General features: G+C 71.2%; 56 protein-coding genes and 3 tRNA genes (1 of these 59 running past the window's edge). 34 read left to right on the plus strand and 25 right to left on the minus strand.

Annotated elements, in window-relative coordinates; translation table 11 throughout:
- From AC0NZQ_RS10825 to AC0NZQ_RS10835, 3 genes are all read right to left on the minus strand, one after another.
- Positions 1-672, minus strand: the 5' portion of a protein-coding gene (locus AC0NZQ_RS10825; RefSeq protein WP_474529834.1) for a DUF58 domain-containing protein. Its footprint begins 468 nt before the window's first position; the window shows 672 of its 1,140 coding nt (coding positions 1-672); it begins with the start codon at positions 670-672; the stop codon falls past the left edge of the window.
- A 9-nt stretch (positions 673-681) separates the two neighbouring features.
- On the minus strand, positions 682-1,590 hold the full coding sequence (locus AC0NZQ_RS10830; protein WP_474531371.1) for an AAA family ATPase: 909 nt from the start codon (positions 1,588-1,590) through the stop codon (positions 682-684).
- A 112-nt stretch (positions 1,591-1,702) separates the two neighbouring features.
- Positions 1,703-5,038: a fibronectin type III domain-containing protein gene (locus tag AC0NZQ_RS10835; protein WP_474529835.1), complete on the minus strand. Its 3,336-nt coding sequence runs from the start codon at positions 5,036-5,038 to the stop codon at positions 1,703-1,705.
- Positions 5,039-5,420: 382 nt separating this feature from the next.
- Between AC0NZQ_RS10835 and ctaD the strand changes: the two genes are divergently transcribed.
- Entirely contained in the window at positions 5,421-7,208 is a 1,788-nt protein-coding gene (ctaD, locus tag AC0NZQ_RS10840) for an aa3-type cytochrome oxidase subunit I (RefSeq protein WP_474529836.1), read from the plus strand.
- Positions 7,209-7,221: 13 nt separating this feature from the next.
- Complete coding sequence (gene serB, locus AC0NZQ_RS10845) at positions 7,222-8,415, plus strand: phosphoserine phosphatase SerB (RefSeq protein WP_474529838.1); 1,194 nt, start codon at positions 7,222-7,224, stop codon at positions 8,413-8,415.
- A 7-nt stretch (positions 8,416-8,422) separates the two neighbouring features.
- Here the strand turns inward: serB and AC0NZQ_RS10850 are convergent, their stop codons facing one another.
- Genes AC0NZQ_RS10850 through AC0NZQ_RS10865 form a run of 4 tightly spaced genes read right to left on the minus strand, consistent with a single transcriptional unit; the run spans position 8,423 to position 11,411 of the window.
- Positions 8,423-8,995 carry a hypothetical protein gene (locus tag AC0NZQ_RS10850; RefSeq protein ID WP_474529840.1) on the minus strand — a complete coding sequence of 191 codons (573 nt, stop codon included), beginning with the start codon at positions 8,993-8,995 and terminating at the stop codon, positions 8,423-8,425.
- Positions 8,996-9,005: 10 nt separating this feature from the next.
- On the minus strand, positions 9,006-9,572 hold the full coding sequence (locus tag AC0NZQ_RS10855; RefSeq protein WP_474529841.1) for a nicotinamidase: 567 nt from the start codon (positions 9,570-9,572) through the stop codon (positions 9,006-9,008).
- 9 nt (positions 9,573-9,581) lie between these two features.
- The gene (locus AC0NZQ_RS10860) at positions 9,582-10,859 is read right to left on the minus strand and encodes a nicotinate phosphoribosyltransferase (protein ID WP_474529842.1); all 1,278 of its coding nucleotides are present in this window, start codon (positions 10,857-10,859) and stop codon (positions 9,582-9,584) included.
- Positions 10,860-10,892: 33 nt separating this feature from the next.
- Positions 10,893-11,411, minus strand: coding sequence for a hypothetical protein (locus AC0NZQ_RS10865; protein WP_474529843.1), 519 nt, complete (start codon positions 11,409-11,411; stop codon positions 10,893-10,895).
- A gap of 35 nt (positions 11,412-11,446) precedes the next feature.
- On the opposite strand from AC0NZQ_RS10865, the gene clpS reads away from it, so the two are divergent.
- From clpS to AC0NZQ_RS10905, 8 genes are all read left to right on the plus strand, one after another.
- Positions 11,447-11,743: an ATP-dependent Clp protease adapter ClpS gene (gene clpS, locus AC0NZQ_RS10870; RefSeq protein WP_474529844.1), complete on the plus strand. Its 297-nt coding sequence runs from the start codon at positions 11,447-11,449 to the stop codon at positions 11,741-11,743.
- The gene (locus AC0NZQ_RS10875; RefSeq protein WP_474529845.1) at positions 11,740-12,207 is read left to right on the plus strand and encodes a DUF2017 family protein; all 468 of its coding nucleotides are present in this window, start codon (positions 11,740-11,742) and stop codon (positions 12,205-12,207) included. The genes clpS and AC0NZQ_RS10875 overlap by 4 nt, the downstream gene beginning before the upstream one ends.
- A gap of 75 nt (positions 12,208-12,282) precedes the next feature.
- Positions 12,283-12,690 carry a M67 family metallopeptidase gene (locus tag AC0NZQ_RS10880; protein WP_474529846.1) on the plus strand — a complete coding sequence of 136 codons (408 nt, stop codon included), beginning with the start codon at positions 12,283-12,285 and terminating at the stop codon, positions 12,688-12,690.
- Between the two features lie 70 nt (positions 12,691-12,760).
- Positions 12,761-13,036: a MoaD family protein gene (locus tag AC0NZQ_RS10885; RefSeq protein ID WP_474529847.1), complete on the plus strand. Its 276-nt coding sequence runs from the start codon at positions 12,761-12,763 to the stop codon at positions 13,034-13,036.
- 37 nt (positions 13,037-13,073) lie between these two features.
- Positions 13,074-14,030 (plus strand): PLP-dependent cysteine synthase family protein, encoded by a 957-nt coding sequence (locus AC0NZQ_RS10890; RefSeq protein ID WP_474529848.1) that lies wholly within the window; start codon positions 13,074-13,076, stop codon positions 14,028-14,030.
- 40 nt (positions 14,031-14,070) lie between these two features.
- Positions 14,071-14,700, plus strand: coding sequence for a rhomboid family intramembrane serine protease (locus tag AC0NZQ_RS10895; protein WP_474529849.1), 630 nt, complete (start codon positions 14,071-14,073; stop codon positions 14,698-14,700).
- Between the two features lie 32 nt (positions 14,701-14,732).
- A complete protein-coding gene (gene murI, locus AC0NZQ_RS10900; RefSeq protein WP_474531372.1) occupies positions 14,733-15,545 on the plus strand; it encodes a glutamate racemase in 813 nt (270 codons plus the stop codon).
- A gap of 4 nt (positions 15,546-15,549) precedes the next feature.
- Positions 15,550-16,308: an MBL fold metallo-hydrolase gene (locus tag AC0NZQ_RS10905; protein WP_474529850.1), complete on the plus strand. Its 759-nt coding sequence runs from the start codon at positions 15,550-15,552 to the stop codon at positions 16,306-16,308.
- A gap of 33 nt (positions 16,309-16,341) precedes the next feature.
- On the opposite strand, the gene AC0NZQ_RS10910 is transcribed toward AC0NZQ_RS10905, so the two are convergent.
- Positions 16,342-16,746 carry a secondary thiamine-phosphate synthase enzyme YjbQ gene (locus AC0NZQ_RS10910; protein ID WP_474529851.1) on the minus strand — a complete coding sequence of 135 codons (405 nt, stop codon included), beginning with the start codon at positions 16,744-16,746 and terminating at the stop codon, positions 16,342-16,344.
- Positions 16,747-16,783: 37 nt separating this feature from the next.
- Positions 16,784-16,978, minus strand: a complete 195-nt coding sequence (locus AC0NZQ_RS10915; RefSeq protein WP_474529852.1) for a hypothetical protein — start codon at positions 16,976-16,978, stop codon at positions 16,784-16,786.
- Positions 16,979-17,076: 98 nt separating this feature from the next.
- On the opposite strand from AC0NZQ_RS10915, the gene AC0NZQ_RS10920 reads away from it, so the two are divergent.
- Both AC0NZQ_RS10920 and AC0NZQ_RS10925 read left to right on the plus strand, forming a co-directional pair.
- A complete protein-coding gene (locus AC0NZQ_RS10920) occupies positions 17,077-17,982 on the plus strand; it encodes a LysR family transcriptional regulator (RefSeq protein WP_474529853.1) in 906 nt (301 codons plus the stop codon).
- A 31-nt stretch (positions 17,983-18,013) separates the two neighbouring features.
- On the plus strand, positions 18,014-21,214 hold the full coding sequence (locus tag AC0NZQ_RS10925; RefSeq protein WP_474529854.1) for an AfsR/SARP family transcriptional regulator: 3,201 nt from the start codon (positions 18,014-18,016) through the stop codon (positions 21,212-21,214).
- Here AC0NZQ_RS10925 and AC0NZQ_RS10930 read toward each other — a convergent pair.
- The gene (locus AC0NZQ_RS10930) at positions 21,196-22,026 is read right to left on the minus strand and encodes an ABC transporter permease (protein WP_474529855.1); all 831 of its coding nucleotides are present in this window, start codon (positions 22,024-22,026) and stop codon (positions 21,196-21,198) included. The genes AC0NZQ_RS10925 and AC0NZQ_RS10930 overlap by 19 nt on opposite strands.
- A complete protein-coding gene (locus AC0NZQ_RS10935; protein ID WP_474529856.1) occupies positions 22,023-22,985 on the minus strand; it encodes an ATP-binding cassette domain-containing protein in 963 nt (320 codons plus the stop codon). Before AC0NZQ_RS10935 ends, AC0NZQ_RS10930 begins: the two co-directional genes overlap by 4 nt.
- Positions 22,986-23,076: 91 nt before the next feature.
- On the opposite strand from AC0NZQ_RS10935, the gene rph reads away from it, so the two are divergent.
- Complete coding sequence (gene rph / locus AC0NZQ_RS10940) at positions 23,077-23,799, plus strand: ribonuclease PH (protein WP_474529857.1); 723 nt, start codon at positions 23,077-23,079, stop codon at positions 23,797-23,799.
- 5 nt (positions 23,800-23,804) lie between these two features.
- Entirely contained in the window at positions 23,805-24,398 is a 594-nt protein-coding gene (rdgB, locus tag AC0NZQ_RS10945; RefSeq protein ID WP_474531373.1) for an RdgB/HAM1 family non-canonical purine NTP pyrophosphatase, read from the plus strand.
- A 10-nt stretch (positions 24,399-24,408) separates the two neighbouring features.
- On the opposite strand, the gene AC0NZQ_RS10950 is transcribed toward rdgB, so the two are convergent.
- The 3 genes from AC0NZQ_RS10950 to AC0NZQ_RS10960 all read right to left on the minus strand — a co-directional run bounded on the left by AC0NZQ_RS10950 (position 24,409) and on the right by AC0NZQ_RS10960 (position 25,599).
- Positions 24,409-25,200, minus strand: coding sequence for a transglutaminase-like domain-containing protein (locus tag AC0NZQ_RS10950; protein WP_474529858.1), 792 nt, complete (start codon positions 25,198-25,200; stop codon positions 24,409-24,411).
- 73 nt (positions 25,201-25,273) lie between these two features.
- Positions 25,274-25,349: transfer RNA gene (locus AC0NZQ_RS10955), tRNA-Lys, on the minus strand.
- A gap of 97 nt (positions 25,350-25,446) precedes the next feature.
- On the minus strand, positions 25,447-25,599 hold the full coding sequence (locus tag AC0NZQ_RS10960) for a hypothetical protein (RefSeq protein ID WP_474529859.1): 153 nt from the start codon (positions 25,597-25,599) through the stop codon (positions 25,447-25,449).
- Between the two features lie 87 nt (positions 25,600-25,686).
- Here AC0NZQ_RS10960 and AC0NZQ_RS10965 point away from each other — a divergent pair, with 87 nt between their 5' ends.
- A complete protein-coding gene (locus AC0NZQ_RS10965) occupies positions 25,687-26,610 on the plus strand; it encodes a LysR family transcriptional regulator (protein WP_474529860.1) in 924 nt (307 codons plus the stop codon).
- A gap of 41 nt (positions 26,611-26,651) precedes the next feature.
- On the opposite strand, the gene AC0NZQ_RS10970 is transcribed toward AC0NZQ_RS10965, so the two are convergent.
- Positions 26,652-26,954, minus strand: coding sequence for an STAS domain-containing protein (locus AC0NZQ_RS10970; RefSeq protein WP_474531374.1), 303 nt, complete (start codon positions 26,952-26,954; stop codon positions 26,652-26,654).
- 132 nt (positions 26,955-27,086) lie between these two features.
- On the opposite strand from AC0NZQ_RS10970, the gene AC0NZQ_RS10975 reads away from it, so the two are divergent.
- Entirely contained in the window at positions 27,087-27,590 is a 504-nt protein-coding gene (locus tag AC0NZQ_RS10975) for a hypothetical protein (RefSeq protein ID WP_474529861.1), read from the plus strand.
- Between the two features lie 147 nt (positions 27,591-27,737).
- On the opposite strand, the gene AC0NZQ_RS10980 is transcribed toward AC0NZQ_RS10975, so the two are convergent.
- Both AC0NZQ_RS10980 and orn read right to left on the minus strand, forming a co-directional pair.
- Positions 27,738-27,810: transfer RNA gene (locus tag AC0NZQ_RS10980), tRNA-His, on the minus strand.
- Positions 27,811-27,838: 28 nt separating this feature from the next.
- On the minus strand, positions 27,839-28,465 hold the full coding sequence (orn, locus tag AC0NZQ_RS10985) for an oligoribonuclease (protein WP_474529862.1): 627 nt from the start codon (positions 28,463-28,465) through the stop codon (positions 27,839-27,841).
- 55 nt (positions 28,466-28,520) lie between these two features.
- Here orn and AC0NZQ_RS10990 point away from each other — a divergent pair, with 55 nt between their 5' ends.
- Positions 28,521-28,829, plus strand: a complete 309-nt coding sequence (locus AC0NZQ_RS10990; RefSeq protein WP_474529863.1) for a 4a-hydroxytetrahydrobiopterin dehydratase — start codon at positions 28,521-28,523, stop codon at positions 28,827-28,829.
- Between the two features lie 16 nt (positions 28,830-28,845).
- Here the strand turns inward: AC0NZQ_RS10990 and AC0NZQ_RS10995 are convergent, their stop codons facing one another.
- Positions 28,846-29,475 carry a TetR family transcriptional regulator gene (locus AC0NZQ_RS10995; RefSeq protein ID WP_474529864.1) on the minus strand — a complete coding sequence of 210 codons (630 nt, stop codon included), beginning with the start codon at positions 29,473-29,475 and terminating at the stop codon, positions 28,846-28,848.
- Positions 29,476-29,655: 180 nt separating this feature from the next.
- Here AC0NZQ_RS10995 and AC0NZQ_RS11000 point away from each other — a divergent pair, with 180 nt between their 5' ends.
- The 5 genes from AC0NZQ_RS11000 to AC0NZQ_RS11020 all read left to right on the plus strand — a co-directional run bounded on the left by AC0NZQ_RS11000 (position 29,656) and on the right by AC0NZQ_RS11020 (position 36,288).
- Positions 29,656-30,792 carry a ferredoxin reductase gene (locus AC0NZQ_RS11000; RefSeq protein WP_474529865.1) on the plus strand — a complete coding sequence of 379 codons (1,137 nt, stop codon included), beginning with the start codon at positions 29,656-29,658 and terminating at the stop codon, positions 30,790-30,792.
- Positions 30,793-30,824: 32 nt separating this feature from the next.
- Positions 30,825-31,955, plus strand: coding sequence for a fatty acid desaturase family protein (locus tag AC0NZQ_RS11005; protein ID WP_474529866.1), 1,131 nt, complete (start codon positions 30,825-30,827; stop codon positions 31,953-31,955).
- A 23-nt stretch (positions 31,956-31,978) separates the two neighbouring features.
- Complete coding sequence (locus AC0NZQ_RS11010; RefSeq protein WP_474529867.1) at positions 31,979-32,212, plus strand: hypothetical protein; 234 nt, start codon at positions 31,979-31,981, stop codon at positions 32,210-32,212.
- 128 nt (positions 32,213-32,340) lie between these two features.
- Positions 32,341-33,873: a catalase gene (locus AC0NZQ_RS11015; protein ID WP_474529868.1), complete on the plus strand. Its 1,533-nt coding sequence runs from the start codon at positions 32,341-32,343 to the stop codon at positions 33,871-33,873.
- A 198-nt stretch (positions 33,874-34,071) separates the two neighbouring features.
- Entirely contained in the window at positions 34,072-36,288 is a 2,217-nt protein-coding gene (locus tag AC0NZQ_RS11020; protein WP_474529869.1) for a sensor histidine kinase, read from the plus strand.
- A 35-nt stretch (positions 36,289-36,323) separates the two neighbouring features.
- On the opposite strand, the gene AC0NZQ_RS11025 is transcribed toward AC0NZQ_RS11020, so the two are convergent.
- Positions 36,324-36,396: transfer RNA gene (locus AC0NZQ_RS11025), tRNA-Arg, on the minus strand.
- Positions 36,397-36,590: 194 nt separating this feature from the next.
- Here AC0NZQ_RS11025 and AC0NZQ_RS11030 point away from each other — a divergent pair.
- The 6 genes from AC0NZQ_RS11030 to AC0NZQ_RS11055 all read left to right on the plus strand — a co-directional run bounded on the left by AC0NZQ_RS11030 (position 36,591) and on the right by AC0NZQ_RS11055 (position 41,904).
- Entirely contained in the window at positions 36,591-37,091 is a 501-nt protein-coding gene (locus AC0NZQ_RS11030; RefSeq protein ID WP_474529870.1) for a single-stranded DNA-binding protein, read from the plus strand.
- Positions 37,092-37,633: 542 nt separating this feature from the next.
- A complete protein-coding gene (locus AC0NZQ_RS11035; protein ID WP_474529871.1) occupies positions 37,634-38,368 on the plus strand; it encodes a transglycosylase family protein in 735 nt (244 codons plus the stop codon).
- A 146-nt stretch (positions 38,369-38,514) separates the two neighbouring features.
- On the plus strand, positions 38,515-40,197 hold the full coding sequence (gene ettA / locus AC0NZQ_RS11040) for an energy-dependent translational throttle protein EttA (protein ID WP_474529872.1): 1,683 nt from the start codon (positions 38,515-38,517) through the stop codon (positions 40,195-40,197).
- Between the two features lie 99 nt (positions 40,198-40,296).
- Complete coding sequence (locus AC0NZQ_RS11045; protein ID WP_474529873.1) at positions 40,297-40,716, plus strand: acyl-CoA thioesterase; 420 nt, start codon at positions 40,297-40,299, stop codon at positions 40,714-40,716.
- On the plus strand, positions 40,706-41,347 hold the full coding sequence (locus AC0NZQ_RS11050; protein ID WP_474529874.1) for a DUF8185 domain-containing protein: 642 nt from the start codon (positions 40,706-40,708) through the stop codon (positions 41,345-41,347). Before AC0NZQ_RS11045 ends, AC0NZQ_RS11050 begins: the two co-directional genes overlap by 11 nt.
- The gene (locus AC0NZQ_RS11055; protein WP_474529875.1) at positions 41,344-41,904 is read left to right on the plus strand and encodes a thiaminase II/PqqC family protein; all 561 of its coding nucleotides are present in this window, start codon (positions 41,344-41,346) and stop codon (positions 41,902-41,904) included. Before AC0NZQ_RS11050 ends, AC0NZQ_RS11055 begins: the two co-directional genes overlap by 4 nt.
- An 18-nt stretch (positions 41,905-41,922) precedes the next feature.
- Here the strand turns inward: AC0NZQ_RS11055 and AC0NZQ_RS11060 are convergent, their stop codons facing one another.
- Together AC0NZQ_RS11060 and AC0NZQ_RS11065 are read right to left on the minus strand one after the other, a co-directional pair.
- On the minus strand, positions 41,923-43,488 hold the full coding sequence (locus tag AC0NZQ_RS11060; RefSeq protein ID WP_474529876.1) for a glycoside hydrolase family 13 protein: 1,566 nt from the start codon (positions 43,486-43,488) through the stop codon (positions 41,923-41,925).
- Between the two features lie 78 nt (positions 43,489-43,566).
- Positions 43,567-43,992, minus strand: coding sequence for a globin (locus AC0NZQ_RS11065; protein WP_474529877.1), 426 nt, complete (start codon positions 43,990-43,992; stop codon positions 43,567-43,569).
- Between the two features lie 31 nt (positions 43,993-44,023).
- Here AC0NZQ_RS11065 and AC0NZQ_RS11070 point away from each other — a divergent pair, with 31 nt between their 5' ends.
- Positions 44,024-45,409, plus strand: a complete 1,386-nt coding sequence (locus tag AC0NZQ_RS11070; RefSeq protein WP_474529878.1) for a dihydrolipoyl dehydrogenase family protein — start codon at positions 44,024-44,026, stop codon at positions 45,407-45,409.
- 76 nt (positions 45,410-45,485) lie between these two features.
- Here the strand turns inward: AC0NZQ_RS11070 and AC0NZQ_RS11075 are convergent, their stop codons facing one another.
- Complete coding sequence (locus AC0NZQ_RS11075) at positions 45,486-46,409, minus strand: mechanosensitive ion channel family protein (protein WP_474529879.1); 924 nt, start codon at positions 46,407-46,409, stop codon at positions 45,486-45,488.
- A gap of 195 nt (positions 46,410-46,604) precedes the next feature.
- Between AC0NZQ_RS11075 and AC0NZQ_RS11080 the strand changes: the two genes are divergently transcribed.
- From AC0NZQ_RS11080 to AC0NZQ_RS11090, 3 genes are all read left to right on the plus strand, one after another.
- A complete protein-coding gene (locus AC0NZQ_RS11080) occupies positions 46,605-47,117 on the plus strand; it encodes an HNH endonuclease (protein WP_474529880.1) in 513 nt (170 codons plus the stop codon).
- Positions 47,118-47,221: 104 nt separating this feature from the next.
- Entirely contained in the window at positions 47,222-47,455 is a 234-nt protein-coding gene (ctaJ, locus tag AC0NZQ_RS11085) for an aa3-type cytochrome oxidase subunit CtaJ (RefSeq protein ID WP_474529881.1), read from the plus strand.
- A complete protein-coding gene (locus AC0NZQ_RS11090; protein WP_474529882.1) occupies positions 47,445-47,861 on the plus strand; it encodes a DUF5130 family protein in 417 nt (138 codons plus the stop codon). The genes ctaJ and AC0NZQ_RS11090 overlap by 11 nt, the downstream gene beginning before the upstream one ends.
- A gap of 268 nt (positions 47,862-48,129) precedes the next feature.
- Here the strand turns inward: AC0NZQ_RS11090 and AC0NZQ_RS11095 are convergent, their stop codons facing one another.
- Entirely contained in the window at positions 48,130-49,449 is a 1,320-nt protein-coding gene (locus AC0NZQ_RS11095; RefSeq protein ID WP_474529883.1) for a lytic transglycosylase domain-containing protein, read from the minus strand.
- Between the two features lie 247 nt (positions 49,450-49,696).
- A complete protein-coding gene (pepN, locus tag AC0NZQ_RS11100; RefSeq protein WP_474529884.1) occupies positions 49,697-52,276 on the minus strand; it encodes an aminopeptidase N in 2,580 nt (859 codons plus the stop codon).
- A gap of 118 nt (positions 52,277-52,394) precedes the next feature.
- Between pepN and AC0NZQ_RS11105 the strand changes: the two genes are divergently transcribed.
- Entirely contained in the window at positions 52,395-52,853 is a 459-nt protein-coding gene (locus AC0NZQ_RS11105) for a peroxiredoxin (protein ID WP_474529885.1), read from the plus strand.
- Positions 52,854-52,952: 99 nt separating this feature from the next.
- A complete protein-coding gene (locus AC0NZQ_RS11110; protein ID WP_474529886.1) occupies positions 52,953-53,576 on the plus strand; it encodes a mycothiol-dependent nitroreductase Rv2466c family protein in 624 nt (207 codons plus the stop codon).
- 16 nt (positions 53,577-53,592) lie between these two features.
- Here the strand turns inward: AC0NZQ_RS11110 and AC0NZQ_RS11115 are convergent, their stop codons facing one another.
- On the minus strand, positions 53,593-54,516 hold the full coding sequence (locus AC0NZQ_RS11115) for an NAD-dependent epimerase/dehydratase family protein (RefSeq protein ID WP_474529887.1): 924 nt from the start codon (positions 54,514-54,516) through the stop codon (positions 53,593-53,595).
- Positions 54,517-54,564: the final 48 nt, after the last annotated feature.

Raw genomic sequence — 54,564 nt, forward strand, 5'->3', positions numbered from 1 at the left:
GTAGGGCTGGGAGGTGTCGACGTTGTGACGCACCAGCAGCCGCCCGGCGCGGGCCGAGGAGCGCCAGTGGACCAGGCGCAGGTCGTCGCCGTCGGAGTACTCCCGCAGCCGGTGGAAGGTGACGTTGCCGCGGGGTGAGGAGTCCGAGGACGGGCCCTCCAGATGGCGGGTGCGACCGAGCGGCAGCGGCCGGAATTCGAGGATGCGCGGGTAGACCCAGATCCGTTCGGTCCCGGCGTGCTGCCGGGAGAGCCGGAAGATCTCGAAGGCGTCCCGACGGTCGATCTCGAGCGGGGGGACGTCGAAGATGCCGCGCCGGGTCGTGGGCAGCCGGTAGGCACGCGAACCCCGCTCGCCGCCGCGCAGTCGCGGGATGACCGCCCGGACCCGCTGGCTGCCGAAGGGCTGGGTCGCGATGGCGACGGGGTGACTGCGCCGGCCCCGGTTGACGAAGCTCAGCAGCGCGATGGCCGGCGAGCCCTTGGGGACGCGGGGAGGCTGGATCTCCCGCTCCACGCTGAGCCGGGACGGCCGCGCCACGGTGGCGAAGCCGAGCACCACGACGGCCAGCAGCCCCAGCCCGATGAGGTCGAAGGCCAGCCAGTCCAGCGTGACGCCGACGACGAGCGCGGCGCCGCCGGTGAGCAGCGCGGCAATCCCGAACGGCGTCACGGCGGCTGCCTAGGCGGTGGCCACGGCGCGTGGCACCGGCACCGAGTGGACGGCGCGGGCCACCAGCTCGGCCCCGGTACGCCCCTGCAGCTCCGCGTCGGGCTGCAGGATCACGCGGTGGGCGAGGACGACGCCGGCCATCGCCTTGACGTCGTCGGGCAGGACGTAGGGCCGGCCGGCGATGGCGGCATTGGCCCGGGCGGCGCGCAGCAGGGCGAGGCTGCCGCGCGGCGAGACGCCCAGGCGCAGCTCCGACATGGTCCGGGTGGCCGAGGCGATGGCCACGATGTACTGCTCCAGGGCGGGGGCGACCTCGATCTGACGGACGACGTCGATCATGCCGACGACGTCGCCGGCGCCGAGGACAGCACCGAGCTGGGTAACCGTGGCGCCCAGCTTCTGGGTGCGCAGCACGTCGGCCTCGGCCTCCGGGCTGGGGTAGCCGACGGTGAGCTTCATCAGGAACCGGTCGAGCTGCGCCTCCGGCAGGACGTAGGTGCCCTCCATGTCGATGGGGTTCTGGGTGGCGACGACCATGAACGGCCGCGGCATCTCGTAGCCCACTCCGTCGGCGGTGAGCGTCCCCTCTTCCATGACCTCCAGCAGCGCCGACTGCGTCTTCGGTGAGGCCCGGTTGATCTCGTCGGCGATGACGACGTTGGCGAAGACCGGCCCGCGCTTGAACTCGAACTCCCGGGTGGCCTGGTTGAAGATCGAGACCCCGGTGACGTCGGAGGGGAGGAGGTCCGGCGTGAACTGGACCCGGTGCCAGGTCAGCGAGATGGAGGAGGCCAGCGCCCGCGCCAGCGAGGTCTTGCCGGTACCGGGGACGTCCTCGAGGAGGAGATGCCCCTCGGCGAGCAGGCAGGCGACCGCGTTGCGGACGACCTCGTCCTTGCCCTGGATGACGTGACCCATGTTGGCGCAGAGCCGGGTCACCTCGTGGGCCACGCGCTCGACGGCGCCGGTGGGGGTGCTCACTGCGGGCTCCTCGGTGGGGGTGCGATTCGGGACAGTGTGGGGTCCGGCGTCATGAGGTGGGGGGATCCCCGGTGATCGACACGGGGTCGCTCGTGACCGACGCGCCCTTGGTGTTCGTCCAGCTGACGACGACCGTCCACTGGTCGTCGGCAGGGGTACCGCAGCTGAGTGCGACGGTCTGCGGCGGCGAGCCCGTCGCGGTGCCGCAGTCCGTGCCGTCGCTCGCGCGGAGCTGGTACGACCACGAGCGGCAGCCGTCGAGGGTGCCGCCCGTCGAGTCCACCGTCACCCCGGCCGCGAGGTCGGCGCCCCACTGCGCGGTGAAGCCGGCCGGGGTGCAGGCCTGGTAGCTCGGCGGCGCGCCGTCGGCGACGGTGACGTCCACGGAATGGGCATCGCCGTCGGTGGCGTCGGTGTAGGTGAGGGTGACCTTCCAACCGGTGGTCTGGTCGCCGTAGGGCTGCACGCAGTCGTTGGCCGGGACGAAGACCGGGTCCGGGGTGCTGCCGTCGCTGCCGCAGACGGTGCCGTCCGGGGCGTAGAGGGTGGACTTCCAGCCCGTGGTCAGCGTCTCCAGATCCTGCTTGCCGGTGTGGTCGACGCGGACGCTGGAACCGTTCTGCGGCGACCACGCCGCGGTGAAGTCCGCCGAGGTCAGATCTGCCGAGGCCGCGGCGCCGAGATCGACGTCGGCGCGGACCGTCGGCGACGGCACCCCGCCGAAGTAGAGCGGCGCGGCGTTGCCCGAGGTCTCCACCAGTCCCACGGTGAGGGTGCAGCTGCCGAAGAGCTTGTTCAGCTGTGAGAGGCCCGGCTTGGTGATGGTCCAGGACGACTGGTCCAGATCGGCTCCGTCCAGGGAGACCGAGGCCTCGCCGCAGCGCAGCGAGCTGCCGGTGAGGGCGAAGGTCTCGTTGCCGGTCTGCGCGGTGTCGACACCGGTGACCTGCGCCGAGAGGGTGCAGGTCACCAGGCCGGTGGAGCTGCAGCCGACGTTGCGCAGGCCCACCGTCGGCCACGAGGCGCGGGTGGTGATGTCGTCGGCAGGCACCGTCACCGCCGCCTCGGGATGGCCGGGTGGGCTGATCCTGGCACTGGCGCGATAGGTGGCCCCGGCGGTGACACCGGCGAAGGTCGCGGTCAGCTGCGAGGTGGCGCCGCTGACGGTGGCGGTGCGCTGCTGCGTCCCGCCGGGACCGCTGAGCGTGAAGGTCACGCTGGCGCCGACGCCGCCGACCGAGCGGATCGGGGTGGCGCCGAGATCCAGCGACAGCGTCGTCGAGCTCGTCTGGCCGGGGGCGAGGTCGCCCGGCCGGCTCGCGCTGAGCCGCATTGCCGAGTCCAGCGGCGGAGCCCAGCTGCGCACGCAGGCGCTGGCCGCCGACGGGCTGCCGACCTCCCCGTTGGGGCCGATGCCCTCCACCTGGAAGCGCAGGCCCCGTCCCAGCAGCGCGGTGCCCCCGGCGAGGGTGGCGCCGGGTTGGCTGCGGCTCGTCGGATCCGCCGGGACCTCGAGGGTGGCCGGCGCGCCGCCGAGACCGCCGGCGTCGCAGAGCTGCGGCACCACCCGCCACGAGGCCGCCGGGACGCACCCGGTGGCGACGGCACCGCAGGACGACCAGTCGATCGACCAGGTGCCGGTCGCGTCGGTGGTGGCGGTGACGCCGGTCGGCGTGGTCGGACCCTCGGGCCCGGTGGTGATCTGGACCGGCGCCGAGCGCGTGCCCTTGCCGTTGAGGAAGGCCGTCACCGCGATCTCGTAGCGGGTGGCGGGGTAGAGCCCGCCGAGGTTGACGCCCAGCTGCCCGTCGACGGTGACCGAGGCCGGTGGCTGCGGCGCCCCGCCGCTGAGCAGGCGGACGTCGACGACGTACGTCCGCGGGATGCAGTCGGTGCGGTCCACGACGGGGTAGGTCCAGCTCAGCTGCACCGAGCGGGACCCCGGCACCGGCTGACCCAGAGCCGGGATGTGGGGGGTCTGCGACGTCGTCGAGCAGTCGATGAGGTTGTTGATGGGGCTCACCGGTTTCGGCGCCGGATTGTTCGTGCGCCCCGGGTTCGTGCTCTGGTCCGGGACGGAGTCGTTGCGGCTGCGGGTGAGGGCCTCGGCGCCACCCCCGGAGTTGATCGTCACGGCGTCGCTCTTGGTGAAGGCCACCGGCGGACGGCTGCCGTCGGTGAAGATGACGACCGCCCTGAGGTGGTTCGGCGAGTTGACGATCACGCGGGGACCCCGGGCCACCACGGCGGTGTCGTCGTAGCCGGAGGCCTCGATGGTGCGGCCGTCGCGGACCACGGTGGGGTAGTCGCGGGCGCCGGCAACCGGTGTCGCCCGGCCGTCCGTCCCGATTCGCCAGAGGGCGCCGGTGGCCGCGTCGACGGTCCAGAGCGCGCCCTGGCTGAAGGCGGGCGTCACCAGCCTCGCCGAGGCACCGACGCCGGTGAGGGCGGTCGGCCCGGTCGAGTCGCTGCCGTCGGTGGCGACGGACAGGATCGACCAGCCCGAGGCGCCGTGCAGCAGGAAGGCGGGGCGCGAGGTCGCCTCGGTGACGGGGAGCACGGTGTCCAGGCCGGTGACGGTCGGCACGCGGACACTGCGAGCGGAGCCGTCGTTGCCGAGGATCGCGACCCGTCCGTCGCTGGCCACGGCCACGCCGTCGCCGGTGGCGGTGAGGGCGGCCGGGCCGGCGACGCTCCCCGCCGAACGGACCCGCAGGGTGGCACCGGGTTCGCTGTCGGCGGGCAGCGACAGGTGCCGGACGCTACGACGGCTCCCCGCGCCGGCCAGCAGCCAGAGGTCCCGGCCGGCGGTGGCGGCGGCACCGCTGGCGGAGCTGACGGGTTCGGGCAGCGAGCGGAAGCCGCGCGGCTTCACTGCGGTCCCCGTGGTGGCGCTCTGGACCGTCGCCGCCCCGACCAGGTAGACCGAGGTCCCCGTCGGGCCCGACTGCTCGATGTAGGCGAAGTCGTCGGCGGCCAGTGCCCGGGCGCCCGTGGCCCGGGCCCGCTGCGGCAGCGGCACGCCGCCGTCCTTCTTCAGCACGAAGCCGGTGGCGTCAGCCATGTTGAACTCGCCGGTGGCCCGATCGATGAGCAGCGTGCCGCCGGTGGGGCCCGGCAGCGGCACCACGCCGACCTCGCCGGCCCGGCTGGCCCCGACCTGCGCACTGGCGTCGACGAGCCGGACGGTGGGCTGTCCGGAGGCCAGGTCGACGGCTACCGGCGCGACCGAGTCGGCGAGAAAGATCGAGCCACCGAAGAGATCGAAGCTGCGAGCCTCGTCGGGCTCGACGAGGTAGGAGACAGCCGTCACGACACCGGCGACGAGCAGGAGGACGGCCAGCAGGGCCGACGACTGGCGGTGGCTGGGGCGCGTCGAGGCCACGGCGGTCGGATCGGTCCGAAACGCCGCGGAATCGCGCCCACCACCTGCCACCCAGCCTCCTGTCCGTGCGCCGCGGTCCGCTCCCGTCGGCGCTCGTGGGAGGCGTCGGGCGGGGTGCGGCTCGCGGGACGGCTCGCCGGCCGCCGGCACGGCCGCGTGGACGTCCGCGTCACGATATCTGACGAAACGTGAATTTCACATGTCACACGGTGTCCGGTTCGCTGGCGGCAGGCAGGTCGAGCCCGGCGCCCTCGGGGCCGCCTCGGCGGGGGAGCGGGCCGCTGCCGGATCGAGACCGACCCCGCGCCCGGGAAAGTGAGGTACGGGGATATCCTCGAAGCGCTGGACGTCCGCAGCACCCGCAGCACAGCAAGGGGACAGTGTGACCACGACTGCCGAGCCGACCCCGGCCGCCGGAGCCGTTCCCGACGGCCCTACGCCGATCGTGTCGCGGCCCTTCCCGCCTACGGCGACCTCGAAGGGCTCGGCGCTCAGCTACTACCTGCGCACGACCGACCCCAAGGTCATCGGCAAGATGTACCTGGTCACGTCGCTGTCGTTCTTCGCCCTCGGTGGCGTGATGGCGCTGCTCATGCGCATCGAGCTCGCCCGCCCCGGCCGGCAGCTGCTCTCGCAGGAGCAGTACAACCAGCTCTTCACGATGCACGGCACGATCATGCTGCTGTTCTTCGCGACGCCCATCCTCTTCGCCTTCGCCAACTTGGTGCTGCCGCTGCAGATCGGGGCGCCGGACGTCGCCTTCCCGCGGCTCAACGCCTTCTCGTACTGGCTGTACCTCTTCGGCGCCATCACCTCGACGTCGGGCTTCTTCACCCCGAACGGCGCCGCGGACTTCGGCTGGTACGCCTACTCGCCGCTCACGAACGCCGTGAACTCGCCCGGCGCCGGCGCCGACCTCTGGATCCTCGGCCTGGCCATCTCCGGCCTCGGCACCATCCTCGGTGGCGTCAACATGGTCACCACCGTCATCACGCTGCGCGCGCCCGGCATGACGATGTTCCGGATGCCGATCTTCACCTGGAACATCTTCGTCACCAGCCTGCTCATCCTGCTGGCCTTCCCGATCCTCACCGCGGCGCTGCTCGTCCTCTACGCCGACCGGCACATGGGATCGCTCGTCTTCGAGGCCAACAACGGCGGCTCGATCCTCTGGCAGCACCTCTTCTGGTTCTTCGGCCACCCCGAGGTGTACATCGTGGCGCTGCCGTTCTTCGGCATCGTCACCGAGATCATCCCCGTCTTCAGCCGCAAGCCGCTCTTCGGCTACAAGGGCATGGTGCTGGCGACGCTCTCCATCGCCGCGCTGTCGCTCACCGTCTGGGCGCACCACATGTTCACCACCGGGGCGGTGCTGCTGCCGTTCTTCTCGGTGATGACCTTCCTCATTGCCGTCCCGACCGGCATCAAGTTCTTCAACTGGATCGGCTCGATGTGGCGCGGCGCGGTGACCTTCGAGTCGCCGATGCTCTTCACCATCGGCTTCATGGTCACCTTCCTCTTCGGCGGCCTCACCGGCGTGCTGCTGGCCAGCCCGCCCATCGACTTCCACGTGGCCGACAGCTACTTCGTCATCGCGCACTTCCACTACGTGCTCTTCGGGACGATCGTCTTCGCCGTCTACGCGGGCATCTACTTCTGGTTCCCGAAGTTCGTCGGCCGGTACCTGGACGAGCGGCTGGGCCGCTTCCACTTCTGGCTGACCTTCGTCGGCTTCCACATGACGTTCCTGGTGCAGCACTGGCTCGGCGCCGAGGGGATGCCGCGCCGCTACGTCGACTACCTGCCGACGGATGGCTTCACCGGCCTGAACACATTCTCGACGATCGGTTCCTTCGTGCTCGGCGCCTCGCTGCTGCCGTTCGTCTACAACATGTACAAGTCCTACAAGTACGGCGAGATCGTCACCGCCGACGACCCGTGGGGCCACGGCAACTCGCTGGAGTGGGCCACCTCCAGCCCGCCGCCGCGGCACAACTTCACCTCCATCCCGCGGATCCGTTCCGAGCGGCCGGCCTTCGAGGCGCACTACCCGCACCTGCTGGATCGCCTCGAGGCCGAGGCGCACGCCGGTGGCCGTAAGCACAAGAACCCGCAGCCCGCGCTGGCCGGCGGTCGCGCCGGACAGAAGGACCCGACGCCCGGCGGCTGAGGCCGCGACACCCATGCAACCGACCACGGTGCTGGCCACCCTGACCGGACGTGACCGGCCAGGAGTGACGGCGTCCTTCTTCGCCTCGCTTGCGGCGCACGACGTCGACGTCAAGGACGTCGAGCAGGTCGTGATCCGGGATCGGCTGGTACTCGCTGTTCTGCTGGAGCTGCGGGGAGACCCGTCGGCCCTGCGCGGTTCGGTGACCAAGACCGCCACCGCGCTCGGCATGGAGTGCGAGGTCGCCCTCGCCGACGACCCCGTGACCGACCGGCCGCGCCGAGCCGAGCGCGGCCGCCGCAGTCACGTCATCGTGATCGGACGGCCGCTGCGCCCCGGCGCGCTCAGTCACGTGGCCCAGTGCATCGCCGACGTCGAGGGCAACATCGACTCGGTGACGCAACTGTCGGTGGAGCCGGCCTCGAGCGTGGAGATGATCGTCCGGTCGGCCGACCCCACCCGGCTGCGCGCCGCGCTGGTCCGAGCCGCCGAGGACACCGGCCTGGACATCGCGGTCGAACCGGCCGGGTTGCGCCGCCGCGCCAAGCGCCTGGTGGTGATGGACGTCGACTCGACGCTCATCCGGGACGAGGCGATCGACGTCCTCGCCGCGCGGGCCGGCGTCGGCGCCGAAGTTGCGGCCATCACCGAGCGGGCCATGGCCGGCGAGCTGGACTTCGCCGAGTCGCTGCGAGAACGGGTGTCGCTGCTGGCTGGCCTGAGTGTCGCCGACCTCGACGCCGTGCGGTCGTCGCTGCGGCTCACGCCCGGTGCCCGCACCCTCGTCCGGACGCTGCGTCGCCTCGGCTTCCACGTCGGCGTCGTCAGCGGGGGCTTCACCTTCGTCACCGACCACTTCACCGCCGAGCTCGACCTCGACTTCGCCGCCGCCAACGAGCTCGAGATCATCGACGGCCGGCTGACCGGGAAGGTCGTCGGCGAGATCGTCGACCGGGCGGGCAAGGCGGCCGCGCTGCGGCGCTTCGCCGAGCAGTTCGGCGTCCCCGCCTCGCAGACCGTCGCGGTGGGGGACGGGGCGAACGACATCGACATGCTGGAGGCCGCCGGTCTCGGCGTCGCCTTCAACGCCAAGGCCGCGCTGCGCCGCGCCGCCGACACGTCGGTGAACCTGCCCTACCTGGACACGATCCTCTTCGTACTGGGCATCAGCGACGACGAGGTCGCCGAAGCTGCCGCGTCGGTGTGAGCGCGGGTCAGACCTTGCGCGGGCCGATCGCGGCCCCGACACCGATGAGGACGTAGCCGACGACGGCGAGGTAGAAGCCGACCCGGGCGTCGGCGAACCAGTCGGTGTAGCTGCGCGTCGTGGTCACCTGGACGGCCAGGAAGCTCAGCCCGGCGGTGGCGAAGGCGGCGACCACGCCGATGACCCGCAGCGCCCGCAGCGCCGGGGACGGGAAGCTGGCGCCGATGGCGGCGGCGACGGAGATGATGAGGAAGGTCCAGGCGAACCAGCCGTAGTACGCCGAGGCGAAGCCCGAGAGCGAGTCGGCGTCGACGTTGTCCTTGATGTCGCCGAACGAGAGCGACAGGTTGCCCCGGTTCAGGTCGACGCTGAACCAGTCCAGCGTGGTGAGGCAGACGATGAGCAGGATCGCCCCGAGCAGCGAGAAGACCATGCTGGCGATGCCGAACTGCTCGTTGCCCTCGGTGCCGAAGGGGTTCTGGTGCTGCGGCACGGCCGGCGGCGGAGACTGCGCGTAGGGATTGGCCGACGGGTCGCGGCGGTACTGCCGCGTCGGGTCACCCTGCGGGTCGTAGCTCATGGCGCCGACCCTAGTAGGTGGCCGGTGTCCCCACGAGCTCCACGCCCGCGTCCCGCAGCTCGGCCAGCGCCCGCTCGACGGTGTCGGCAGCGACGCCGGCGGTGAGATCCAGGCGGACCGTGGTGGCGAAGCCGGCGCGCGCGGCGTCCAGGGCGGTGGCCCGGACGCAGTGGTCCGTCGCGATGCCGGTGACCTCGACGCGGTCGACAGCGCGCTCTCGGAGCCAGTCGACGAGGCCGACACCGTCGGCCGAACCCTCGAAGCCGGAGTAGGCCGCGGTGTACTCGCCCTTGTCGAAGACGGCCTCGATGCCGGTGGTGTCGAGATCCGGGTGCAGCTCGACGCCCGGAGTCCCCACCACGCAGTGCCGTGGCCACGAGTCGACGAAGTCCGGCGTCTCGGAGAAGTGCGCACCGGGGTCGATGTGGTGGTCGCGGGTGGCGACGGCGTGGTCGAAGCCGCCCTCGGCGAGGCGGGCGCTGATGAGCTGCGCGACCCGGCTGCCGCCGGTCACGGCCAGCGAGCCGCCCTCGCAGAAGTCGTTCTGGACATCGACCACGATCACCGCTGTCGTCATGAGACGAGTCTAGGAAGCGAACCGGGTCGGGATGGCGGGCTCGCCCTTGGCCAGCTTCAGCCCGTCCCAGGGCAGCGTGACGGTGGCCTCGCGCAGGTGACGCCGCGACTGCTCCAGTGTCGGCAGGTCGGCGACACGCTCGCCGCCGCGGACCAGGGGCAGCTGCAGCAGCCGTTCGCCGTCGCCCGGCGTGACGTCGCGGGCCGTGGTCACGATCTCCTCGACGGCGGTGCCGGACGGCTTGTAGGCGCGCAGCGCCGTCTTGCGTCCGCCGTGGCTCTGCTTCTGCTCCGAGCGCTTCTCGACCGGCCGGCCGTCCACCTCGACGAGCTTGTAGACCATGCCGGCCGTCGGTGCCCCGGAGCCCGTCACCACTGCGGTGCCGGCGCCGTACGAGTCGACCGGGGTCGCCCCCAGCGCCGCGATCGCGAACTCGTCGAGGTCACCGCTGACCACGATGCGGGTGCCGGTGGCGCCGAGGGAATCGAGCTGCTCGCGGGCATGGCGGGCCATCACGCCAAGCTCGCCGGAGTCGATGCGGATCGCCCCGAGCCCCGGACCTGCGACCTCGACGGCGCGGGCGATGCCGCGGGCGATGTCGTAGGTGTCGACGAGCAGCGTCGTCCCGACGCCGAGCGACTCGATCTGCGCGGCGAAGGCCGCGACCTCGTCGTCGTGCAGCAGGGTGAAGGCGTGCGCGGCGGTGCCGGCGGTGGGGACGCCGTAGCGGCGGGCGGCCTCCAGGTTGGAGGTCGAGGCGAAGCCGGCGAGGTACGCCGCCCGGGCCGAGGCGACCGCCGCCTGTTCGTGGGTGCGGCGCGACCCCATCTCGATGATGGGCCGACCCGCTGCTGCGGTCACCATGCGGGCGGCCGCGGCGGCGATGGCGCAGTCGTGGTTCAGGATGGAGAGCGCGAGGGTCTCCAGCAGCACGGCGTCGGCGAAGCTGCCGGTGACCGTCAGCACCGGCGAGTGGGGGAAGTAGAGCTCGCCCTCGGGGTAGCCGTCGATGTCGCCGGAGAAGCGGTACCCGGCGAGGTACTCGGCGGTGGCGTCGTCCACGGCGTCGAGCTCGCGCAGCAGCGTCACCGTCTCGGCGTCGAAGGTGAAGTCCGCGAGCGCCTCCAGCAGTCGGCCGGTGCCGGCGACGACGCCGTAGCGGCGTCCCTCCGGCAGGCGCCGGGTGAAGACCTCGAAGGTGCAGTGCCGCTGCGCGGTGCCGTCGCGCAGCGCCGATCCGAGCATGGTCAGCTCGTAGCGGTCGGTCAGCAGGGCCGTGCTCGTCATGCGCCGATCGTGTCAGAGCCGGCGTGGCCGGGTTCAGCCGCGGCGGGGTCCCAGCGTGCCGCCGATCAGGATGAGTGCGAAGCCGATCAGGCACGCCCACAGCCCGAACGACGCGCTGTGGAAGACCGCATGGGACGACCCGCCCGCGGCCCGCTGCGCGTCGAAGAGCTGCGCCACGGCGTAGAAGCCGCCGAAACCGCCCAGCAGACCCGAGGCGAAGGCAGCCACCCGCATCGCGTCGGTGAGCGGCGAGGGGATGGTGGCCCCGACGCCGGCGATACCGCCCAGCACCAGCAGCGTCCAGGCCAGCCAGTCGAAGTAGGCCGCCGCGACCGGCGCGCCGAGGGAGTCGGCGTTGGCGTGCAGGTCGGCGGCGGTGAAGCCGCTGCCGGCGACGTTCAGCTGCCCTGACTCGACCGAATACCACTGCAGACCCTGCAGCGCCGCCACGATCAGGACGACCCCGACCAGCACCAGGACGAGGTTGCGGTCGCCTACCCGGCGCGTGACCAGCGCCGCGCCCGGCGACGTGGGCAGGTGAGGTGCGGTCACAGCATGGACGGTAACCGTCGTGCCACCATGGCCCTATGGCAGGCACGCTCACGCCGCAGCGCGAGGAGGTCGCGTCCGGGGCCACCGCCGTCGATCCGGACAAGCCGTGGATCACGATCGTGTGGAACGACCCGGTCAACCTCATGTCCTATGTCACCCACGTCTTCATGGAGGTCTTCGGCTACCCCAAGGCGAAGGCGCACCAGCTCATGCTCGACGTCCACCAGAAGGGCCGGGCCGTCGTCTCCTCCGGCCCCCGGGAGCGGATGGAGCTCGACGTCCACACCCTCCACGGCTACGGCCTGTGGGCCACGCTCGAACAGCAGACGTGAGGATCCACGCCGAGCCGCTGCGGCTGGAGTTCGCGTCGCAGGAGGCCACCCTGCTGCAGGCGCTGCTCACCGAGCTGCAGACCGTCGTCGCCGACGAGGTGCCGGTGGGGGCCGACGACGCCGTCCGGCAGCGGCTCTTCCCGTCGGCCTATCCCGACGATGCCGACGCCGAGGCCGAGTACCGCGATCTCACCGAGGCGACGCTGCGCGCCGAGCGCGCCGAGCGCATCAGCGCCTGCGATGGCGAGCTGGCCGCCGACAGGACCGTCACGCTCTCCGACGACGATGCCGCCCGGCGCTGGCTGCAGGTCCTGAACGACCTGCGGCTGGCTCTGGGAACCCGGCTCGGCGTCACCGAGGAGCCGCCGGAGCTGGAGCCCGACGATCCGCAGGTCGAGTCGTGGCTCATCTACGACTGGCTCACCGCGCTGCAGGACGCCGTCGTGCAGTGCCTGATGCGCTGATCCGTCCGATGGGGTGAGTCACCCGGCTCGCCGACCCGAGCGGGCACCCCCGCTGCCGCCGGTAGGCTGTGGTCCGTGCTGCGCATCGACCGGGCGATCCACGACGAGATCGTCGCCCACGCACGCCGCGACCACCCCGACGAGGCGTGCGGCGTGGTGGCCGGGCCCGAGGGCAGCGACACCCCGCAGCGCTTCGTGCCCATGCTCAACGCCGCCCGGTCGCCGACCTTCTATGAGTTCGACTCCACCGACCTGCTGCAGCTGTACAAGGAGATGGACGGCAACGACGAGGAACCCGTCGTGGTCTACCACTCCCACACCGCCACCGAGGCCTATCCCTCGCGCACGGACATCAGCTACGCCTCGGAGCCGAACGCGCACTACGTCCTGGTCTCCACCCGCGACGAGGACGAGACCGAGTTCCGGTCGTTCCGGATCGTCGACGGTCAGGTGACCGAGGAGCAGGTCGAGATCATCGGCTGATCCGGGACGAAATCCGGACCGCACCGCGTTGTACCCCGACAAGTACCCCAATCCCAGGAGCCCACACACCATGGCCATCGAGGTCAAGATCCCGACCATCCTGCGCACCTACACCGGCGGCTCGAAGTCCGTCGAGGGCAAGGGCGACACGCTCTCGGCGCTCATCGACGACCTCGACGCGAACCACGAGGGGATCAAGGGCCGGCTCATCACCGACCAGGGTGCCCTGCACAAGTTCGTCAACATCTACGTCAACGACGAGGACGTCCGCTTCACCGGCTCGCTGGAGACCGAGCTGAAGGACGGCGACTCGGTCACCATCCTTCCCGCGGTCGCCGGGGGCTGAGCCCTCGGGCTCGACCGACGACTCACCCGAGGACGCCATGCGCTACGACTCGTTGCTGGAAGCGGTGGGGGACACCCCGCTGATCGGGCTGCCCCGGCTCTCGCCTCGCTGGGACGGCGATCACCCCGTCCGGCTCTGGGCCAAGCTGGAGGACCGCAATCCGACGGGCTCCATCAAGGACCGCGCGGCGCTGTCGATGATCCGCGCGGCGGAGGCCGAAGGACGGCTCAGCCCCGGCTGCACCATCCTGGAACCGACCTCGGGCAACACCGGCATCTCGCTGGCCATGGCGGCGAAGCTGGCCGGCTACGGCCTGGTCTGCGTCATGCCCGAGAACACCTCGATCGAGCGGCGGCAGCTGCTGGAGATGTTCGGCGCGCGCATCATCTCCTCCCCGGCCGCGGGCGGCTCGAACCAGGCGGTGGCCACGGCCAAGGAGCTCGCCAAGCAGTATCCGGACTGGGTGATGCTCTACCAGTACGGCAACGCGGCGAACGCGCAGGCGCACTACGAGGGCACCGGGCCGGAGCTCTTGCGTGACCTGCCCACCATCACCCACTTCGTCGCCGGACTGGGCACCACCGGCACGCTCATGGGGACCGGGCGGTACCTGCGCGAGAAGGTGCCGGACGTCCAGATCATCGCTGCCGAGCCCCGCTACGGGGAGCTCGTCTACGGGCTGCGCAACATCGACGAGGGCTTCGTCCCCGAGCTCTACGACGACACCGTCCTGACCCGGCGCTTCTCGGTGACCTCCTACGACGCGCTGCGCCGCACCCGCGACCTCATCGACAGCGAGGGCGTCTTCGCCGGCATCTCCACCGGTGCGATCCTGCACGCCGCGCTCTCCATCGGTGAGCGCATCGGGCCGGACCAGCGCGCCGACATCGCCTTCGTCGTCTGCGACGGCGGGTGGAAGTACCTCTCCACCGGTGCCTACACCGGCACGCTGCAGCAGGCCGCCGAGCTCCTCGAGGGCCAGCTCTGGGCCTGACGGACAGGCTGCGGACAGTTTCGGCGCCTACCCTGACGCGGTGACCGCCCCGCGACGTCCGGTGCTGCGGCGCTCGACGATCGTCGATCCGCGGACGGCGCTCGGCGCCCTGGTGTGGATGCTGGCGCTGGCGGCGGTGCTGTGGCTGGTGCAGCTGGTGAACTCGTTCCACCGGCTCACCGCCTACGGCCTGGTGCCGCGCAGCGTCGAGGGGTTGCGGGGGATCGTCTTCCAGCCGTTCCTGCACGCCGACGGCAACCACCTGCTCAGCAACACGCTGCCGCTGGTGGTCATCGGCTGGGCCGTGCTGCTCATCGGGATCCGCACGTGGTGGGTCGTGACGGCTGTCGTGGTGCTGGGCGGCGGGCTGCTCACCTGGAGCGTCGCCCCCGGCGACCAGGTCATCGTGGGGGCCTCCGGCGTGGTCTTCGGTTGGCTGGGCTACCTCCTCGCCCGCGGTGCCTTCAGCCGCGACGGCCGGTCCGTGACCGTCGCGGTGGTCATGCTGGTGATCTTCGGCAGCCTGCTGCTGGGACTGCTGCCGACGGTGAGCGCCGGCATCTCGTGGCAGGCCCACCTCTGCGGCTTCGTGGCCGGAGTGGTGGCGGCGGCGCTGCTGCACGACCCGCGCGGCGGGCCGGGCCCGCTGGCGGGACGATCCGTACGCTGACGACCGTGCCCGATGTCGACGCCCCCATCGGCATGATGGATTCCGGGGTCGGCGGCCTCACCGTCGCCCGCGCCGTCCTGGACCAGCTGCCCCACGAGTCGCTGCGCTACGTCGGCGACACCGCCCACTCCCCGTACGGACCGCAGCCGATCGCCGATGTCCGCGCCCATGCACTCCGGGTCATGGACGAGCTGGTGGCTGACGGGGTGAAGGCCCTCGTCATCGCCTGCAACAGCGCGAGCTCGGCCTGCCTGGCCGATGCCCGGGAGCGCTACGACGTGCCGGTGGTGGAGGTGATCCGGCCCGCGGTCCGCCGCGCGGTCGCGGCCACCCGCAACGGCCGGGTCGGGGTGATCGGCACGGTGGCCACCGTGACCAGCGGGGCCTACCAGGACGCCTTCGGTGCCGCACCGGACGTCGAGGTGGTGGCAGCGGCCTGCCCGCGCTTCGCCGAGTTCGTCGAGCGCGGTGTCACCAGCGGCCGGCAGCTGCTCGGGCTGGCGGAGTCCTACCTCGCGCCGCTCGGCGCCGCCGGCGTCGACACGCTCGTCCTCGGCTGCACGCACTACCCGATGCTCACCGGCCTGCTCTCGGTGGTGATGGGTGAGCAGGTCACGCTCGTCTCCAGCGCGGAGGAGACGGCCAAGGACGTCTATCGCGTGCTCCTGGCCGCGAACCTGCTGCGAGGCGACGACGCGGATCCGCCCGTGCACAGCTTCCGCGCCACCGGTCCGGCCGAGGCCTTCGCCCGGTCGAGCCGTCGCTTCCTCGGCCCCGGCCTCGTCACTGCCACCGGGCTCGTCGGGCTGAGTAGGGTCGGCGCAGCGAACGGCGGTAAGGGGTGACCAGATGAAGCTGACGGTGCTCGGCTGCTCGGGCAGCATGCCCGGACCGGACTCTCCCGCGTCCGGCTACCTGATCGAGGCCGAGGGGTATCGCCTCGTGCTGGACCTCGGCCACGGCGCCTTCGGCGCCCTGCAGCACTACGTCTCCCCGGCTGACGTCGACGCCATCGTCATCTCGCACCTGCACGCCGACCACTGCATCGATCTCACCGCCTACGTCGTGGCGCTGCGCTACGGCGGCGAGGGGTTCGCCCTGCGCGGGCCGGACAAGCGCATCCCGCTCGTCGGCGTCCCCGGCACCCGTGACCGCCTCGAGGCCGCCTACGACCCGCTGGCACGCAAGCTGGGGCTGCACGAGCTCTTCTCGTTCCAGACCCCGATGGCCGGCGAGCTGGGACCGTTCCGGCTGCAGTACGCGCCGATGAACCACCCCACGCCCACCAATGGCGTCCGCATCGAATGGCAGGACCGGTCGCTGGTCTACTCCGCCGACACCGGCGAGTCCCCGGAGCTGATCGAGCTCGCCGAAGCGGCCGACGTCTTCCTCTGCGAGGCGTCGGTGGGGCCGGACGAGGTGCTCGTCCCGGATCTCCACCTCACCGGGCGGATGGCCGGTGAGCACGCCGAGAAGGCCGGGGTGGAGCGCCTGCTCGTCACGCACGTCCCGCCGTGGAACTCCAAGCAGGACGCCGCCGACGAGGCGGCCGAGGCCTTCCACGGCCCGGTCGAGATTGCCGAGCCCGGCGGGGAGTACTGGATCTAGGTCGCGTGCCGGTTCCTCGCCGGCCGCGGGGGTTCAGCCGGCGAGGAAGCTGAGGCGCACCTCGCGGCGCGCGTTGTCGACATTCGTGTCGACGAGGCAGACCGACTGCCAGGTGCCGAGCTGCATCCGCCCGCCGAGCACCGGCACGGTGATCGAGGGCGCGACGAAGGCGGGCAGCACGTGGTCCCGACCGTGGCCGGGGGTGCCGTGACGGTGCCGCCACCGGCCGTCGCGGGGGAGCAGCTCGTCGAGGGCGGCGAGGAGGTCGTCGTCGCTGCCCGCGCCCGTCTCCACGATGGCGACCCCGGCCGTGGCGTGCGGGACGAAGACCGACAGCAATCCGTCGGTCTCGCCGTGGACGAACCGGTCGCACTCGTCGGTCAGGTCGTGGACGGTGGCCGCGCCCCCGGTGCGGATCTCGAAGGTGTGACTGCGCATGACGTCATCCTGCCCGCCCGCGACGGGCTGAGGGCTGTCAGGCTGCGGCGGTCCAGTCGACGAGCTCGCGCAGCTGCTCGGTCTCGGCGTCGGGGTGACGGTCGAGCAGGGCGGCGAGCTCGGTGAGGTCGGCCTGCGAACGGAACTCGCCCAGCTCGCGGGCGAGGCGGTTCTCACGACGCTGCGGGGCGAGCGTGTTCCGGAGGCCGGTGAAACGGTGCTGGTGGCTCATGGCGTAGCTCCTTGTCTGTCGTTGATCCCAGTGTTCCGAAAGCGTTTGCATGCGTCCAATGACGGTTCGATGTCCAAGTCATGTCCTATCGTCATGGGATGGACACCGACGTGCTCCGCTGGTTCCAGCAGGTCGCCGACGGCGTCACCGTCACCGAGGTCGCCGACCTGGAACAGGTGAGCCAGAGCGGTGTCTCCCGCGCCCTGGCCCGGCTGGAGACCGAGGCCGGGGTCCCGCTGCTGCGCCGCTCCGGACGGGTGCTGCGGATGACACGTGCCGGTGCCACCTTCAAACGGCACGTCGACAAGCTGCTGCACGACCTGGACGACGGCCTTGCCGCTCTCTCCGAGCTCGCCTCGCCCGACACCGGCACCGTCTCGGTGGCCTTCCAGCCGTCGCTGGGGACATGGCTGGTCCCCGAGCTGGTGGCGAGTTTCCGGGCCGACCATCCGCGGGTCGGTTTCGACCTGCAGCAGATCCGCGACGAGGTGTCGGAGTCGCTGCTGCTGGAGGGGGAGGTCGATCTGGAGATCACCACCGAGCGGACCGAGCACGACAGCCTGCAGTGGCGGCCGCTGCTGACCCAGCCGCTGCGGCTCGCCGCCGCCACCGGCCATCGGCTGGCCACGGGCGGTCCCGTCGATCTGGCCACGGCGCGGGACGAGCCCTTCGTCATGCTGCGGCGCAACCTGGTGCTGCGGCGGACCAACGAGCTGCTCTGCCAGCGAGCCGGGTTCCGTCCCACGGTGGCCTTCGAAGCCGACGACCTCTCCTCCCTCACCGGCCTGGTCGGCGCCGGGCTCGGGGTGGCGATCGTCCCGGTCCCGCTCGGCCGGCCCAGCCGGGCGGAGACCGCCGGCGCCATCGCCTACCGGCCGATCGCCGACACCGAGGCCCGGCGTCAGATCGGTGTCGCCTGGTCCCGCGAGCGGCGGCTGCTGCCGGCCGCGACGAACTTCCGCAGGCACGTGGTCTCCCATGCCGAGCGTGTCTCACGGACCTGAACCGGTGGCGTCGCGTGGGAGAGTGGACACCGTGCAGATCTCGATCCTGGGGCCGTTGACGGTCCGGGACGATGCCGGCAATCCCGTCGCCGTGGCCGGTGCCCGGCTGCGCACGCTGCTGTCCAGGCTCGCCGTCGACGCCGGTCGGCCGGTGACCACCGCCGCCCTCGTCGCCGCCGTCTGGGGCGACACCCAGCCGGCCGACGAGGCCAACGCGCTGCAGACGCTGGTCTCCCGGCTGCGGCGCACGCTCGGCAGCGATCGGGTGGTGCAGTCCCCCGCGGGGTACCGCCTGGACCTCGGCGCCGCCGAGGTCGACGCCCTCAGCTTCACCGAGCTCACCACCGCCGCAGCCGAGGCTCGCCGAGGGCATCGCGCGGCCGACGCCGTCGCGCTGCTCGACGACGCTCTCGCGCTCTGGCGCGGCGAGGCACTGGCGGACGTGCGCGCAGCCTCGCCGGAGCTCGCCGCCGACGCCGAGCGGTGGGACGCGCTGCGGACGACCGCTCTGCTCGATCGTGCCGAGGCCGCACTGTCGCTCGGCGCCGGCGTCGCCGCCGTGGACGCCGACGAGGTGGGTCGGCTCGCTCGCGAGCATCCGCTGGACGAGCGCGCCGCCGCCCTGCACCTGCGCGCGCTCGCGGCAGCCGGCCGGATCGCCGAGGCGCTGCGGGCCTACGAGACGCTGCGGAGCACCCTGGCCGACGAGCTCGGGGTCGACCCGTCGGCTGAGCTTCGTGAGCTGCATCTGGAGCTGCTCCGAGACGAGCAGCCCACGGCGGCACGCAGGGCGCGCCGGACGAATCTCAAGGCCCCGCTCACCAGCTTCGTCGGCCGTGAGGACGAGGTCTCGCGGATCGGCAAGCTGCTGGAGACGAGCCGGCTGGTGACGCTGGTCGGGCCGGGCGGCGCGGGCAAGACGCGACTGGCGGCCGAGGCCGCGGCCGGGATCGCCGACCTGGCCCCGGACGGGGTGTGGCTGGTCGAGCTCGCCACGGTGACGGCGGGGACCGACGTCCCCGCCGCCGTCCTCGCCTCGCTCGGAGTGCGCGAGGTGCACCTGCTCGACCGGCGCAACGTCGACACCCGTGACGCGATGGAGCGACTGCGCGCCAATCTCGCCGACCGCAATCTGGTCATCCTGCTGGACAACTGCGAGCACGTCGTCGAGGCGGCCGCCCGCTGCGCCGAGCTGCTGCTCGGCGACTGCCCCGCGCTGCGCATGGTCGCCACCAGCCGGGAACCGCTCGGCATCCTCGGCGAGACCCTGCTCGCCGTGCCGCCTCTCGGCACGCCTGCTGCCACCGCCGGCGTCACCGAGGCGCTGGCCTATCCCGCGGTGCGGCTCTTCGCCGACCGCGTCGGCGCGGCGCTGCCGGACTGGCGGCTCACCGAGGCCGACGTCCCGGCGGTCGTCGAGATCGTCACCCGGCTCGACGGCCTGCCGCTGGCCATCGAGCTCGCCGCGGCGCGACTGCGGACCATGCCGCTGGCCGACATCGCGGCCAGGCTCGGCGATCGCTTCCGGCTGCTCACCGGTGGCAGCCGGACGGCGCTGCCCCGCCACCGGACGCTGCGCGCCGTCGTCGAGTGGAGCTGGGGTCTGCTCACCGACACCGAGCGGGCCGTCGCCGAGCGGCTCGCGGTCTTCCCCTCCGGCGTCACGACCGACAGCGCCGGCGCCGTCTGCGGCGACCTGCTGGACCCGCGCGACGTGCCGGACGTCCTCGCCTCGCTGGTCGACAAGTCGCTGCTGCAGACCGTCGCCGGCGGCGCCCGGTTGCGGATGCTCGAGACGATCCGCGAGTACGGCGCCGAGCAGCTCGGTGAGCGCGGGGAGCTGGAGGCGGCGCGGCGACGTCACGCCGATCACTTCGCAGCGGTGCTCGCCGAGGCCGAGCCGCACCTGACCACCTCAGGTCAGCTGCCGTGGTTCGCGCTGCTGCGTGCCGAACGCGAGAACATCGTCGCCGCGCTGCGTTTCCGCGCCGAGACCGGTGACGCCGACGGCGCCCTGCGCATCGCCGCGGCGCTGGGGGTCTCGGCGATGATGCTGGGCGAGCACCCCGACATCGCGGGCTGGACGGCGGAGGCGTTGGCCGTCCCCGGTGCCACCGACGAGCCCACCAGGCTGCTGGTGCGCTGCCTGCATGCGATCAACGCCGCGGCCACCGGATTGCACGTCGGCACCGAGAGCCTCCCCGCCATGGTCGAGGAGCTGCGGGACGTGCCCTTCCCGACCGACACGCTGGCGGCGATGCTGCGGCCGGCCATGGCGTACTTCGGTGGCAACGCCGAGCTGGGCGAGGTCTGGGCCCGGCAGAACCTGGAGCAGGGCAGCGAGTGGAGCCGGGCCGCCACCCGGATGTTCATCGCCAGCTTCGCCGAGAACAGCGGCGATCTCGACACCATGCGGGAGCACACCGCCATCGCCCTCGAGGAGTTCCGGCGGCTCGGGGAACGCTGGGGCCTGGCCAGCACTCTGCGCAACCTTGCGCAATTGCTGACGTACGACGGCGACCTCGACGGGGCCGCCGCCGCCTACGAAGAGGCGCTGTCGCTCATGCGGGAGATGGACTCGACCGAGGACGAGATCTTCCTGTATCAACGGCTCACCGACCTGGCGCTGCGCCGGGGTGACATGGCGACCGCCGTCCGCTGGAACGACCGGGCCCGGAGCGCGGTCGTCAGCGGCCAGACGTCGATGGAGTCGGCCCTCGCCGCGGTGATGCGGGCCGACATCGAATGGCGACTCGGCCACCACGAGCTGGGCCGCGAGCTGGTCGAGCAGGCGCTGGCCCGGGTGCGGGAGACACCGTCGGTGCATCCCGGGTGGAGTCACGCCAGCGCCTGGGTCCTCACCCTCGCGGCCCGCGTCCTGCACGAGGCGGGCGAGCCGGTGGCGTCCGTGGCCCATGCCAAGGACGCCTTCGCCGCCGCGCAGGTGACCCGTGACTTCCAGATCGTGGCCGTGACGGGCGTCCTCGCCGCCGAGCTGACCCAGCCCCACGACCCGCGGACCGCCGCGCTGCTGCTCGGGGCCGCGGCGCGGCTGCGGGGAACGCCGGACTGGTCCGAGCAGGTCATCTCCACCGTCTGGCGGGCCGCCGTCGCGGGTGTGGGCGAGGCTGCGGCGACCGCCGCGTACGACGAAGGGCGAGCGCTTCCCCCTCAGGAAGCGCTCGCCCTCGTCGAACGAACCGTCGCCGGACTTCAGGACCGCTTGCGGTAGGCCCGCATGGTGAGCGGCACGAAGACCGCCAGCAGGCCGGCCATCCAGGCCAGGGTGATGAGCAGGTTGGTCGCCACCGGGCCTCCGATCATCAGCCCGCGCATCGAGTCGACGAGGCGCGTGATCGGGTTGACGTGGTTCCACGCCTGCAGCCAGCCCGGCATCGTCGACGGGTTGGCGAAGACGCTGCTGCCGAACGACAGCGGGAAGATCAGCAGGAACATCACCCCCTGCACCGCGCCGGAGGTCCGCGCCTTGAGGCCGACCCAGAGCGACACCCAGCAGAAGCAGAGTGCGAACGAGATCGCCACGACGACGGCCGCGAGCAGCCCGGCGGGGTTGGTGTCGATCCGGAAGCCGATGGCGAAGCCGAAGCCGAGCGTCACCACGCAGAGGATCAGGTAGCGGACGAAGTCGGCGAGGACGGCTCCGACCAGCGGCGCGGAGCGGGCGATCGGCAGGGCGCGGAACCGGTCGAAGACGCCCTTCTCGATGTCGGCGTTCATGTTCTGGCCGAGGGCGATGCTGCCCAGCGCGATGCCCTGGCCGAGCAGGCCCGGCAGCAGGTACTGCAGGTAGGCGTGCCGGTCGCCGCCGCCGAGCGCGCCGCCGAAGACGTAGGTGAAGAGCAGGATGAAGATCAGCGGCTGGATGGTCACGTCGATCAGCTGCTCCGGCGTGCGCATGGTCTTGATCAGGTTGCGCTTGGCCAGCACCAGCGCGTGCCGTGCCGCCCGTGCCGGCGAGTTCGCCGCCCGCGCCCGGGTCGGGACGGCGGGGGGCGCCGGCGGCTTGTCCAGGGTGGTGGTCATGCTGCGGCCTCCTCGGCCTTGTCGTCGGTCCGTGACCCGGTGAGGGTGAAGAAGACCTCGTCCAGGCTCGGCAGGTGCAGGGAGAGCTCGGTGACGGTGATGCCGGCCTCGTGCAGTCGGGCGACGACCGGCGGCAGGGCCTCGTCACCGGTGACGGGGACGCTGAGCGTCCCCTTGCCCTCGCGTTCGGCCTCGGCGCCGGTGAGCTCGCCGAGCAGGCCCGCGACCTCGGCGAGTCGCTGCGGCTCGGCCGGGCGTACCGTGAGTCGCTGGCCGCCGACCACCCGCTTCAACCCCAGCGGGGTGTCATGGGCGATGACGCGGCCGTGGTCGATGACAGTGATCTCGTCGGCGAGGGCGTCGGCCTCGTCCAGGTACTGCGTCGTGAGCAGGACCGTCGACCCGTCCCCCACGAGGTTGCGGACGACGTCCCACATCGCCTCGCGCTTGGAGGGGTCCAGCCCGGTTGTGGGCTCGTCGAGGAAGATCACGGCGGGCCGTCCGACGAGGGAGGCGGCGAGGTCCAGGCGGCGACGCATGCCGCCGGAGTAGGTCTTGGCGACGCGGTCGGCGGCCTCGCCGAGCTCGAACCAGTCCAGCAGCTCGCGGGCGCGGACGGTGGCGTCGCGGCTCGACAGGTCGAGCAGCTGGCCGATCATCCGCAGGTTCTGCAGGCCGGTGAGGTCGTCGTCGACGGAGGCGAACTGGCCGGTGAGTCCCACCGACTCGCGGACGGCCTGCGGGTTCTTGGCCACGTCGTGGCCGGCGACGCGAGCCGTGCCGCCGTCGGCCCGCAGCAGGGTGGCCAGGATCCGGACCGCCGTCGTCTTGCCGGCACCGTTCGGCCCGAGGACGCCGAGCACCGAGCCCTCACGGGCGGCGAGGTCGACACCGGCGAGGGCGTGCGTGTCACCGAAGCGCTTCTGCAGCCCTTCGGCCTCGATTGCGTAAGTGGTCATGGCAGCACCGTGCCCGGCGGCGCTGGCATCTCGCCGTCACCTCGCTGGCACGGCTGTCAGCGGCTGTCAGCACCCTCGTTAGGCTCGGACCATGCCTCGTCCCGATGCGCGTGCGAACGACCAGCTCCGTCCCGTCACCATCACCCGCGAGTGGCAGAAGTACGCCGAGGGCTCGGCGCTGGTGGAGTTCGGCGACACCAAGGTGCTCTGCTCGGCCTCGGTGCAGCAGGGCGTGCCGCGGTGGCGCAAGGGCAGCGGTCTGGGCTGGGTGACCGCCGAGTACGCGATGCTGCCGCGCGCCACCCTGACCCGCAACGACCGCGAGTCGGTCAAGGGCAAGATCGGTGGTCGCACCCACGAGATCTCCCGGCTGATCGGACGCTCGCTGCGCGCGGCCATCGACCTCTCGGCGCTCGGCGAGAACTCGATCTCGATCGACTGTGACGTGCTGCAGGCCGACGGCGGCACCCGCACCGCGGCCATCACCGGCGCCTACGTCGCCTTGGCCGACGCCGTCTCCTGGCTGGATGCCAAGGGCGCGCTGGCCAGCTCCCGTCCGCTGGTCAACACCATCTCGGCGGTGTCGGTGGGCGTCATCGACGGCGAGCCGCGGCTGGATCTGATGTACGCCGAGGACGTCCGCGCCGAGACCGACATGAACGTCGTCCTCACCGGCGGCGGGGAGTTCGTCGAGGTGCAGGGCACCGCGGAGGGCGTGCCGTTCCGGCGCGATGAGTTGGACGCCCTGCTCGACCTCGCGGTGAAGGGCTGTGCCGAGCTGGCACAGCTGCAGAGCGCCGCCATCGGGGCTTGAGCGCCGTGGCCGAGCGCATGCTGCTGGCCAGCCGCAACGCCAAGAAGCTCCGCGAGCTGCGCCGCATCGTCGCGGCGTCGCTACCGGGCGTCGAGGTGGTGGGGCTCGACGACGTCGCGCCCTACGAGGAGGTCCCCGAGTCCGGGGCCACCTTCGAGGCCAACGCGCTCATCAAGGCTCGGGAAGGTTTCCGGCAGACCGGCCTGCCCACCGTCGCCGACGACTCGGGGCTGTCGGTCGACGCCCTCAACGGGATGCCCGGCGTGCTGTCGGCGCGCTGGGCCGGCGGTCACGGCGACGACGAGGCCAATCTGCGGCTCGTGCTGGACCAGGTGCGCGACGTCCCGGACGAGCGGCTCGGCGCCGCCTTCCACTGCGCGGTCGCCTATGTCAGCGCCGACGGCGAGATTGTCACCGAGGGGACGATGCCCGGCCGCCTCATCCGGCAGCCGCGGGGCGCCAACGGGTTCGGCTACGACCCGATCTTCGTCCCGGACGGCCACGAGCAGACGAGCTCGGAGCTGGACAGCGACGTCAAGGACGCCATCAGCCACCGTGGCCGGGCGCTGCGGGCGCTCGTCGCGCAGCTGGCCGGCTGAGCCACGCTCTCTAGCCCAGCGACACCAGGTCGCTGAGGTCGTCGCGCGGCAGGTCGCCGACGGTCCACGCCGAGACGCTCACCTCGAGTAGCTCGACCTCGCCGCCGTAGTTCGAGAGGAACGCGGTGTCGGCGGCGTCCCGTCCGGTGCTGATGCGCAGCAGGCTCTGCCGTGGCGCCAACCGGGTCGCGTCCACCACCTGCCAGTAGCCGTCGACCTCCGCCTCGACGACGGCGTGGAAGTCCATCGGCGAGAGGCCGGGGGCGTAGACGGCCACGACCCGCGCGGGGACGTCGCGGGCTCGCAGCAGGGCGGTGGTGAGGTGGGCGTAGTCGCGGCAGACGCCCTGGCCGGCCAGCAGCGTGTCGACTGCGCCGTCGGTGGGACCGCTGCTGCCGGGGACGTAGTCGAGCCGCTCGCTGACCCGCGAGGTGACGGCGTCGAGCAGTGCCTTGCCGCCCGTCAGCCCGTCGAAGTCGGCCCGCGCCTGCGCGACGAGGCGGTCGGACTCCACGTAACGGCTCGGCCGCAGGAACTCCAGCCGCTCCGCCGGCGTGACGCGCTGCGGCTCGGCGTGGCCGGTGACGTCGGCGCGATAGCTGATCTCGACCCGGCCGGGAGACAGTCGCAGGTCGTGGGTGCGCCCCCCGGCGGCGCCGGTGAGGACCTGCGGCTCCACCGGCTCGCCGTCCTGATTGATACGCAGCGTCTCGTCGACGGTCAGCCCCGGCAGCGCTGCCACGGCGATGGCCAGGGCCAGCTGGGCGTCGCTCCGGACGTCGATGAGCAGGGTGGATTCCACATGGCGCTGCACGGCTGTCACGACCTGTCGGACGTCGAGTGCCGACCGAGGTGAGAGCCGGCCGGAGGGGGAGTGGTGCGCCGTCAGGGACTCGAACCCCGAACCCGCTGGTTAAGAGCCAGCTGCTCTGCCAATTGAGCTAACGGCGCCGACCGCTCGCGACTGACTCGCGATCATGCGTCCGGCTCACCGCGGTGAGCCGAATATGGACACTAGCACGGCCTCCGGCACCGCTTGACGACGCCCTCAGGCAGCGCGCGTGCGACCCCGCCGCAGCGCGAGGCGGGCGAGCAGCGACCGACGATCGCTGGTGCGGCGACGGCTGCCACCGCTGAAGGCCTGGGCGTAGGCGAGCTTGCTGGTGGAGGCGGAGAACGGCTGCGGTGCCGAGCTGTACATGGCGATTTCCCGAGTGAGTAGTGGGGTGACGCCGCTCATCGTGACGCAACTGCGACTGAAAGAAAATTGCATTCTGATCAATCGCAGATGAAGCTTTACTTCATGGAGATCGACCCTCGGCGGCTGGTGGTGCTCCGCGCCGTGGACCGGTACGGCGGTGTCGTCGGGGCGGCGGCCGCGCTGCGCGTCTCGCCGTCGGCGGTCTCGCAGCAGCTCGCCATGCTGGAGCGGGAGACGGGTTTCGTCCTCGTGGACCGGTCCCGTCGCGGGGGGCAGCGGTCCGTCGAGTTCACGACCGCCGGTCGTCGGCTGGTCGCGCACGCCGACGCGCTGGTCCAGGTGCTGGCCGACGCCGAGACCGATCTCGGATCGCTGGCGGCCACGGTGAGCGGCCGGGTCACCTTCGCCGCCTTCGTCACGGCGCTGCGCTCCTTCGCCGGGACGGCCATCGTCTCCGTCGCCGAGCACCACCCCGCCATCGACCTGTCGGTGCACCAGCTCGACGAGTCGACGGCGGCCGACGAGTTGCTCGCCGGCCGCACCGACCTGGCCCTCGTCGAGGACGACGCCGTCCGGCGCCGACCCGTCCCGAAGGGACTGCATTACGAGGCCCTCTACGACGACCCGTTCCGGGTGGTCGTCCCCTTCGACTGGCCCGAGTTCGACGAGCTCGACGCCATCTCGGAGCGACCCTGGATCGACGGGTCGCCGAGCAGCGCCGTGGGTCAGGCGATGCGCCGCGTGCGTCACACCAGCGCGCTGCGGCTGCCGGCCGAGCACCTCTGCCAGGACTTCACCGCCGCGCTGGTCTTGGTGGCGGCGGGCTTCGGCGCCGCCCTGGTGCCCGTCCTCGCCCTCATCGGCGCCCCCACCGACCGCTACCGCGAGGTCGCCCTCCCCGGTCTGGGCTCCCGGCGCATCGGAGTGCTGTACCGACGGTCGCGCAATGAGCCCACCGCCGCAGTCCGGACCGTGCTGGACGAGCTGCGCTCGGCGGCAGCCGAGGCCTGAAGGCCTGGCCGCGCGCCGCTCCGCCTCGGTGAAGGCGGGCGCTACGCCTCGGTGAAGGCGAAGGCCGTCGTGAGCCCGGTGAGGTCGAAGAGCCGGCGGACCTGCGGGGTGAGGCCGTGCAGGGTCACCGCGCCGCCGGATTGGTTGCGCAGCCGCAGCAGCAGGCTCAGCCCCAGCGAGTCCATGAAGGTCACGCGTGTCATGTCCACCGCGACGTCGCCGCTGGTCTCGTACTCGGCCAGCATGTCGTCGCCGACGAGGTCGGTCACGGTGTAGTCGATCTCGCCCGACATGGCGACACGCAGCAGGCCGTCGTTCCAGCTGAAGTCCACGGAGCCGCGCATCGGTTTCACATGCGCACTCTGCCCCGTGTGAGGACGCCGCTCACGCCGGACGTTTGTCCGCCGGGTCGGCGGGGGACGTGACTGGGGACCGGTCGAGTCGACGGCCGCGATCACGGCAGACAGGACCACATCATGAGCAAGTTCCGTACCGGCATCACCGCCGGCCTCCTCGCCGGCGCCGCCGGAGCCACCGCCAAGAACGCCGTCAGCTATCTGGACCAGATCGCGACCGACGACGCGCCGCCGAGCTCGCCGAACAGCTCCACCGTCGCCGAGACCGCAGGCACCGCCGCCGGCACCGCCACGAAGCAGGACGTCGGCGGAACCAGGGCCACGGCGCTCGGCGCGCTCGGCGGCCTCGGCATCGGACTGGGCGTCGGTGCTGTCGCCGGCGCGATCCGCGGGGGGAACGCCACCCCCAACCCGATCGTGGCCGCCACGGTCACCGGTGTCGCGGCCATGGCGGTGGGGGACGGCCTGGCGCTGGCGACCGGGGCGAGCAAGCCGCGGACGAGCACCAACCTCGTCCGCGACCTGGTGTCCCACCTGGCTTACGGCGTCGTCACCAGCTGGGCGCTGCACCGGCTGCTCGACCCGCGGACGCCGACCGTCGCCCGTCTTAACCCGTTCTCCTGAGCCTCTCGACGCTCCCGTTCGCGTGTGGCGACTTGAGCAAGGGACGGCGGCGGGTCGTCCCTGCTCAGGCACCACGCGCACCGTGGCGGCGGTCGCGGTACCAGAGTTAACGACGTCTGGCCCCGGCGAACCGGGGCCAGAAGGCGGGGCGAGCGACGGGACTCGAACCCGCGACATCCGCGACCACAACGCGGCGCTCTACCAGCTGAGCTACGCCCGCCATGCCCGGCGCGAACGCCGGAGCCAGATCAGTCTACCCGGCCGTCGTCCACCGACATCACGGCCTCGGCCGCGGCGCGGGCCTCGTCGAGGGTGGGGCCCGGTTGGGGGACGAAGAGCGTGCGGCGGTAGAACCGCAGCTCGTTGATGCTCTCGAGGATGTCGCCCAGCGCGCGGTGGGAGAGCGCCTTCTTCGGCTGCGACTGGTACACCCTCGGGTACCACCGCTTGGCCAGCTCCTTCAGCGACGAGACGTCGATCATCCGGTAGTGCAGGAACTCGTTCAGGGCAGGCATGTCGCGGGCGAGGAAGCCACGGTCGGTGGCGATGGAGTTCCCGCAGAGCGGCGCGGTGCGTGCCTCGCGCACGTGACTGCGGACGTAGTCGAGGACGAGCTGCTCGGCGTCGGCCAGCGACACCGTCGAGGCCCGCACCTCCTCGGTCAGTCCCGAGGACTCGTGCATGTCGCGCACCAGCGGGATCATCCCGTCCAGCAGCTCGTCGCCGGCGTGGACGATGACGTCCAGCCCGCCGTCCACAGGGTTGAGCTCGCCGTCGGTGACGACGACCGCCACCTCGATCAGCGCGTCCCGCGTCAGGTCGAGACCGGTCATCTCGCAGTCGATCCACACCAGGAAGTCCGCGCGTTCCGTCACGCGGGAAGGCTATACGTCACCGTCCGTCCGCTTCGTCGACCCTAGGAGGTCACCGATGCCGTCCCCGCCGCTGCTGGACCGGGCCGAGATCGAGGCTGCCCTCGGCGACCTTCCCGATTGGTCCGGGTCGCCGACCGGGCTGACGCGCTCGATCGAGTTCGCCGACTTCCTCACCGCGGTCGACTTCGTGAGTCGGCTCGCGCCGCGGTGCGAGGAGCTGGACCACCACCCCGACCTGGACCTGCGGTGGCGCCGGATCGACATCTCGCTGGTGACGCACAGTGCCGGTGGCGTGACCGGCAAGGACGTCGAGCTGGCCCGCGTCGTCGAGGAGGTCGCCGCCGGTCTGCCTCGGGCCCGCTGAGTCAGGGCTGGCTGAGTCAGGGCTTGCTGCGCCAGGCCCCCATGCCGAGGACGATCAGTCGCAGCTGCCGTTCGGAGTGGTCCAGCATCGACTCGGCGTCCTCGGGGTGGCGCAGGTCGGCCTCGAGCAGCCGCATCACCGCGTTGAGCATCGCCGCCACCATGAGATCCGCAGCCATCTCCAGGTCCTCGGTCGACCAGTCGTCCCCGGTGGTGAGCCGGGCGAGGTCGATGGTGAGGTCACTGGTGAAAAGCCGGAGTTCGGTGGCGATCGCCCGCCGGACCCCCGCGACCCCGCCGTAGCGCTCCCGCGTGAGGAACTGGAACTGCTCGGGGTGGTCGCGGACCTGCTTGGCCAGGATGGCCACGGTCTCGGCGATGATGTCGCCGGAGGTGGCACGGCCGCGACGAGCATCGCGGATGAGCTGCCGCAGCGGTCGCATGCACTCGTCGACGAGGTCGATGCCCAACTCGTCCACCGAGGCGTAGTGGCGGTAGAAGGCCGTGGGGACGATGCCCGCCTCGCGCGCCACCTCCCGCAGGCTGATGCCGGCGAGGCTGCGTTCGGTGACCAGCCGGAGCGTGACGTCGAGGAGCCGGCGTCGGGTCAGCTCCTTGCGCTCGGCGCGGGATCGCGTGTCGGCCACGTGGTGAGGCTAACGCTCACCCCTGCGTCGCAGGGATTCCCGGCCCTGTAACCGGCACGGCTGTCCACCAGTAAGCGCCGTCACGCGCCCAGGCGTTGACTGCCCTCCCGGCTCACCCCACACTTGTGGGTGTACGAACGTGCACTGAAAACCACGTCCGCCAGCCACGAGGGAGAGACGATGTCCCTGCTCAGCCCGCGACGCCCGGCGTCGATCGGCCTGCGCTCGCGCGCACTGTCCTCGCGCGCCCTGTCGCTGTTCGAGGCGCTCGCCACCCCGCACGGGGTCGACCGCTACCTCGAGCTCGTGAACCCCATGCTCACGGTGCGCGAGCTGCGCGCCGAGGTGCTGGAGGTACGCCACGGCTCCAAGGACAGCACCACGCTGACGCTGCGTCCGACGCGCCAGTGGCAGGGCTTCACCGCCGGTCAGTTCGTCCAGGTCTCGATCGACATCGACGGCGTTCGGCGCACCCGCTGCTACTCGCCGGCCTCGTCCCAGCACGGTCCGGACGGCCGGTTCGAGATCACGGTGAAGACCCACCCGCACGGGCTGGTCTCCAATTACCTGTACGCGCACGCCCGTCCGGGCATGGTGCTGGGCCTCAGCCAGGCCGCCGGGGTCTTCACGCTCCCCGAGCAGCGGCCCGAGAAGATCCTGCTGCTCTCGGGTGGCAGCGGCATCACCCCGGTCATGTCCATGCTGCGCACGCTGGTGGACGAGGGGCACGAGGGCGAGATCGTCTTCCTGCACTACGCCTTCACCGAGAAGCACGTCTCCTACCTCGACGAGCTCCGCCGCATCGACGCCGCGCACGACAACGTCCGCGTCGTGCTGGCCTTCACCGAGCAGGAGACCGGCGGCGACCTGCACGGCCTCTTCCACAAGTCCCACCTCGCCGAGGCGGCGCCCTGGTACGCCGACCCGCAGGCGCAGACGTACCTCTGTGGCCCGCCCGGCCTGATGAAGACGATCCGCTCGCACTTCGCCGCCCACCGCGCCGACGAGCGGCTGCACAGCGAGGAGTTCGTCCTCACCGCCGCCCCCGTCGACACCGCGGAGGCGACGGGGGACATCTCCTTCGCCCGCAGCGACACCACCGCGGCCAACAGCGGCAAGACCCTGCTGGAGCAGGCCGAGGACGCCGGCCTCACGCCGGAGTACGGCTGCCGCATGGGCATCTGCTTCAGCTGCACGTCCCCGAAGCTCTCCGGCACCGTGCGCAACGTCAACACCGGCGAGGTGAACAGCGACCCGGACTGCGAGGTCCAGCTGTGCATCAACGTCCCGGTCGGCGACGTCGAACTCGACATCTGATCCCCCACCTCCGCGAACGAGGGAGCGAAACCATGAGTGAGAAGACCATCAAGCTGAGCGACGAGCAGGTCGAGGAGCTCGGTCGCGAGCTCGACGCGCTGCGCAAGCGCGTCATCGACGACCTCGGCGCCGAGGACCGCGAGTACATCTACAAGATCGTCAAGGCGCAGCGCGCGCTGGAGGTCGGCGGTCGCGCGTCGCTGATGCTCAGTGCCCTGCCGCCGTTCTGGCTGCTCGGTACGGCCGCGCTGTCGTTCTCCAAGATCCTGGACAACATGGAGATCGGCCACAACGTCATGCACGGCCAGTACGACTGGATGCGGGACCCGGCGCTGAATTCCAAGATGTTCGAGTGGGACACCGCCTGCCCGTCGGACCAGTGGCGCCACTCGCACAACTACATGCACCACACGTACACCAACATCGTGGACAAGGACCGCGACATCGGTTACGGCATCCTGCGCATGGACGAGTCGCAGAAGTGGAACCCGTACTACCTCGGCAACCCGCTGTGGGCGTTCCTGCTCATGACGTTCTTCCAGTACGGCGTCGCCTTGCACGACCTCGAGACCGAGAACCTCATCACCGGCAAGCGCAAGCTCAGCGAGAACAAGAAGCTCTGGAAGGGCATCTGGCGCAAGGTCGGCAAGCAGTCGCTCAAGGACTACGTGCTCTTCCCGCTGCTCACCGGACCGCAGCTGCCGTTCACGCTGACTGCGAACGCCACCGCGAACCTGATGCGCAACCTCTGGGCCTACTCCATCATCTTCTGCGGCCACTTCCCCAGTGGCGTGGCAACCTTCAGCGAGGAGGAGACGGAGAACGAGACCCGCGGTGAGTGGTACGTCCGCCAGATGATGGGCTCGGCCAACATCACCGGCGGCAAGCTCTTCCACATCCTCTCCGGCAACCTCAGCCACCAGATCGAGCACCACCTCTTCCCGGACCTGCCGGCGCGGCGCTACCCGCAGATCGCCGACGAGGTGCAGGCGCTCTTCGAGAAGTACGGACTGCAGTACAACACCGGGCCGCTGCACAAGCAGCTCGGCTCGACCTGGGCCAAGATCTTCAAGCTGGCCCTGCCCACCCGCGGCACGAACGGCGACAGTGACGCCACCGAGACGGCGCGGGTGACCACGACGAAGGAGCCGGTCTCCGTCTGACCGGCAATCGGAGGCACGGCCCCATGGTGGGAAGAATGGAGATCGGCAAGGACACTGCGCAGGTGATCGTCGAGTCGGCCGCGACGCACGTCGGACGCATCGCGGCGATCATCAGCGGCGCGGTCCGCGACGTCACGCGCGAGTTCGGTGACTGGGCCTCGGACGTCTTCGAGATGCGTGAGGCCGCCGGCAAGGCGGCGGAGGCTCATCGCGTCGACGAGGCGCGTGCGCAGGCGGAGCAGACGCACGCGGTCTGACGGAACGCGCACCGACGGCAAAGCCCGTCCGTCACGGCTTCTCGGGGGAGAGCCGTGCCGGACGGGCTCGTCCGTTTTCACCGGGTACGCCGCGACAGGTGACCTCTCATCCGGGGTAGGTGCTAGTCATGACGACCGCACCCGAGAGGCACACGACGACCAACGCCGGCGTGCCCGTCGAATCCGATGAGCATTCCCTGACCCAGGGCGACGCCGGCGGCATCCTGCTGCACGACCACTACCTGATCGAGAAGATGGCCCAGTTCAACCGCGAGCGCGTCCCCGAGCGGGTCGTGCACGCCAAGGGTGGTGGCGCCTTCGGTGAGTTCGTGGTGACCAACCCCGAGATCGCGCGCTACACCAAGGCCGCCTTCCTGCAGCCGGGCAAGAAGACCGAGATGCTGGCGCGCTTCTCGACCGTCGCCGGCGAGCAGGGCTCCCCGGACACCTGGCGCGATCCCCGCGGCTTCGCGCTGAAGTTCTACACCGAAGAGGGCAACTACGACCTCGTCGGCAACAACACCCCGGTCTTCTTCGTCAAGGACCCGATGAAGTTCCAGGACTTCATCCGCTCGCAGAAGCGCCTGCCCGCCTCCGGGCTGCGGGACAACAACATGCAGTGGGACTTCTGGACGCTCTCGCCCGAGTCGGCCCACCAGGTCACCTGGCTCATGGGGGACCGCGGACTGCCGCGGTCCTGGCGGCACATGGACGGCTTCGGCAGCCACACCTTCCAGTGGATCAACGCCGCGGGCGAGCGGTACTGGGTGAAGTACCACTTCAAGACCGATCAGGGCATCGACTTCCTCACTCAGGCCTTGGGCGATGAGCTCGCCGGGACCTCGCCGGACAACCACCGGCAGGACCTCTACGGCTCGATCGAGAACGGCGACTTCCCGTCCTGGACGCTCAAGGTGCAGATCATGCCCTTCGACGACGCAGAGTCCTACCGCTTCAACCCCTTCGACCTGACCAAGGTGTGGTCGCAGCGCGACTACCCCCTGATCGAGGTCGGGACGATGACGCTGAACCGGAACCCGGAGAACTTCTTCGCCGAGATCGAGCAGAGCTCCTTCGAGCCGTCCAACTTCGTGCCGGGCATCGACACCTCGCCGGACAAGATGCTGCTCGGCCGCATCTTCAGCTACGCCGACGCGCACCGCTACCGCATCGGTACCAACTACGCGCAGCTGCCGGTCAACTACCCGAAGGCGGCGCGGCAGGTGAACTCCTACAGCAAGGAGGGCGCCATGAACTATCACTTCAACCCGGCGGCGACGCCGGTCTACGCACCGAATTCCTACGGTGGCCCGCACGCCGACACCTCGCAGCAGGACGGCAAGGGCTGGGAGGCCGGCGGACCCATGGTGCGAGCTGCGTACGTGCAGCACGCCGAGGACGACGACTGGGGTCAGGCGGGGACGCTCGTCCGTGAGGTTATGGACGACGCCGCGCGCGAGCGTCTCGTCTCGAATGTCACCGGCCACCTGCTCAACGGGGTGACCGAGCCGGTGCTCGTTCGCGCCTTCGAGTACTGGACGAACATCGACGCCGACCTCGGCAAGAAGATCGAGGAGTCGGTGCGCTCGCAGCAGGCCGACAGCGCCCCGACCACCTCCGCCGGACCGACCACGCCGGGGGACGAGGCCGAGAAGGTCTGATCCGACGTCATCACCGCGACGCCGCGGGCTTCGCGTGTTTCGGCACGGGCCCGCGGCGTCGTGCTGTGTTGGCGTGGAACATTCATGGTGCACAACTAGATTGTCGATCCGGGACCTTTGGCGGTCACCGCACGGTGCCGGGCGCCGACAGTGTGAACGAGGCATCGGGCCTCGCGACGCTGCGCTGAAGGAGCTGCCGTGACTCCTGCACTCCCTGCGGCCCCGGCGCGATTGGCTCGTGCTGCGGCTCGTCTCGGTGAGGCGCGGCGCCCGGCGTCGGCTGCGGCGCTGGTCGCGATGCTGATCCTCGTCGGGGATGCCTACCACCTGAGCTGGGCCACCCGCGGGCTGCCGTCCTGGCCGCCCGTCCTCGCCGGGTTCGGCTTGGCCGCGCTGTCGCTCTGCGCCGCGCTGGTCTCGCCTCCCGCGCTCGCGGGGGTCCTGGTGATCGTCTCGGCGGTGATCCCCATCCTGGGGTTCAGCACAGTCGACTACCTGCACGTCTCGCCGTTCGGGACGATCTCCCTCTGGCTGCTCGGCGCGGCGATCCTGGTGCAGGCCAGCCGTACGCGGGGTCGCTCTGCGGTGCGGCACGTCGTCGTCGACACGATCGGGGTGCTGGCCGTGGTCCCGGCGACGGTGGCCTTGTTGAGCCTGCTCTTCGCCCGTCCGGAGCTGACCTCGCTGGGGTCGAGCCCGCTGTCGTTCTACGGCGCCGTGACGATCACGCTGCTCGTGACGGCCGTCCTGGCCCGGGAACCGGACGGCACGCTGGGGTGGATCCGGCGGGGCCGCGACCCCGGCGCACTGCTGCTCCGCCGGCTGCTGCCGGCGACGTTCCTGCTGCTGCCGCTGCTGGCGTTCGCTCGCCTGGGCGGGCAGCGACTCGGCTGGTTCGGGCTGGACGTCGGGACCTCCATCATGACCGTCGGGGCCATGATCATCGTCGCGATCTCCTGCCTGATCGTTGCGCGACAGCTGCGGCGGACGGATCTCGAACGCGCCGCCGCCATGCGCGCGCTGCAACTCGGCAACGACGAGCTCGATCGCGAGGTGCAGCGTCGGGTCGAGGAGCTGAGCGTGGCGCGCCACCGCGCCGACCTGGCGCAGGATCGGGAGCGCATCTCGGCCGACCTGCACGATCTCGTCATCCAGCGGCTCTACGGAGCCGCACTGAGCCTGCAGGTGCGCAGCAGCGCGCGTGAGGTCATGACCCGTGAGGACGCCGAGCTGGCGATCGCAGCGATCGACGGTGCCATCGCCGAGCTGCGCGGAGCCATCTTCAACCTCCGATCCGACACGCCCGTCAGCGGCCTGAAGAAGGCGCTGGCCGAGGCGGTCGACGTGGCCGAGGCGGCCGGCCTCGTCACCCGGTTGGAGATCACCGGCAGCATGCAGAGCCTGCCGCCGGCCGTCACCGTGCACCTCACCGCGGTGATCCGCGAGGCCGTCTCCAACGCAGCGCGGCACTCCGGGGGAACCTGGTTGACGATCAAGGTGGTCGTGAGTCGCGAGGACGTGACACTGCTCATCGTGGACGACGGTCGCGGCCTGGACCCCGAGGTCGAGGCTCCCAGCGGCCTGCGCAATATCCGTGCGCGGGCGGCCGACGTGGGTGGACACGCGACCTGGGCCGCGAACGTCCCGGCGGGAATCCGGGTCACCTGGGTCGCGCCGCTGCTTCACGGTGCGGGGTCGATTCCGTCGGACCGGATGACCGACGGTCATGTCGCCGCGGCGCCGGACGAGATCCGCGTCGTCGACACCGCGACGATGCGGCTGGCTCTGGCCGATGCTCCATCGACGGACTGGAGCCGCTGGGCGCTGCCTGCCAGCAACACCACGATGTCGGGGGACGGTTCGGACGACATCGCGGACGACGAGGGCGGCGGCGGCTCCGACGCCGGGGACATGGTGTCCGGGTCGATCCGCCCGGTGCCGCAGCGGCTCGTGCACCTGGCCCGCCTCGTGCGCGCCACCTTCGCCGCCGATCGCCTGGCGATCGTCACCGAGGTGGTCGACGACCGCGATCTGCTCGCCGTGAGCTACTGCGAGGATTTCCCCGACGGCTCGCGGGGGCTGAGCTACGGCCGCGACTCCTCGCTCGTGGCGCGGTCCCTGGCCACCGACCAGTGTCTGGTCTTCACCCATGTGGCCACCGCCTCGGCGACCGGCTCGAAACTGATGGCGCTCTCGGACGGGTCGGCACTGATCATGCCGCTGGTGGCCGGCGTCCCCGGCGACGGCACCAGCCTCGCCCTCACGCTGCTGCGTGATCACGACCAGTCGACCTTCACCAGCGAGGACAAACGCGCGGCGCACGAGCTGGTGCGAGCGCTTCGGCCCCTCCTGCTCGGACGGCAGGGTCACAGTGACGGCGACGAGCTGGCGCTGCTCGTCGCGCCTGGCCGCTGAGGTGCTGCGGGACGGACAGACGCCCGTCGAACAGGTGCCCCCGGCAGGGATCGAACCTGCGACCAACCGCTTAGAAGGCGGCTGCTCTATCCGCTGAGCTACGAGGGCGGGACGCCTGCGCAGATTACCCGTGGGTGCGCGGGTAGCACGCGGCGCCGACGTTCGGTGGTGCCTCGTCCACAACTCGGCGCGTCGTCCACAGCGGGCCCGTCGTACCGCCGCCGAGGCGGCTGAGCCGCTTGGCTGGGGTCACACCCAACCGGGTGTGCCGGGATGGCCGGCTCGAGACGACGGGGGACAAGATGAACGAGACGATGATGACGGTGCGGGGCAACGTGGTGGACCGCCCCAAGCTGCGCCGGACCAAGAGCGGACACGTGGTGGCCAACTTCCGCGTGGCCTCGACTCAGCGGCGCTTCGACCGGGAGCAGAACGACTGGGTCGACGCCGGCACCCTCTTCGTCGCCGTGACGGCGTGGCGGGCGCTGGGGGAGAACGTGCATGCCTCGCTGGAGAAGGGGCAGCCCGTGGTGGTCCACGGCCGCTACTGCCAGCGCGACTACATCAAAGACGAGGTCCCCAAAACGGCCTACGAGCTGGAGGCCGTCGTCGTGGGTCACGACCTCAGCCGCGGTACGTCGGATTTCAGCCGTACGGTGCGCCCCGGCGTGGTCGAGTTCGACACCGACGAGACCGGTGCTCCCGAGGATGCGTCGGACGACTTCCTGGGGCTGGCCGAGCCGACGGAGACCGACGACGTCGACCTCGTGACCGGCGAGGTGCGGGAGCCGGTGGCGGTGTGAGCTTCGTCCCCTTCTGCTGCGGTTCGGCCGTCCTCGAGCGTCAGACCTCGAGACCGTTCGAGGGGCCCGCACGCCCCGGGAGTGGCCGCGAAGCGCAGGTCCGGAGCGCGGCGAACTGGTGACCATTGTCATACGCCCGCTCCGCTGCCTCCGCTCGTGCCACCGAAAGCGTTGCCGGGGCTGACCACCGACAGGCCAGCAAAGACGGGGGCTAGCGCTTCCGGGCGGGCCGGACGCGGCCGGGTCATGCCCTCGCCGTCCCTGTGGCTCAGTGCATGAGACCGATGGCACAGCCGTTTGAACCCGCTCGGAATCGCCACCTACCTTCGGTCCAGCCGCAGCGAGCTCGAGTCGAGCCGTTGCCGCACCGAGCAGGGAAGGTGCGACCGGCCCCACCGACGGCGGTGAGGCAGGGGGCGGCCCGCGATCCCCGAGGTGGAGTGGCTGCAGGGAGCAGTTGCCGCCGGCGCCCATAGACGTGGTGCACGGGGACCGACCGATGTGCGGGCGCGCGATGTCGCGCGCCCGTGGAGAGGCACTACATGAAGTCACGTTCCATCGCGCCCGAAACGGCGACGAACGACACCACCGCAGAGTCCACGCGCTCCGCCTCCGCAGGCGCGCGTCGCACCGCGGCCGCTGTTGCCGCCACCGTCGGGGCCACGGCCGCGCTCACGGCTCTCGCCGCGCCGGCCGACGCCGCCTCGAAGTACCGGGTCTGGGACCGCGTCGCCAAGTGCGAGAGCGGAAACAACTGGGACATCAACACGGGCAACGGCTTCTACGGCGGCCTGCAGTTCAGCGACAGCACGTGGGATGCCCACGGCGGCGAGAAATACGCCGGCCGCGCGGACAACGCGACCCGCGTGGAGCAGATCGAGGTCGCCCGCCGCGTCCTCAAGAGCCAGGGCCCCGGCGCCTGGCCCGTCTGCGGCGAGCGTGCCGGCCTGACCCGGAAGAACGGTCACGCCACCTCGGCCAAGCTCCCGGCGGTCGCCGGCGACGAGTCGTCGCGCTCCACGGCGTCGGTGAAGAAGGCAAAGTCGCACAAGGCCAAGCACCGCCACGCCTCGGAGTCGCACTCCAAGAACGAGCACCACAAGGCCAAGCACGGTAAGGCCCACAGCTACACCGTGCGCTCGGGTGACACGCTGGCCAAGATCGCCCGCAAGAAGCACGTCGACGGTGGCTGGAAGGCGTTGTACAAGGCCAACAAGGGCAAGCTGCGCAGCGCCGACGAGATCCACGTCGGCCAGAAGCTCCGCCTGCCCCGCTAGGCACGACGGCGGCATCGCCGCAGCACCTCACCTCGCACCGGCCCGGACCGTCACGGTCCGGGCCGGTCGTGCGTGCAGACCCCGGCGCCGCGACGGTTAGGCTCGACGGCGGCTCGCACGCAGATCGGCACGAACGGGAGTTCCTCGTGGCGCAGTTCATCTACACGATGCAGAAGGTGCGCAAGGCGCACGGTGACAAGGTCATCCTCGACGACGTCACCCTCGCCTTCCTGCCCGGCGCGAAGATCGGCGTCGTCGGCCCGAACGGCGCGGGCAAGTCCAGCGTCCTGAAGATCATGGCCGGGCTCGACCAGGCCTCCAACGGCGACGCGCGCCTCAGCGAGGGCGCCAGCGTCGGGCTGCTGCAGCAGGAGCCGCCGCTGGACGAGAACAAGACGGTCCGCGAGAACGTCGAGGACGCCGTGGCCGACCTGCGCGCCACCATGGCCCGCTTCGAGGCCATTGGCGCGGAGATGGGTGAGCCCGACGCCGACTTCGACAAGCTCATGGCCGAGATGGGCGAGCTGCAGGAGAAGATCGACCACGCCGAGGGCTGGGAGCTCGACAGCCGCATCGAGCAGGCCATGGACGCGCTGCGCTGCCCGCCGGGCGACGAGAACGTCACGCATCTGTCCGGTGGTGAGCGTCGCCGTGTCGCGCTCTGCAAGCTGCTGCTGGAGCAGCCCGACCTGCTGCTGCTCGACGAGCCCACCAACCACCTCGACGCCGAGAGCGTGAACTGGCTCGAGCAGCACCTGGCGAAGTACCCCGGTGCCGTCCTCGCCGTCACTCACGACCGGTACTTCCTCGACAACGTCGCGGAGTGGATCCTCGAGCTCGACCGCGGTCGCGCCTACCCCTACGAGGGGAACTACTCGACCTACCTGGAGAAGAAGGCCGAGCGCCTCACCGTCCAGGGCAAGAAGGACCAGAAGCTCGAGAAGCGCCTCCGCGAGGAGCTCGAGTGGGTTCGCCAGAACGCCAAGGGACGCCAGACCAAGAGCAAGTCCCGGCTGCAGCGCTACGAGGAGATGGCGGCCGAGGCCGAGAAGACCCGCAAACTCGACTTCGAGGAGATCCAGATCCCGCCGGGCCCGCGCCTGGGCAACGTGGTCATGGAGGCGAAGGGTCTCACCAAGGGCTTCGGCGACCAGCTGCTCTGGGACGACATCTCCTTCTCACTCCCGCGCGGCGGCATCGTCGGCGTCATCGGTCCCAACGGCGTCGGTAAGACGACGCTCTTCAAGATGATGGTCGGCCAGGAGAAGCCGGACTCCGGCGAGCTGCAGATCGGCGAGACGGTCAAGATCAGCTACGTCGACCAGAACCGCGGCGGACTGGATCCGGAGAAGAACGTCTGGCAGATCGTCTCCGACGAGCTCGACTACATCCACGTCGGCCAGGTCGAGATGCCCTCGCGCGCCTATGTCTCGGCCTTCGGCTTCAAGGGCCCAGACCAGCAGAAGCCGTCCAAGGTCCTCTCCGGCGGTGAGCGCAACCGGCTGAACCTGGCCCTGACGCTCAAGGAGGGCGGCAACGTCCTCATGCTGGACGAGCCGACCAACGATCTGGACGTCGAGACCCTCGGCTCGCTGGAGAACGCGCTGCTGAACTTCCCCGGCTGTGCCGTGATCACGTCCCACGACCGCTGGTTCCTCGACCGCATCGCCACGCACATCCTGGCGTGGGAGGGGACGGCGGAGAAGCCGGGCAACTGGTTCTGGTTCGAGGGCAACTTCGAGTCCTACGAGAAGAACAAGATCGAGCGTCTCGGCCCCGAGGCCGCGCGACCGCACGCGGTGACCCACCGCAAGCTCACGCGCGACTGAGGCGAGCGAAGCCGAGCTTGCTCGAGTTTCCGAGCCGAGGGAGTGCGTTGACGAGCGCAGCGAGGATCACGCGGGACTGACGAGCGGGGAGCAGAGGACATGGCGCGGTTCGTCCACGAGGTCAGCATGCGCTGGTCGGACATGGACGCCTACCGGCACATCAACAACACCGCGTATCTCGCCTACCTGGAGGACGCCCGCGTCGCCATGTTCTTCCATCGGCACGCGGGGTTCTCCGGCGGCACGGTGATCAGCAAGCACGAGATCGAGTACCGGCGTCCGATCGTCTACCACCCGGAGCCGCTGCGGCTCGAACTCTGGATCGACCGGGTGCGCGGGGCCTCCTTCGATGTGCACTACGAGGTCTTCGACGGCGACGTCCTCGCCGCCCGCGCCAAGACCACCTGCGTCACCGTCGACTTCGACGGCGACCATCCCCGTCGGCTCACCGACGAGGAGCGTGCCATCCTGCGCGGCTTCGCCGACGACGCCACCTCCTCGGCCAGCGATGCCCGCTGACGTCACGCTCGCGGCCCACGACCGCGACACCGTCCGCGACCTGGCGCCGGTGCTGGAGCGGGCGACCCGGCTGGATCCGGCGAGCCTCGTCCGGCTGCGGCTGGGGGAGCGGACAGCGTCCGCGCTGGTGCGACTGCCGTTCGCCGTGCTGGTCTCTCGCACCGTCTCCGGCGGGCGGGCGGTACCGCTGGACGCCACCGTCGCCGCCGCCGACGCGCTCGCCTGGCTGGACGGCGGCGCGGAGCCGTCGTCACGTGACCACGAGTGGCGCGGTGGCCTGCCGCCGGCGCAGGGGTGGCAGCGGGTCGACACCGTGCCCGACACGGTGATCCGGCCCCTCGTCCGGCAGGGGGCGACCGCACTGCGCGACGCTGCCGAGCGCGAGGGCGTCCCGGGCGCGCAGCCGCGAGCCGAGGTCGCCGACGCGCTGCTCGACTCCGTCGTCCTCACCGCCACCGAGGGCCCGCTGCAAGCCGAGGTCACGCTGCGCGTCCTCAGCGCGCTCACCCGGATGGGCTTCCTGCCCAAGGACGGCGTCGCCCACGTCGATGTCGCCGGCCGGTGGGTGCGGGTGGCCGGCGAGTTCGGCAGCGTCTTCCGCGAACTCCCCGGCGGCCTGGGGGTCCTGTGACCGGCGCACTGTGGGGCGCGGCGACCGAGCACGCGTTCCTGGCCGGCGTGCGTGACGGCACCGTGGCACCGGCGGCCTTCGACCGCTGGCTCGTGCAGGACGCTTATTTCGTAGCAGATCTGCTCAATTTCCAGGCGTTGCTGCTGTCCCGCAGCCCCCGTCCGGCGCAGGCCGCGCTCGCCGCCGGGTGCGTCGGTCTCGTCGACGAGCTGGCGTGGTTCGACGGGCATGCCGCGCGGCGCGGCCTCGACCTCGGCGCGCCGCGGACCGCGGCGACCGACGACTATGCGGGCCTGCTCGACCGCCTCGACGCCGACCCGGTGCCCGTCGCCCTCACTGCGCTGTGGGCGATCGAGCAGGTGTACCTCGACGCCTGGACGTTCGCGGCGGGCGATGGGGCCGGCCCGTACGCCGAGTTCGTCGCGCACTGGACCGCACCGGCCTTCGCCGCCTACGTCGCCGAGCTGCGTGCGCTGGCCGACCCCGCCGCCCACCCGGAGACGGTGGCGGCGGTCCTGCGCTGCGAGATCGCCTTCTGGGACACCGCGCTCGGCTGACGGCGTCGCCCCGATCGATCAGCGCACCCAGACCGCCGTGTCCGCCGGGACAGTGCCGTCGACGGGACCGGACGAGAGCACCACCTCGCCCGGCGGCAGCTCGACCGCGACGTCGCCGGCGTTCAGCAGCACGGTCAGCCCGTCGCGTCGGTAGGCGAGGCAGCCCTCCGGTGCGTCGAGCCAGACCAGGTCGCGACCGGCCAGCTCCGGCAGTTCGCGCCGCAGCCGGGTGGCGGTGCGGAAGAGTCGCAGGGTCGAGGCCGGGTCGTCCTGCTGGGCGGCGACGGTGACCGGACCCCAGCCTGCCGGCATCGGCAGCCACGTCGTCTCGCCGCTGGTGAAGCCGTACGGCGGGGCGTCGCCGGACCACGGCAGCGGGACGCGCTCGCCGTCGCGGCCGCGGTCGGTGTGGCCGCTGCGCTCCCAGGTGGGGTCCTGCAGCGCCTCGTCGGGCAGGTCGACGTTCTGCAGGCCGAGCTCGTCGCCGTTGTAGAGGTAGACCGCGCCCGGCAGCGAGAGCTGCACGAGCGCGGCGGCGCGGGCCCGCGCCACCCCGGTCTCACCGCCGCCGTAGCGGGTCGCCGCCCGGTCCACGTCGTGGTTCGAGAGCACCCAGGTGCAGGGCGCGCCGACCTCGGACATGGCCTCCAACGACCGCTCGATGGCCGTGCGGAAGCTGGCGCCGCCCCAGGGTGCCTCGACGAGCTCGAAGTTGAAGGTGAGGTTCAGCTCGTCGGGGCGGACGTAGTGCGCGAGCCGCCGTGCGTCGGCGACCCAGGCCTCGCCGACGGCCATCCGGTCGCCGGGATAGGAGTCGAGCACGCGGCGGAACATCCGGTGGACGTCGTGCACCGCGTCGCGGTCCCACCGGACGTCCTCGCCCAGCGGCATGCCGGCGCCCACCTGCAGCAGGATCTCCGGATCCAGGTCGGGGAGTCCCTCGGGTTTGGCCATCGAGTGCGCCACATCGATCCGGAAACCGTCCACACCGCGGTCGAGCCAGAAGCGCATGACTCGCTCGAACTCGGCGGGGACGGCCGGGTCGAGCCAGTTGAGGTCGGGCTGCTCGGGGGCGAAGAGGTGCAGGTACCACTCCCCGTCCGGCAGCCGGTGCCACGCCGGTCCGCCGAAGACGGACGGCCAGTTGTTCGGCGGCTCCGAGCCGTCCGGCCCCCGGCCGGGCTTGATCACGAAGCGCGAGCGGAACTCCTCCTCGCCGGCGAGCACCGACTGGAACCACGGATGCTGATCGCTGAAGTGGTTGGGGACCATGTCGACGGTGACCTTGATACCCCGCTCGTGGGCGGCGGCCAGCATGTCGTCGAAGTCGGCCAGCGTGCCGAAGCGCGGGTCCACGTCGCAGGGGTCGGCGACGTCGTAACCGCCGTCGGCCATCGGGGAGCGGTAGAAGGGCGAGAGCCAGACGGCGTCCACCCCCAGCTCCACCAGGTGGTCCAGCCGCTCCCGGACGCCGATGAGATCGCCGGTGCCATCTGCGTTGCCGTCGGCGAAGCTGCGCGGATAGATCTGGTAGAAGACTGCCGAGGCCCACCAGGGCTGCTCACCGAAAGCGCTTTTAGCCATGGGTCGGAGCCTAACCGCCGCGATCGTGGACCGAAACGCCGAACAGGTCGGCGTTTCGGTCCACGATCGGGGGAGGGGTCAGCCCGGCGTGTTGCGCAGCGAGTTCGCCGCGGTGGAGAGGTACTCCCAGAGCACCCGCTCGTGCGCGGGGGCGAGGTCCAGCGAGTCTAGGGCGTCGCGCATGTGGGTCAGCCAGGCGTCGCGGGCCGCGGTGTCGACCGGGAAGGGGGCGTGACGCATTCGCAGCCGCGGGTGGCCGCGCTGCTCGGAGTACGTGGCCGGGCCGCCCCAGTACTGGATCAGGAAGAGGCGCAGGCGGTCGGCGGCGGGGCCGAGATCCTCCTCCGGGTACAGCGGGCGCAGCACCGGGTCCGCGGCGACGCCGGAGTAGAAGCGTTCGACCAGGCGGCGGAAGGTCTCCTCGCCGCCGACCGCGGCGTAGAAGGAGTCCGCGCGTCCGTCGCCCTCGGGAAGTCCGGTCACCCCCCTATTGTGCCGATGCATAGTTCGGTGCTGCCCCGGGCACGAACCAGAGGTGGACTACGACCTCATCGTCCTGGGCCTCGGGCCCGGTGGAGAAGCAGTGGCAGGCTCGGTCGCCGAGGCCGGCAGGTCCGTCCTCGGCGTGGACGAACGGCTGGTGGGCGGTGAATGCCCCTACTTCGGCTGCATCCCGTCCAAGATGATCCTGCGCGGTGCCGAGGTGCTGGGCGAGTCGCGGCGGGTGAACCAGCTCGCTGGCTCGGCGCAGGACACCCCCGACTTCGGCGTCGTGGCCCAGCGGATCCGGGACGAGGCCACCGACGACTGGGACGACACCGTCGCCGTCGAACGATTCGAAGGACAGGGGGCCACCTTCGCCCGCAGCCACGGTCGCCTCGCCGGACGGGACGGCGATCGCTTCCGGGTCGAGGTGGGCGACCAGGCCCATACGGCCGCGCAGGTCGTCGTCGCCACCGGCACCCGACCGTCGCTGCCGCCGATCGACGGGCTCGCCGACCTCGCCGTCGGCGTCGACGAGCTGGTCTGGACGAACCGGGAAATCCTGCAGGCACGGACGGCGCCGCCGTCACTGGTGGTGCTCGGTGGCGGCGTCATCAGCTGCGAGCTGGCCCAGGGGGTGGCTCGCTTCGGTTCGTCCGTCACCTTGCTGGAGGGCTCCGAGCGGTTGCTCGGGCGCGAGGAGCCCGAAGCCGGGGAGGTCATCGCCGACGTCTTCGGCCGCGAGGGCATCGACGTCCGGCTGGGGCACCACGTCTCGTCGGTGGCCGCGGGTGGCGACGGGGTCGTGGTGACTCTGGACGACGGCACCACGGCCACGGGCGCCAAGCTGCTCGTCGCCGCCGGCCGCACGCCAAACCTGGACGGCATCGGGCTGGAGACGGTCGGGCTCGACCCGAAGGCCAAGGTCCTCGAGGTCGACGAGCACATGGCGGTGACCGGCGTCCCCGGCCTCTTCGCCATCGGCGACGTCACCGGCAAGGGCCCCTTCACCCACGTCTCGGTGTGGCAGGCGGGCGTGCTGACCCAGCACCTGCTCGGCCGGCACGAGGAGTTCGGCGGCTACGACGCGATGGCGTGGGCGACCTTCACCGACCCCGAGGTCGGGCGCGTCGGGATGACCGAGCAGCAGGCGCGTGACGCCGGGCTCGACGTCCGGGTCGGCACGCAGCAGCTGTCGTCCAACTCGCGCGGCTGGATCCACGGCCCCGGCAACGACGGCTTCGTCAAGGTCGTCGAGGACGCCGGTCGAGGTGTACTCGTCGGCGCGACGGTCGTCGGCCCCTACGGCGGCGAGATCATCGGCATGCTCACCACAGCGGTCCACGCGCAGGTGCCGGTCGCGACGCTGCGGACCATGCACTACGTCTTCCCGACGCTGCACCGCGCCGTGCTGGAGGCGATCAAGGCCCTCGCCTGAGACCTATGGCGCCGGGTGCGCACCCGGCCGGGCTCGTCTCGCAGCCCTGAGCGGCGCCGCCGGGTACGACCCGGATTCAGGCGGGGTGCTCGGTGTTGATGTCGAGGCGGTCGAACTCGTCGCGGATGCGTCGACGCAGCTCGCGGGCCGTCCGCCACTGCTCCAGCGGTCGGACGCGCGCGGTGAGGCGGATGACCGTCTCCTCGCGGTTGATGTCCTCGACGCCCAGCAGCTCCGGCTCCTTCATGAAGACCGGTTTCCACTCGTCCTCGGCCGCCATGGCGTTGGCGACGTCGAGCATCGCCTTCGAGGCGACGTCGGTGTCGGCGGTGACGCCGATCGGTACGTCCAGGACGACGGTGGCGAAGCCCTGGCTCTTGTTACCCACGCGGACGACCTCGCCGTTGCGGACGTACCAGACGGTGCCGTTGACGTCCCGCAGCCGGGTCGAGCGCAGACCGACCGCCTCGACGGTGCCGCTGGCCTTCTCGAAGTCGATAACGTCGCCCACGCCGTACTGGTCCTCGAGCAGCATGAACATGCCGGTGAGGAAGTCCTTGACGATGTTCTGCGCGCCGAAACCCAGCGCCACGCCGACGATGGAGGTGCCGGCGATGAACGGCGCCAGGTTGATCCGCAGCTCGCTGAGCACGAGCAGAAAGCAGATGACGAAGATCGTGGCCGACGCCGCGGACTTCAGCACCGAGCCCAGCGTTGCCGCCCGCTGCTGCCGGCGTTCCGACAACAGGCCCGAGGACTCCAGGAAGCCGCTGGCGCTGATCCGCTCCCGGAACGGCCGCAGCAGCCGCGGTGTCTGACCGTGGACGGGCGCGACCGCCCGGTCGATCACCCGGCGCGCGAGGGCTCGGGCGAAGAGACCCACGACGATGATGACGACGATCCGGATCGGGGTCTCGATCAGGACCTCGGAATGCCGCTCCCAGAAACTGGACTTGTCGGCGGCAGCGATCAGTGCAGGGGTCAGGTCGGTGAAGCTCATCGCGTGCAAGCCTGCCACGGCCGGCAATGAGGGTGCGGAACACAGCTGCGTCAGGTTGACTGTCCACATGGGCGCAGCCCTGGTTCTCTCCGCGTCGTACGCGCCGCTGTGCGTCGTGCCACTGTGGCGTGCCGTCGTGGCCGGCCCCGCCGCTCCGGTCCGCTTCGCCGCTCGACCCTGCCGGAGGGCGGCGGCATGAGCCGGACGCTCGTGCTGAACGCCACGTACGAGCCGCTCTGTGTCGTGCCGAACCGTCGGGCCGTCGTCCTGCTCCTCGCCGAGAAGGCGGTGCTGGTCGAGGCCGCCGGTGCAGACATGCATTCGGAGCATCTCGTCGTGGTGGTGCCCAGCGTGGTCCGGCTCAGCCGCTTCGTGCGCGTGCCCTACCGCGCCCGGGTCCCGCTGTCCCGACGCGGCGTCCTGGTCCGTGACGGCGGACGCTGCGCCTACTGCGGCCGGCGCGCCGACACCGTGGATCACGTCCTGCCGCGGAGCCGGGGCGGCGAGCACACCTGGGAGAACGTCGTCGCCGCCTGCGCCTCCTGCAACCACCGCAAGGCCGACCGGTTGCTCGCGGAGCTGGGCTGGACCCTGCCGTTCCGGCCGACGCAGCCGCTGGCGGCCGCCGTGATGGGCGGGGTGGCACAGCATCAGGCGGCGTGGGAGCCGTACCTGGCGGCCTGGGCTCCGAGGCAGGAGGCGTCCTGAGCGGTGCCCCGGTCGCTGCCGTGCCGGGTGGCGTGGCTGCAGCGGACTGAGAGATGCGTCCGGCCGGGTGCCGAAGCGCGGAGTCCGGGCGATACCTTAAGGGCGTGACCGTCGTCGAAACCTTGCTGGTCTTCGTCGCCATCCCGATCGGCATCATCGGCCTGCTCTTCCTGCTGGTCTACGGCCGTTCGCTGGTGAGCCAGCCGAATCGCTACCGGCCCGGCAAGGCGTGGGACTTCCCGCCGTCCTGGTACGTGCCGCATCCCGACGCCGTGACCGGCAGCTCCGCCACGACCGGCTCGACGACCGCGACGGGGGGTGCCAGCGGTGAGTGGTGAGATCGCCCCCGTCAAGCACACCGAACTGCAGCACGGCCCGCAGGGTGACCTGGCCGGCGACGGCCCCTTCACCACGACGCAGCTGACCCGCCTGGACGAGGCGCTCACGCTGGCCACGCACGAGACCGGGCTCGTCTTCTCGGTCTACGTCGGCCAGTTCGAGACGCCGACCCGGGCCCACGCCGAAGCGCTCTTCGAGCGTCTCAGTGACGACTCGGTGCTGGTCGCGGTGTCGCCCGGGCAGCGCTCGCTGCACATCGTCACCGGCCCGGAGTCGGCCAAGCGGCTGCCGAACCGCTCCTGCGCGCTCGCCGCGCTCGCCATGCGGGCCGCCTTCGCCAACGGTGACCTCACCGGCGGGATCGTCACCGGGCTGCGCATGCTCGCCGACAGCGCGAACGGCTGACGCCGCACCGACCACCAGAGCGACGTCTGCAACCAGGCCTCGCAGCAACGACGAAGGGCCGCCGGAGTGATCCGGCGGCCCTTCGTCGTCGTGGTGTCGTCCGCTGCTAGGGCGTGTCTGACAATCCCGTGCTCTGCTGCGCGACGCCCGGGCACGCACGCTGCCGCGTTGTCGTCGTCGGCCGTAGCAGGCTACGACCGTCCTCCTCCGCCTTGCATCGCGCGCACCCGACCGCCGCTCGCGACGAGCGAGAATTGTCAGACACGCCCTAGGGGCAGGGCACCGGTATGCCGAGCAGGTAGCACTTCTTCGGCGGGTCGGAGGACTCCGTCGGCGACGGCGCCGCGCTCGTCGGCGCCGGACTCGACGCGGGCGGGGTCGACCCACCGCTCGAGCCGCCGGACCCTCCCGAACTCGGCGCCGAGCTGCCGCCCGAGCCACCGGTACTGCCACCGGACGAGACCGAGCCACCGGACGAGCCCGAGCCACCGGTGCTGCCGCCGGACCCCGAGCCGCCGCCGGACCCGCGACCGGATCCGCCCGTGCTGCTGCCCTTGGTGCCCGAGCCGCCCTTGGTCTTCGTCTTGGTCTTGGTCTTCGTCCCGGTCTTGTCGACCGCCGTCGGCGCGCCGGGGTTCACCGGCGGCAGCGAGCCCGTCCGGCCGATCTTCGGCAGCGTGCCGGTGATGTTGCCGACCGGAATGCCCGAGACGGGCACGCCACGCTTGTAGGCATCGGCCAGCGCGAGGACCTGTGCCAGGTACTGGTCGTTGTGGTTGTAGGCGAGGACGGCCTTGACCTTGCCGGCCTGCGTGCGCAGGTCGCCGCCGGCCACGCAGAGGTAGCGCGCGGCGGCGAGGGCGGCGTCGTTGATGTCGAAGATGTCAGCCTTGCCGTCCCCGTCGGCGTCCACCCCGTAGCCCTGCCAGGTGGAGGGGATGAACTGCATCGGGCCGAGTGCGTGCGCGTACTTCGTGTCGCCGGTGACCTTGATGTATTCCGGAGCGGCGGCGAAGTACTCCCAGGTCGTCCCGGTGAGGGCCGGCCCGACGATGGGCGGGGTCGAGGTGCCGTCGGTGCGCAGCGTCGACCCGGCGAAGCGGCCGTGATCGGACTCCGCGCGGCCGATCCCGGCGAGCAGCGACCAGTCGATGCCACAGCCGGGGTCGGCGTTGTCCACGCGGGCGGCGGCGACCCGATAGGCGTTGAGCGCCACCTTGGGGATGCCGTTGGCGGCCAGCGAGCTGATCGCCGCGGCGTCCACCGGGGCCTTCGGCTTCGCGGCCGGCTTGGCGTCCACGGCCACCACCGGCGCGGCGCTCGACGTGCTGGCGAGCGCCGGCGTGGCCGGCACCGGGGCAGAGCTGACCGGGGCCGGGGCGGCGCCAGCGGGCTTGTCGTCCGCGACGTTGGCGCTGACGAGCGGGGTGGTCAGGCTGGCGCCGAGGAACAGCGCTGCCCCGACGGCGATGGCCGCGACCGAGGCGCCCTTGGCCACACCGCTGCCGGAGGGCTCCGGGACGTGGCGGCGCAGCGAGGCGAGCAGGCTCGGTACCCGGATGGGCTGCGCCCCGCTGGGGCGGTGCATGCCGGGCAGTCGCGGCTCGGTGTCCGGCCCCGGCCCACCGGCACCGAAGGCTCCAGCGTTGCCGGGCCCCGGCTTCGGGCGGACGTGCGCCGCCGGTCGCGGGCGCGGCGAAGGGGAGGGGGCAGGCATGACGGCGATGTCTCCAAGCGTTGCTGTGGTGCTGGCCACTGCGCTGCTCAACGAGGCCGGCTCGACCTTGGTAACGCGTGAGCTTCGCGTAAGTCAAGGTCGAGCCGGTATCGCTTCGTCAGTCGGTGGCTCCGGCGGCGCTGTCGGCCCGCCGCGCCGTGAGCGCCCGCACCACGTCAGCCCGTCCCTCGGCCACCAGTCGACGCAGGGCGGTGGGGAGGTCGTCGGCGGCGAGGAAGTCGTCGGCGCGGCGCACCGTCTCCTCGCTGATCGTGGCACTCCAGGTGGGGAAGAGCCCGACCACGACGTTCTGCGCGAGCTCACTCGTCCGTCGCGCCCAGACATCGCGGATGTCGGCGAAGTAGCGCTCCACGTACGGCATGACGAGGCTGCCTTGGACCGCTGGGGAGAAACCGCCGATGACCGCCTCTTGCATCGCGTTGGGCAGCGTGTCGTCGTGGACGGCGAGCTGCCAGGCAGCCTCCTTCGCCGCCGCGCTCGGCAGCGCCGCCCGGGCTGTCGCCGCGTGACGCCGTCCGGCCGCCGAAGGATCCCGGGCGAGCTCGGCGTCGATGGCCTCCTCGCCGAGCTGCCCGTGGGCGACGAGGGTGATGACGATGGACCAGCGCAGCTCGTCGTCGACCGCGAGCCCGGCCGGCACGTCCGTGCCGTCCAGCAGCGCGCGGACAGCGGCGAAGTGTGCCTCCGAGCGCGCCGTTCCCAGCAGGGTGTGGGCCCAGGCCAGCTGATGGTCCGAGCCGGGCTCGGCCCCGCGCAGCGCGGTCAGCGCGGCGTCGGCGAGCGCGGTGTAACCCTGCGGCGCCCACTCGGGGTCCGCGTAGACCTCCAGGGCGCGCTGCGCCTGCCGGGTCAGCGACTGCATGACGCCGATGTCCGTCTCCTGGTCGGCGCCGGCGACCACGAGCGCCACGTAGTCGCGGGTGGGGAGCTCCCCGTCGCGGGTCATGTCCCAGGCGGCCGACCAGCACAGTGCCCGCGTCAGCGGGGACTCCAGCTTGGCGATGCCACCGCCGAGCAGGGTCTGCAGGCTCTCGGCGCCGAGGCGCTGCTTGCAGTAGGTCAGGTCGTCGTCGTTCACCAGCAGCAACCCACCCTGCGGCGGGCGCTGGCCGATCAGCTCCGGCACCGGGGTCCGCTCGCCGGCGACGTCCATCTCGATGCGGGCGGAGCGGACGAGGCGATCGCCCTGCTCCTCGTAGCAGCCGACAGCCAGGCGATGCGGCCGCAGCGTGTTGGACGTCGCCACCTCCGTCGGCGCGGACTGCACGATGTCGAAGGTGGCGTAGCGACCCTCGTCGTCGAGCGTGAACTCCGGCCGCAGCGTGCTGATACCCGAGGTCTCCAGCCAGAGCTTGGACCACTCGGAGAGGTCGCGGCCCGAGGACTTCTCCAGCGCTCGCAGCAGGTCGGCCAGGGTGGTGTTGCCGTAGGCGTGCTCGGCGAAGTAGTCCCGCAGGCCGGCCAGGAAGGCCTCGACCCCGACATAGGCTCCCAGCTGCTTCAGGACGCTGGCGCCCTTGGCGTAGGTGATGCCGTCGAAGTTGACCTCAGCGGTCTGCACGTCCGGGGCATCGGTGGCGATGGGGTGGGTGGACGGCAGCTGGTCCTGCCGGTAGGCCCAGGTCTTCTCGGCGTTGGCGAAGGTGGCCCAGGCGCCGGTCCAGCGGGTGGCGTTGGTCTGGCAGAGCACGGAGGCGTAGGTCGCGAAGGACTCGTTGAGCCAGAGGTCGTCCCACCACTGCATGGTCACCAGGTCGCCGAACCACATGTGGGCCATCTCGTGCAGCAGTGTCTCGGCGCGGCGCTCGTAGCGGGCGTCGGTGACCTTGCTGCGGAAGACGTAGTCCTCGCGGAACGTCACGCAGCCGGCGTTCTCCATCGCCCCGGCGTTGAACTCGGGGACGAAGAGCTGGTCGTACTTGTCGAAGGCGTACCGGACCCCGAAGTTGGCGTGGTACCAGTCGAAGCCCTGCTTGGTGATGAGGAAGAGCTCGTCGGCGTCCAGGTGCTCGGCCAGCGTCTTGCGGCACCAGAGGCCGAGGTCGATGCCGTCGTGGTGATCGGTGACCACGTGGTATGGCCCGGCCACGAGGGCGGTGATGTACGGGCTCATCCGCGCGGTGGTGGCGAAGTGCAGCCGCTTGCCGGCGGCGAGCTCCTCGGTGCGCTCGAGCCGGCCGTTGGCGGCGACCTGCCAGTGTTCCGGTGCGACGACGCGGACCGTGAAGCTGGCCTTGAGGTCCGGCTGGTCGAAGCAGGCGTACATCCGCTTGGCGTCGGCGGTCTCGAACTGCGAGTAGAGGTAGGTCTCGCCGTCCAGCGGGTCGACGAAGCGGTGCAGGCCCTCGCCGGTGTTCGTGTAGAGCAGGTCGGCGTCGACGACGAGGGTGTTCTGCGCGGCCAGTCCGGTGAGCCGGATGCCGTCCTCGGGCCGGTAGTCGCTCACATCGACGTCCGACCCGTTGAGGGTGACGGCGTGGAAGCGGTCGGCGATCACGTCGATGAAGGTCTCCGCGCCTTCGCGGGCGGCGAAGCTGACCGTGACGGTCGATCGGAACGTCCGTTCCGACGGCTTGCCGCCGCCGTCAGTGAGGTCGAGGTCGAGGTCGTAGGACTCGACGTGCAGCAGGTCGGCGCGGGCCCGCGCGTCGTCGCGCGTGAGATTCGGTACGGCCATGGGGTTGAGGCGCTCCTTCGATTCGTGCGTCGCGTGCTCGGCGGATCCGCGCCGGGGCAGACTGCGACAAGTCTGTCACGGCGGGCTTTCTCGCCTGGCGTGGCTTTATGGTGAGGACATGCGCGAAGGTGACGAGGTTCCCGACTTCGAACTGCCCGATCAGACCGGTACCCCTCGGCGGCTCTCCACGCTGCTGGCCGAAGGTCCCGTGGTGCTCTTCTTCTATCCCGCCGCGATGACCGGTGGGTGCACGAAGGAGGCGTGCCATTTCCGCGATCTGGCCGCCGAGTTCGCCGCCGCCGGCGTACAGCGGGTGGGCATCAGCGGCGATTCGGTGGACAAGCAGAAGCAATTCTCCGATCTGCACACCTTCGACTACCCGCTGCTGGCCGACGCCGACCGGACCGTCGCCGAGAGCTTCGGCGTCAAGCGGGGCGGGCTGCTGGGCAAGCTCGGCCCGGTCAAGCGCCACACCTTCGTCATCGGCCAGGACCGGCGGATCAAGAAGATCATCGCCTCCGAGACGAAGTTCGAGTTCCACGCCGACGAGGCTCTGGTCGCGGCCAAGGGCGCCTGACCCGCGGCCGATCGTGGACCCACGTGCCGGATTGTTCGGCGTGCCGGTCCACGATCGCCGGGTGGGAATAGGTCTCCTCCGGCGGGTAGTTATCCCGACGTGACTGCTGCCGACACCTCCGAGCGCCCTGTCGTCGACTTCTACTTCGATCCGCTCTGTCCGTTCGCCTGGATCACCTCGCGGTGGATTCTCGAGGTCGAGAAGCACCGCGACATCGACCTCACCTTCCGGGTGATGTCGTTGTCGGTGCTGAACGAGGGCCGCGACCTGCCCGAGAGCTACCGAACGATGTTGGACGCGGGCTGGGGCCCGGTCCGGATCTGCATCGCCGCCGAGCAGCAGCACGGCACCGCGGTCCTGCGCGACCTCTACACCGCGCTCGGCACCAAGCGGCACAACGAGAAGCGCGACTTCGACCGGGAGCTCTACCTCGAGGCGCTGCGCGAGGTCGGCCTGCCCGAGAGCCTGGCCGACGCCGCCGACTCGACCGAGTACGACGAGGAGCTGAAGGCCTCGCACCATCGCGGCATGGACCCGGTCGGCGACGAGGTCGGCACCCCGACCCTCCACATCGACGGGGTCGCCTTCTTCGGTCCGGTGCTCACCCGCATCCCGCGCGGCGACGACGCCGTGAAGCTGTGGGACGGTTCGCGACTCGTCGCCTCGTACCCGTACTTCTTCGAGCTCAAGCGCAGCCGGACGGACGACCTCCACTTCGACTGATCGTCCGGGGCCGGGGTCAGACCGAGGAGCCGACCGCGGGCTTGTCGTTCGCGAGGTCGAAGGCGACCGAGTCCGGGAGCGGGTGCGGGGTGAGGCCGAAGGTTTCCTGCGCCCGCGTGCTGTCCAGGACGTAGGGCTTGCGGAACTGGTGCTGCGTCTCGCGCAACTCTCGCAGGAACGGGTTGGTCACCCCGGCCAGCCAGACGGCGGCGTAGGGCAGCGACCGTAGCTTGGGTGCTACGCCCAGCTGCTCGGCCGCCATGCCGGCGAGCTGCCGCATGGTGACGGGGTCGTTGCTCGGCACGTGCCACGCCCGTCCCCACGCGCGCTCGTCCGTGGCGCCGGTGACGAGCAGGACGCCGACGTCGCGGACATCGGTGAAGGTGTGCGGCACGTCGAGGTCGGCCGGGACCATCGCCGTCCGGCCCTTGCGCCAGGCCGGGGTGACCACGGTCGAGAGGTAGGAGTTGCCGCCCAGGTAGTCGCTGCCGCGGACCTCGAACATCCGGATCCGCCCGGCCTCGTGCGCGGCGAGGGCGTCTGCCCACATCCGGTTGCGGACCCGGCCCTTGGTGCCGGTGGCGGCGAGCGGGGTCTGCTCGGTCATCGGGGCGTCGACCTCACCGTAACCGTAGAGGTTTCCGGTGACCGCGAGGACGGCCCCGGATGCGCCGGCCGCCGCGATGAGCGCATCGGAGACAGCGGGCCAGTCCTGCGCCCAGCGGTGGTAGGGCGGGTTGACGCAGTTGTAGATCGCCGCGGCGCCCCGGGCCAGCTCGGTCAACCGCGTGGCGTCCGAGGCGTCGCCACGGACCCGCTCGGTGCCCTCCGGGCCGGTGCCGCTGCGGGTGACGACGCGGACCTGCTCGCCGCGTCGCAGGAGTTCGTTGCTGACGGCGGTACCGATGGGGCCGGCGCCCACCACGACGTGCAGGGACATGATCATTTCTCCTTGTGTGAGCAGTGCTCTCTGTTGACAAGAGAGAGC

The sequence above is a fragment of the Jatrophihabitans sp. sgz311053 genome (genome assembly GCF_056135305.1).

Bases quoted from the DNA above. Each gene is read 5' to 3' on its own strand.
- AC0NZQ_RS10830 (WP_474531371.1), bottom strand. From the start codon at position 1,590: ATGGGTCACGTCATCCAGGGCAAGGACGAGGTCGTCCGCAACGCGGTC.
- serB (WP_474529838.1), top strand. From the start codon at position 7,222: ATGCAACCGACCACGGTGCTGGCCACCCTGACCGGACGTGACCGGCCA.
- AC0NZQ_RS10850 (WP_474529840.1), bottom strand. From the start codon at position 8,995: ATGAGCTACGACCCGCAGGGTGACCCGACGCGGCAGTACCGCCGCGAC.
- AC0NZQ_RS10855 (WP_474529841.1), bottom strand. From the start codon at position 9,572: ATGACGACAGCGGTGATCGTGGTCGATGTCCAGAACGACTTCTGCGAG.
- AC0NZQ_RS10860 (WP_474529842.1), bottom strand. From the start codon at position 10,859: ATGACGAGCACGGCCCTGCTGACCGACCGCTACGAGCTGACCATGCTC.
- clpS (WP_474529844.1), top strand. From the start codon at position 11,447: ATGGCAGGCACGCTCACGCCGCAGCGCGAGGAGGTCGCGTCCGGGGCC.
- AC0NZQ_RS10885 (WP_474529847.1), top strand. From the start codon at position 12,761: ATGGCCATCGAGGTCAAGATCCCGACCATCCTGCGCACCTACACCGGC.
- AC0NZQ_RS10890 (WP_474529848.1), top strand. From the start codon at position 13,074: ATGCGCTACGACTCGTTGCTGGAAGCGGTGGGGGACACCCCGCTGATC.
- murI (WP_474531372.1), top strand. From the start codon at position 14,733: ATGATGGATTCCGGGGTCGGCGGCCTCACCGTCGCCCGCGCCGTCCTG.
- AC0NZQ_RS10905 (WP_474529850.1), top strand. From the start codon at position 15,550: ATGAAGCTGACGGTGCTCGGCTGCTCGGGCAGCATGCCCGGACCGGAC.
- AC0NZQ_RS10910 (WP_474529851.1), bottom strand. From the start codon at position 16,746: ATGCGCAGTCACACCTTCGAGATCCGCACCGGGGGCGCGGCCACCGTC.
- AC0NZQ_RS10915 (WP_474529852.1), bottom strand. From the start codon at position 16,978: ATGAGCCACCAGCACCGTTTCACCGGCCTCCGGAACACGCTCGCCCCG.
- AC0NZQ_RS10920 (WP_474529853.1), top strand. From the start codon at position 17,077: ATGGACACCGACGTGCTCCGCTGGTTCCAGCAGGTCGCCGACGGCGTC.
- AC0NZQ_RS10930 (WP_474529855.1), bottom strand. From the start codon at position 22,026: ATGACCACCACCCTGGACAAGCCGCCGGCGCCCCCCGCCGTCCCGACC.
- AC0NZQ_RS10935 (WP_474529856.1), bottom strand. From the start codon at position 22,985: ATGACCACTTACGCAATCGAGGCCGAAGGGCTGCAGAAGCGCTTCGGT.
- rph (WP_474529857.1), top strand. From the start codon at position 23,077: ATGCCTCGTCCCGATGCGCGTGCGAACGACCAGCTCCGTCCCGTCACC.
- AC0NZQ_RS10960 (WP_474529859.1), bottom strand. From the start codon at position 25,599: ATGTACAGCTCGGCACCGCAGCCGTTCTCCGCCTCCACCAGCAAGCTC.
- AC0NZQ_RS10965 (WP_474529860.1), top strand. From the start codon at position 25,687: ATGAAGCTTTACTTCATGGAGATCGACCCTCGGCGGCTGGTGGTGCTC.
- AC0NZQ_RS10970 (WP_474531374.1), bottom strand. From the start codon at position 26,954: ATGCGCGGCTCCGTGGACTTCAGCTGGAACGACGGCCTGCTGCGTGTC.
- AC0NZQ_RS10975 (WP_474529861.1), top strand. From the start codon at position 27,087: ATGAGCAAGTTCCGTACCGGCATCACCGCCGGCCTCCTCGCCGGCGCC.
- AC0NZQ_RS10990 (WP_474529863.1), top strand. From the start codon at position 28,521: ATGCCGTCCCCGCCGCTGCTGGACCGGGCCGAGATCGAGGCTGCCCTC.
- AC0NZQ_RS11000 (WP_474529865.1), top strand. From the start codon at position 29,656: ATGTCCCTGCTCAGCCCGCGACGCCCGGCGTCGATCGGCCTGCGCTCG.
- AC0NZQ_RS11005 (WP_474529866.1), top strand. From the start codon at position 30,825: ATGAGTGAGAAGACCATCAAGCTGAGCGACGAGCAGGTCGAGGAGCTC.
- AC0NZQ_RS11010 (WP_474529867.1), top strand. From the start codon at position 31,979: ATGGTGGGAAGAATGGAGATCGGCAAGGACACTGCGCAGGTGATCGTC.
- AC0NZQ_RS11015 (WP_474529868.1), top strand. From the start codon at position 32,341: ATGACGACCGCACCCGAGAGGCACACGACGACCAACGCCGGCGTGCCC.
- AC0NZQ_RS11030 (WP_474529870.1), top strand. From the start codon at position 36,591: ATGAACGAGACGATGATGACGGTGCGGGGCAACGTGGTGGACCGCCCC.
- AC0NZQ_RS11035 (WP_474529871.1), top strand. From the start codon at position 37,634: ATGAAGTCACGTTCCATCGCGCCCGAAACGGCGACGAACGACACCACC.
- AC0NZQ_RS11045 (WP_474529873.1), top strand. From the start codon at position 40,297: ATGGCGCGGTTCGTCCACGAGGTCAGCATGCGCTGGTCGGACATGGAC.
- AC0NZQ_RS11050 (WP_474529874.1), top strand. From the start codon at position 40,706: ATGCCCGCTGACGTCACGCTCGCGGCCCACGACCGCGACACCGTCCGC.
- AC0NZQ_RS11060 (WP_474529876.1), bottom strand. From the start codon at position 43,488: ATGGCTAAAAGCGCTTTCGGTGAGCAGCCCTGGTGGGCCTCGGCAGTC.
- AC0NZQ_RS11065 (WP_474529877.1), bottom strand. From the start codon at position 43,992: ATGCATCGGCACAATAGGGGGGTGACCGGACTTCCCGAGGGCGACGGA.
- AC0NZQ_RS11075 (WP_474529879.1), bottom strand. From the start codon at position 46,409: ATGAGCTTCACCGACCTGACCCCTGCACTGATCGCTGCCGCCGACAAG.
- AC0NZQ_RS11080 (WP_474529880.1), top strand. From the start codon at position 46,605: ATGAGCCGGACGCTCGTGCTGAACGCCACGTACGAGCCGCTCTGTGTC.
- AC0NZQ_RS11095 (WP_474529883.1), bottom strand. From the start codon at position 49,449: ATGCACCGCCCCAGCGGGGCGCAGCCCATCCGGGTACCGAGCCTGCTC.
- pepN (WP_474529884.1), bottom strand. From the start codon at position 52,276: ATGGCCGTACCGAATCTCACGCGCGACGACGCGCGGGCCCGCGCCGAC.
- AC0NZQ_RS11105 (WP_474529885.1), top strand. From the start codon at position 52,395: ATGCGCGAAGGTGACGAGGTTCCCGACTTCGAACTGCCCGATCAGACC.
- AC0NZQ_RS11115 (WP_474529887.1), bottom strand. From the start codon at position 54,516: ATGTCCCTGCACGTCGTGGTGGGCGCCGGCCCCATCGGTACCGCCGTC.